This window comes from Sphingomonas phoenicis (genome assembly GCF_047238005.1).
Classification (GTDB): domain Bacteria; phylum Pseudomonadota; class Alphaproteobacteria; order Sphingomonadales; family Sphingomonadaceae; genus Sphingomonas.
In genome coordinates, this window is record NZ_JBDFMC010000002.1 from 2,077,515 (window position 1) to 2,133,979 (window position 56,465).

A 56,465-nucleotide genomic window follows, 5' to 3' on the forward strand; every position below is an offset into this window, starting at 1 on the left:
GCGACGCCGCTGTCGATCCGCTCGGCGATCGATCGGCCCAGTTCGCGCTGCGATGCCGCGAACTGTTCGGCCAGCGCGGTCATCACCCGGTAGCCGAAGACGTCGTAATAGGCGGCGACCGCACGCAACGCGATTTCCGTCCGGCGGTCGTCCGATGCGTTCGCGGCCGCCTGCAGCCGGGCGCTGGCGGCGTCGACGCGGTGGCGGGTCGCGCCGAAGTCGACCAGCGTCTGCTGCGCATTGACCAGAAGGTCCACCCGCCGCCGCGCCCGTGAGCGTTCGATGATGTTCTGGGGATCGTCGGAGAAGTCGCGCGCCAGCGTCTCGTATGCACTCAGCGACGCATCGATCGACGGATAGCGGCGGGCGCGAGCCTCGGACCGCGCCGCCCGTGCCTCGTCTTCCGAAGCGACCACCTCTGCCACCGCCGGATGCAGCCGCACGGCCTGTGCGACCAGCGACTGGAACGGCGCCATTGCCCCCGGCTCGCGCGCCAGCGACAGGATCGGATCGCTGTCCATGTCGATCGCCAGCGGATCGGCGGTCGGCCGGGGAATTGCGGTCGGCGCCTGCGCCGATGCCGCGGCATGCCCCGCCAGCAACACCGTCAACACAGTCATGACACCACATGCACGCAAGCGAAGATACCCGTTCCGGAAACGTGCAGGCGGCAGCCGGCGCAGATAGCAGGCTATGCGCCGGCCAAGTACTTGTCGAGCCTTGCCGAACGTCGATCGGATTGCTTTCGCGCCGCGCTGCAGCATTCGTGGGGGAAGATCCATCGGCGCCGCAAGTATTCGACCGCATGATCGCTGCCGCGCAACATGAAAATCAAGTGCTGGATTGTCGTTCCGCTTCCGTCACGACATCATGGTGTCAGCATCACCAACACTCGCAGCTTTCTGCCGAAAAGAAGGATGACAAATGCTTCATTGACAAGAAATCCCCGATACCGAATAACTTGCCGCCGTCGGACTGTCGCTGCTGCGTCGGTTCCACCGGAGAGACAGCATTGTGCCGCTTGGCAGACAGATCGCGACGCTCCTCCTCATCCCCTTGCTGGGCAATACGCCGGTGACCGCGGCGGATGTCGCCCCGGCCCCGATCCGCGATCGCGGATGGGACGGCGTCCGCAAGCTGGGCATCGTCGTGCAGATGGATGGCGGCGGTGCCGACCTGTTCGCGGCGGATGCCGCCCGGTCGCAGTTGTGCGAGCGGCTTCGCCTGCTCGCCGCGCGCGAGGCACCCATTCCCGTCGCCTGCCTGTCCGAGGCCGATGCCGCGACCGCCGATGCCGGCGTGGCGATCCTGGCCGTCCAGGCGGCGCTGGAACGTCAGGCCGACCGGCCGAGACTGATCTACACCATCCGGCGCACCATGCAGGCCGGGACCGAGCCGGCGCCGATCCTGTTCGGTACCGCACCGCGCAGCGTGCCGTGGGGTGCCGCCGCGGCCGACCGCGCCGCGATCGACGCGGCACTGTCTGGCACGCTGGCCCGGTTGCTGCCCTGGCGCGCGGGCGATCGGGGCTGACGAACGAACGCAGGGATAAAGGGAGACGATGATGCCGATCAAGACCAAGGCCTTTCACGACGTGGCCAATGCCGGCTGCGGATGCGCCGCCTGCGCCGGCATCCCCGACCGGGTGGTGTACGACGGCGACACCGTGGTCCGCCTGCCGCAGGAAGCGTCGGTGGACGGCCAGGGCGGCACGATCCGCGGCAAGCCGGTGTGGGACATCGACCAGATCGCCTTCCAGCTGAACCGCGGCGACGGCCTGATCACCGAGGGTGGCGTCACCTACCGCTCGGGTGCCGAATGGTACGGCGCGCAGGGCCCGGCGGACAACAACTACTACAATCTCGCCGAATCGAAGGGCGACAGTGACGGCGTCCTCCAGACGCTGACCTTCGGCTTCTACGAGACGCTGGCGACCCTGCCGGAGCCCTATGTCTACCGCGACGCGGGCGGCACACTGCGCGCAGGACTTGGCGTGACGGCGGGCTTCTCGGCATTCAGCGCGGAGCAGCGCGTCGCCGCGCGCGATGCGATCACGCAGTGGGACGACCTGATCACCGTCAAGTTCGTGGAGACGCCGTTCCAGCAGGGCGACATCAACTTCATGAACACGACGACGGGCCCGGCGCAGGCGTCGGCCTATCTCCCGTATGATTACGGCGTCGCCACCGTCCGCAACCAGCAGGGCGAGTTCGTCTCGTACAAGGAAATCTCGGGCGACGTCTATGTCGCGCCGCCCAGCATCAACCCGTCGAACGGCCTGTTCGACGAGGGGCAGTACGGGCTGACCACGCTGGTTCACGAACTGGGCCACTCGCTGGGACTGGAGCATCCAGGCGCGTATAATTTCGGTCCCGGATTTGACGTCACGTACGAGAACGGTGCGGAATATTACCAGGATTCGAACCAGTACTCGATCATGTCCTATTGGGACTCCGAGGAGACCGGTGCCAACCATGTCGACTGGGAGCTGATGACCTATCGCTATCCGTCGACGCCGATGGTGCACGACGTGGCGGCGATCCAGCGCATCTATGGCGCCGACATGACCACGCGGACCGGCGACACGGTCTATGGCTTCAACAGCAATGCCGGGCGCGACTCGTTCGACTTCAACCTGACGCCGCAGCCGGTCGCGACGATCTGGGATGCCGGCGGCAACGACACGATCGACCTGTCGGGCTATTCCACCCCCTCGATCCTCGACCTGAACCCGGGTTCGTACAGCAGCGTCGGCGGCTTCTACTCCGAAGAGGTGCCGACCCTGGCGGAGATCAACGCCCGCCGTGCGGCCGCCGGCCTGGCGCCGCGCACGCAGGCAACCTACGACCTGTACCTCGAGATCACGCAGGGCACGTACCGCAACGGCCTGATGACCGACAATCTCGGCATCGCATATGGTGCGATCATCGAGAACGGGATCGGCGGCAGCGGCGACGACCTGATCATCGCCAACGCCGTCGCCAACCGCATCAACGGCGGCCTGGGCAGCGACACGGCGAGCTGGCAGGCGGCGACGAGCGGCGTTTCGGTGAACCTGCAGAGCGGCCAGACCGGCGGCGCGGCCGCAGGCGACGTGCTGATCTCGATCGAGAACCTGCGCGGCACCTCGTTCTCGGACACGTTGATCGGCAACAATGCGGCCAACACCATCAACGGCGGCGGCGGGCGCGACACGCTGAACGGTGGCGCCGGCATCGATACGCTCAGCTATGCCGGGCTCGGTAGCGGCGTCACCGTCGACCTGGGCAGCAACCGCACCGGCGGCGGCGCGGCGGGCGATCGCATCTCGAACTTCGAAAATGCGACCGGCACCGACTTCGCCGACGTATTGACCGGTGGTGCGGGCAGCAACGTGCTGAACGGCGGCCGCGGCGACGACCGGCTGGACGGCGGCTCGGGCGACGACACGCTGCTGGGCGGCGCCGGTGCCGACCAGCTGTTCGGCGGCAGCGGTGCCGATATCCTGAACGGCGGTGCCGGTGCCGACATCCTGAGCGGCGGCAGCGGCAACGATCGCTTCGTGTTCGACGTGGCCGATGGCGCCACCGATCGCATCACCGACTTCCAGCGCGGCGATCGCATCGACCTGACCGGGATCGATGCCAACAGCGGCACGGCGGCAAGCGACGCGTTCCGGTGGGTCGGCAGCGGTGCCTTCGCCGCGGCGGGCGACCTGCGCGGCGAGCGGGTCAACGGCGTCTACACACTGTTCGGGGACGTGGACGGCGACGGCGTCGCAGATCTGGTCATCGCGCTGCCCGGCGTGTCGACGATCACGCCGGCGGATCTCGTCCTCGCCTGACGAAACACGCTCGATCGGCCCGACGCTCATCCCTTGTCGCTGCGGCGGCAGGGAGCGGGTGTCGGGCAGTCGTGTACGGTGCGGCGATCAGCGCGGGCGGCTTGCGATGGCGACGATCTCTCCGTGTCCTTCGACGGCGCGGGGAACGGGCCGTTCACCGACGACGATGAGTGCCGCCATGCCCGCGGGTCGACACGGCGTACACCCCGCCCTGCGCAGCGGTGTCTGCCCGCCACCGACGGCGTGCTCGATGTTCAGTCCGATCCTCCGGTCGTGGTCGACGTCCGCTGACCGGCCGTCAGGATCGCATCTCTTCGCTCCATCGCGCGAACGGGAACTAGGCATGCCGTGATCCGCCGATCGCCGCCCGAATATGCAGTGAACCGTTCGTTCACGTCTCGCCGGCAATCATCATCCTTCAAGCGAATTCAGCGACCTGCACTGAGGATGGCGCATGTACACGGTGACGATCGAGCCTTCACACCACCTGATGCGCATCAGGGTGGAGGGGTTCTGGGCGATGGAGGTGATGGTGGCCTATGTCGCCGAGCTGGGCCGGCAGGCCGAGGCATTGCGCAAGACGGGTGGCTGCCGGAGGATCCTGGTCGACATGTCCGACTATCCGATCCAGAGCCGCGCGATCGCGGACGGGCACGCCAGGATCATCGCGCATGGTCAGCGCACGATGAACGCGCGGACCGCGATCATCATGACGAGCGCCCTGTCGCGCCTGCAGGCGATGCGGGTCGCCCATCTGGCCGGTCACGAGCTGTTCGACGACGAGGCCAGCGCGATGCGATGGCTGTTGTCGAAGGACGTGGACACGGCGCCGTTATCCTTGATCCGCCCTGCCCCGTCCGTATCGGCCGCCGGTTCGCCGGGCGCCTGAGGGGGCTGGAGTGCATCGGCCCGCCTTCATCCCGGTGCCTGGCACCGCAGCCGCTTGCGTGGCCATTGTCCAACGTGGACAAGACTTTGCCAGGTAGCGGTTGAGCGCTACCACTGCACCGACGACAGTTCGGAAGGAACGATCATGACCGCCAGCTTCGACCGCCGCACCCTCCTTGCCGGCGGCCTTGCCGCATCGGCCGCAGCCGTGGTGCCGCTCGGTGATGCGGCTGCCCAGCGCCGGCGGCCGGTGTCCGCCAACGACAAGGTGCAGGTCGGGCTGATCGGCTGCAAGGGCATGGGCTGGTCGGATCTCACCGCCATGTGCAAGGGTGCCGATGTCACGCCCGTCGCCCTGTGCGACGTGGACGCGCCGGTTCTCGCGAAACGCGGCGCCGAGCTGAAGAAAGCCTCCGGCCGCACGCCGCGGCTGTACGACGACTATCGTCGCATGCTGGACGACAGGTCGGTGGACGCGGTGATCATCGCGACGCCGGATCACTGGCACGCGCTCCAGCTGGTCGACACGATGTCGGCGGGCAAGGATTCCTATTGCGAGAAGCCGCTCGGCAACTCGATCGCGGAGTGCCGGGCGATGGTCGCAGCCAGGCAGCGCCACAATCGCGTCGTCCAGGTGGGGCAGTGGCAGCGCAGCAACCAGCACTGGGCCGATGCCATCGCGCACGTCCACGGCGGCGGCATCGGCCGCGTCCGGAAGGTCAAGGCATGGGCCTATATGGGCTGGATGAAGCGCGTCGTTCCCCAGCCGGACCAGGCACCGCCGCCCGGGGTCAATTACGACCGCTGGCTCGGCCCGGCGCCGGAGCGCGCCTTCAATCCCAACCGCTTTCATTTCAGCTGGCGCTGGTACTGGGATTATGCGGGCGGTCTGATGACCGATTGGGGCGTCCACCTGATGGACATCGCGCTGCTGGGCATGAAGGCTCAGGCACCCCGCTCGGTCAGTTCGCTCGGCGGGGCGTACGGCTATCCGGATTCGGCCATGGAAACGCCGGACACGCAGACGGCGATCTATGACTTCGGCGATTTCTCGGTGGAATGGGAACATGCCGTCGGCATCGGTCAGGGGCCCTATGGCGGCGGAGATCACGGCGTCGCCTTCGTCGGCGAGACCGGAACCCTCGTCGTCGACCGCAAGCAATGGCGCGTCACGCCGGAGACGAACGACGGCAGGATGATGACGCAGGAGGTTCCCGTGACCTTGGCGAAGGACAACGGCCTCGACCGGCATACGGCCGACTTCATCGCCTGCATCAAGGATCGCACCCGTACACCCGCCTGCCCGATCGAATCGGCCGCCAACACGGCGATCGTGTGCCAGATGGGCAACGTCGCCCAGCGCACGGGGCGCAAGGTCCACTGGAATGCCGAGACGGGCCAGTTCGACGGGGATGCCGAGGCGAACCGGCTGATCACGCCCTCATACCGGAAACCCTACAACCTGCCGCCCGCGACTGCGTGAACAGCCGGACGGCGGGCGCGCTGGAGCCGGATACAGGCCCGTTCCGCGCGTCTGTTCAGGTATCCTGTTGGACGCACCGTCCAGATACATGGCCGGATAGCAAGGTCGCGAGCGAGGTCGGCCTGTGCGAAAGGATCCGATAGTCAGGAGATCCGTCGACGGAGCGTTTTTTGGATCCGGCCATCAACCTCGACCAACTGCTCGTCTTCTCTGCGGTGGCAGAGGAAGGCAGCTTTTCGGCTGCAGCCCGCAAGCTCGACCGGTCGCAGTCCGCCGTCACCTATGCGGTCCAGAAACTGGAGGCCGCGACGGGCATGCCGCTGTTCGACCGCAGCCTGTATCGCCCGGTGCTGACGAAAGCCGGCAGCGCCCTGCTGCCCCGTGCACGGCGCGTGATCGAGACCAGTGCCGCACTGGGGCGGCAGGCCCGGTCGCTGCGCGAGGGGATCGAGCCGGAACTGTTCCTGGTCGTCGATGCGATGTTCCCGATGCCGTTGCTGTTCTCCGTCCTGTCCGACTTCGACCGCGAATATCCCAGCGTCCGGACGCGCCTGCACGTCGAGAGCCTGGGGGCGACCGTGAAGGCCGTGGTCGACGGTCACGCCGACCTCGGCCTCATCGTCGATGTCGCGCACGTGCCCGACGGCCTGATCGCGGTGGCGCTGGATGCGATCGAACTCGTGACTGTCGTGGCGCCGAGCCATCCACTCGCCGACGTGCAACGCAGCCGTGACGGTCCGCTCGAGGACGAGGACCTGCGCGATCATCTGCAACTCGTGCTGACCGACCGAACCGACCTGACCAAGGGGCGGGACAATGGCGTCGTCGGGGTGCGCACCTGGCGGTTGGGCGATCTCGGTGCCAAGCACGCGATGCTGCTCGCCGGCATGGGGTGGGGCAACATGCCGCTGCACATGGTCGCGACCGATCTGGCCGAGCGGCGGCTGCTTGTACTGTCCACGGCGCGCTGGCCGGGACATGTGCCGCGACTGACGGTATCTACCGCGATCGTGCACCGCCAGGACCGCCCGCCCGGCATCGCCGGCGCCTGGCTGTTCGATCGGATGACGAAACCCGGATGATGTCGATCCAGAAGGACCGTCGAAGCCGCTGCGTGGCGAACTCCATGCGATAAACTGATCCTCACTCACCAATCTGACCCAGTTTTTGCGGTGGAAGGATCGCGGCATAATCCAGCCTCCATCGCTGGATCACTCGCCATGCCAACCCGGAACGTTCTCTTCATCAGGTCCACGCGGCCCGAGCATATCGGCGCGCTGGAGACGCGAAATGCACTCGCTCCGCCTGCCGATCCCGACTTCGATCCGTTCCTGATCCTCGGTCACCACGGGCCGCAGCTTTTCGGGCCGGGGAATGGCGGCATGCCGTTCGATGACCATCCGCACCGCGGCTTCGAGACGGTGACCTTCGTTCTAGACGGCGCTCTGGTCCACACCGATTCCGGCGGAAACCGGCAAACGATCCAGGCGGGCGGGGTTCAGTGGATGACCGCGGGTGCGGGCGTGGTCCACAACGAGCAGGTTCCCCCGGCCTTCAAGGAAACCGGCGGGATGCTGGAGATCCTACAGCTCTGGATCAATCTTCCATCGCATCTGAAGATGACCGCACCGACCTATATCGGCGTGCAGGCCGACGCCATCCCGGCCGTCGCGATGGATGCAGGCGCCGGTACGCTGCACCTCGTCTCGGGCGTCCATGGCGATGCGCGGGGTCCGATCACGTCACTCACCGGCGTGTTCCTGTCCTGGCTAGACCTGCGGGCGGATGGACGAACCTTCCTTCCCGCACCGTCCGGCCGGACCGCCCTCCTCTACGTCATTCGCGGCGACGTCGCGATCGGGGGCCGTGCCGCGACCGGCGGAGACCTTGTTCGCATCGACGACGCCGGCGACCGCGTGGAGATCGCGGCAGCGTCGGACGCCGTGGTTCTGTTCGGTCACGCCGATCCGATCCGCCAGCCGGTCGCCTGGCGAGGACCGTTCGTCATGAACTCCGATGCCGAGATCGACCGTGCTTTCCGGGAGTTTCGAGAGGGTGCGTTCGGCAAGCCTCCCGCCATCGTGGAGATTGCGTGATGACACTGGCACGGAACAGCGTCGTCGTCGTTACGGGTGGCGCAAGCGGACTGGGTCGCGCGACATGCCGACGCTTCGCAGAGGAAGGCGCCAGGGCGGTAATCGTGGCCGACCTGCAACCCGAGCCGCGAGAAGGTGGCGAGACCAGCATCGACATCGTGACAGGCCTGGGCGCGAAGGCCCGCTTCGTGCGAACCGACGTAACGCAGGCTGCGGATGTCGGGTTGGCGATACAGGCCGCGGAAGAATTCGGCGGCGTGACCACTCTCGTCACCTTCGCGGGCATTCTCCAGAACGGCCCCTTTCTGGACATCGACGAGGACACGCTCGACAAGGTGCTGGCGATCAACGTCAAGGGCAGCTTCCTGATCGCGCAGGCCGCCGCCCGATCGATGATCGCCGGCGGACGCCACGGATCGATCGTCCTGGTATCGTCGATCGGCGGAGCGCGCGGTTCGGGCGCCAGCGTCGCCTATTCGGCATCGAAGGGTGCGGTGATGCTGATGGCGCACGCGATGGCCGATGCACTCGCGTCGGACGGGATCCGCGTCAACGTCCTGCATCCGGGTCTCATCAGGACCGCGATGACCGAAGGCGTCGACGCCGACGAACTCGGCTGGCGCATCGCGCTCGACCGGCCGGGCAGAGCCGAGGAAGTCGCCAACGCCGCGTTGTTCCTCAGCAGTCCGCTTGCCAGCTACGTCACCGCGACGTCGCTGCTGGTCGACGGCGGGATGGTCAACATCCTGTAACAAGCTACGCAAGATCGTCGGCACCGGCCCCGCGAGGCTCGCCTGTCGGAGGTCGAGGGCTTTGGCATGTCTTCGGGCGCCATGCTGCCGGAGGCGTGCCGGTCAGGCCTGCGTCACCTGACGACGATCGCCATGACGACGCAGGCCTGCCCGGCCTTGGGGCGACATCGGCATCGCTTACGTCGTCGACAGGAGGATGACCCCCGCGATCAGGACCGCGCATCCCGCCAGCCGCCACGGTCCGACCGCCTCGCGCAGGACGATCATGCCCAGCACCGCGCCGATCATCATCGACAATTCGCGCATCGGCGCGACGACGCTGAGCGGCGCGCCGAACGACAAGGCGGCAAGCACCAGGATGTAACCGAGCGGCGACAGGATGCCGACGCCGACCGCGTTCCACCAAAAGCCGCGCATCGATGCCAGTGCCTGGCGCGGCCGCGTCGCGATGAGCGGCGCGAGGAGGCAGAAACGCAGGAGGTTGGCGAACCAGTCCAGCACCACCGGCACGATCCCCAGCGTCTTGACGGCATAGGCATCGACCACCGTGTACGACGCGATCAACCCGCCCGTGGCGGTGCCCCAGCGAACCCCCGCCCGCCCGCCGGGGCGCCGGAACGCCGATACGTCGCCTTGCGTGGCGATCAGCCCGATTCCGACGACGATCAGCGCCAGGCCGGTCAGGCTCCGGCCGGTCGGCGCCTCGCCCAGCACGAGGACGGCTGCAACGGTGGCGAGCATCGGTCCCGTCCCGCGCGCGACCGGGTAGACGACCGACAGGTCGGCGACCTGATAGCCGCGTTGCAGGCACAGGCTGTAGGCGAGATGGATCGCGCCGCTGAGCAGGACGATGCCGATCCCGATCGCGTCCCAGTGCGTATCGCCGTGGACGAACTGGTACGCCATCCACGGCGCATATACGACGCAGGATACCAGATTATAGGCGAACACGAACACCGGGCCGACCGCAGCGGCGCGCTTGGCCAGGAGATTCCAGGTCGCGTGGATGATCGCCGCGAACACGACCAGCAGCGCGGCACCGATCGTCATTCCCGGCGCTCACGCGTGAGGCGTCCATCGACGCTGGCGGATGGTGCTCCCGTGATCATCTAGTGCGCATTATCGATCAGCAGCAGCGACTTGTCGTCGGCATCGATGAACCGCGACTGGCAGCCAGGCATCCGGACACGTCCTCGACCGTGATCATGCCGCACGTCCCTGCGCATCGGACCGGCGATGGTGGATCGACGCAGTCGTATCGCCGAGCCTGCCTCACCTCCAAGCGAATGTCGTCCGATCGATGGGACGATGCGTCCACTACAACGGTCTTCCACCCTGAAGCATTATCGCGCCGATGCAAACGTCGGCAGGCCGACATGCCGGCCTGATTGAGCGCCGGACGGTAGCCGACAGGTCTCGATGAATCGCCGCAGCAGCGACGATCAGCAAGCACCTGGCCGGCGGTCTTTGATCGCAGGCTAACCCCCGCATGTCCGACCCGGTGGCGTTTCATTCCGCAGCCAGACGCACTTCTGCGTCCTCATCCGCGATGTGCGCCGCTCACCTCTTCGGACGTCGCTTCACAATGCGGCTGAGCCCGTGCGCTGCTCGAGGTTCTGGATGGATTGGTCGACGGCTGCCAGCACCTTACCTCGTTCAGCAGCGGAGAAATCCGGCAACGTCGCGATGCGGTCGCGTGAGTTGCGCAGGCCTTTCAAAGCCGCCCGCTGCGCCAGAATCTCGATCTCCCTCAGGGTCAGCATCCTTGGTGGATGCCATGCGGGGGCGACACCTTGTTCCTGCACAGAACAGGCGGTTTCAATCACCGGCTGCGGGGAGGCCATCGCCGGAAACAGCCGTCCTCCGCCACAGTCATCCTCCATGATCGCACCTGCAGGCGTTCGTGGTTCGACGAGAACCAGAATGCTCGCTTCACCTGCCGAAGGCTTCGGCTCGGTGGGTATCCTTATCGCGATGTCGGGCCGACCGTAGCGAACGCGGACGCCAGATGCGTCCAGATCGGCGGATTGCGGCGACGGCATGGTTTCGTTGGCCGCGGCGAACCGATCGGCTGCCGCCCCGGTATATAGCCTTACATCGCCGTTCCTCACGACGACGGCCCGGCGTCCCTGATCAACGGACGGCTGGATATCGCCCCGGCCATCGGCCATTGTCTCACCGCTGGGTAACTCTGCGGCAGCACCCGCCACGAGGTGGGCGGTACCTGGCGAGATCGCCCACGCCACCGTGCCGACGGCCAGCAAGGCTGTGGAAAAGGCGGCGCAAGCTTGGACAACGCGACCTCGCAGGGCCGTACGCTTGAAAGTTTTCACCAGATTCCTTTCATGACGTCCGATCGCCACGCAATCTGTGACACCACACCAACGAAACCGACCAAGGTCGGCCGTTGGGCCGCAGCGATGTGATCAAGCGCAAGACGAAGCTCCAGCACCGAGTTCCGGACGCACCGTCCATAAATATGGACGCGCATTTTCAGCTCGCATCATTCCTGTTGATGGACGATCGGCGCCGGGCAGGCGCGGGAGCTACAGGCGGTCCATCGGCCGGACGCTTTTTGGTACCGAGTCACACGGTCCGGCGCAGATGGCCGATCAGGGCGGCGAGCGCCGGCGGCTGCTTTCGACGCGATGTGTGGTAAAGATGATAGCCGGGCAGTTCGGGACAGTATTCCGCCAGGATACGGATCAGCCGGCGCGCAGCGAGATGCTCTTCCACCTGGTCAAGGAACAGATAGGCAAAGCCGACACCGTCGAGCGCGGCATCGAGAATGGCTTTGCCATCATCGAGAACGAGCGAGGGCGTCACACGAACAGAATGGCGACTGCCCCGTCTTTCAAATGCCCATGGCAAGATGGCGCCCGAGCGAGGCGCGCGGAACGCGATGCAGCGATGCTCCGCGAGCGCCTGCGGCGTGCCGGGCAGATCGCGTTTGTGGCAGAAAGAGGACGACGCCACGACCGCGAACGCCACATCGGGGCCGACACGAACCGCCACCATGTCCTTCTCGACGAAGCCGCCGAGCCGCAATCCGGCATCGCATCCACGGGCCACGATGTCGACGAAGGCGTCGTCGAGCATCACCTCGACGTCGACCCGGGAATGCAACGCCATGAACGAAGGCAATGCCGGACGCAGAATGGTGTCGTACCCGTGGCGACTGGCAGATAGCTTCACCGAACCCGTCAAGTCCGGCCCCGACCCATAGAGCCGCGCAAGCGCGTCGTCGATCGACGTCAACGCCGGCCGCAGATCGCGTAGCAGCGCGGCGCCCGCTGCCGTCGGCGCGACGCTGCGCGTGGTCCGATTAAGCAGTCGTACGCCGAGGCGCGCCTCCAGACCGCCGATCACCCTGCTGAGCGCAGGCTGCGACATCCCCAACCGCGATGCCGCTCGGGTGAAACTGCCCGCCTCCGCCACCTCGGCGAAAGCAGCAAGGTCATCGATGAACGATCGCGCCATTCATGCAGCTTCGGAATAGGGTCGAGACGGTATCATAGCCTAATCGCATCACTGCGCACAGGCTACATCGGTCAGGTCGATCCACCGGAGTACACCGATGCTCACCATGATATTCGCGGCCGCAATGGCCGCCGCCGCCGGGGCGGTTCCCGCTCGTCCGCATACCGTGCGCAACGTCGTTCTGGTCCATGGTGCGACGATGGACGGTTCGAGCTGGCGGCCGGTGTATGATCGTCTGCGCGCCCGGGGATTTCGGGTCCAGGTCGTGCAACTGCCGCTCACCGGGCTGGCCGACGATGTGGCAGCGACACGGCAGGTGATCGAACGGCAGGATGGCCCGGTCGTTCTGGTCGGGCATTCCTATGGTGGTGCGGTAGTATCCGCCGCCGGGACCGATCCCAAGGTGCGCTCTCTGGTGTACGTGGCCGCCTTCCAGCCCGACGTGGGCGAAAGCATCGCCGACCTGGGTGCGCGCTTTCCGATGGTGGCACACCCGGTGATGGTGACGTCGTCGGCGATGATCGTGGCACCCGAGGCGTTCCGCGCCGACATCGCTGCTGATCTGCAAGTTGCAACCACCGACTTCCTCGCCGATGCGCAACGACCGACCGCCGTCGCCGCCTTCACGACCAGGGCATCGACCGCGGCGTGGCGCGACAAGCCCAGCTGGGCGCTGGTGGCCCGTCAGGACCGAACCGTGGCGCCCGACCTGGAACGGTTCATGTATGCGAGGTCGAAAGCGCGCACCGTAGAGGTCGACGCGAGCCACCTCGCTCAACTCTCGAAGCCCGACGCCGTCGTCGCGTTGATCGAGGAAGCGGCCGACGTGCAGGTCGCGCCCTGATCCTTGCGGGACAGCAGGTGCGTCGTTCCGTCGGGTTCACCGATCACCGGCAAGGCGACGGCGGAGCATGACGGACAATGCCTGGGCGGCAGCTGATGGGTTGCGCGTCGGCAACTGGACGATGCTGATCGGTACCGGCGGTGTCTCAAACGCGCCGAGTATGCGGACAAGGCTGCCATCGGCGATGTACCGGTCGACGTGATAATCGTTCACCATTACCAGGCCGACCGAACGCGCCGCTGCCGTGACCGCCGCCTCGCCATCATCCACCGTGAGCCGGGAGGGAAGGTTCATCGTCCGCTCGACCCCGTCGATCAGGAAGCGATAGGCGAAGCGGAACGCCGTGCCGGGCGTGACATATCCGACCATGCTGTGATGGTACAGATCGTCCGGGTGCGCGGGCACCCCGTTCGCCGCCAGATATTCCGGCGATCCGCACAGCACGAATCCGGTCTGGCTGACCCGCGCGGCTATCAGGCCCGAGTCCGGCAAATGGCCGAGCCTGATGGCCAGATCGACACCGTCCCTGACCAGATCGACCGGGCGGTCATCAAGGCGGACCTCGACCTCCACCTGCGGGTGCTGCCTGACATAGTCCGCGATTACGGGCAGGACGCGCTGGCGGCCGAACGCCCGCGATGCGCTGACGACCAGTCGGCCCTGCGGCACCGCCGCTCCTTCCGCGGCTTCGTGCCCGGCCTGATCGAGATCGGCGAGGATCGTCTTGCACCGGGCATGGAACGTTACGCCGGCCGATGTCAGCCGCACCGAGCGGGTCGTTCGGGCCACCAGCATGACGCCGAGCTGCGCTTCCAGCCGTGCCACCGCCTTGCTGACGCCGGCGGAGGTGATGCCGAGAGCAGTCGCCGCCGCGCGAAAGCCGCCACGGTCGCCCACCGCCACGAACGCGCTGATCGCCGGGAGATCCATGGTGAAAGCTCCGCTCATGACCGATCGCACCACCGTGCCTGCCGCGCAGCGATTGCATCCTGCGCGTCACTGGTGTGGATCGTTCATTCCGCTTTTTCCAGTCACTGCGAACTCCATCTAGGCGTCTCGCTGTTGGAGGAACCAATGTCCCACCTGTTCGAGCCTTTCTCGCTGAAGAGCGTCACCCTGCGCAATCGGATCGTCGCGGCACCGATGTGCATGTACTCGGTGACCGACGGCCTCATCGGCGAGTGGCACCACGCCCATCTGGAGCAACTCGCCGTGGGCGGGGCGGGAATGGTCACCGTCGAGATGACCGACGTGTCGCCCGAGGGTCGCATCACATGGGGCGACACCGGCCTGTGGAACGACGAGCAGGCGGCCGCGCTGAAACCGGTCGCTGCGGCGATCAAGGCGGCGGGCGCAGTCCCCGCCATCCAGCTCGGCCATGCCGGTCGCAAGGCCAGCACCAATCGCCCGTGGGAGGGCGACGATCAGATCGCCGACGACGCGCCGCATGGCTGGCCGGTCATCGGTCCATCGGCAGTGGCGTTCGGCAGCGACAAGGTCTGGAAGGTGCCGCAGGAGATGAGCGTCGCCGATATCAGGCGTGTGCAGGGCGACTTCGCCGCCGCTGCTCGGCGCGCGCGCGATGCCGGGTTCGAATGGCTCGAACTCCACTTCGCGCACGGCTTCCTCGCGCACAGCTTCTTCTCGCCCTATTCGAACCTGCGCACGGACCGGTACGGCGGCAGCTTCGAGAACCGCGCGCGGTTCATCCTCGAAACCTTCGCTGCGGTACGCGCGGTATGGCCCGACGAATATCCGCTCTCGGCAAGGATCGGCGTCGTCGAATATGACGGCAACGACGAGGAGACGATCGCCGAATCGATCGAGCTCATCAAGCGCCTGAAGCAGGCCGGTCTCAACTTCGTCAACGTCAGCGTCGGCTTCTCCACGCCCGCCGCCACGATCCCGTGGAGCGAACCCGCGTTCATGGCACCGGTGGTCGAGCGCGTCCGGCGCGAAAGCGGAGTGCCGGCGGCGATCGGCTGGGGCATGGGCGAGCCGACCGTCGCCGACCGTGCCGTCCGCAACGACCAGGCCGATCTGGTCATGATCGGGCGGGCGCTGCTCGCCAACCCGCACTGGCCGTACGAGGCGGCAAGGGCATTGGGAGTGGAGCGCCCTTCATGGACGACGTTGCCCGCGCAATACGCGTTCTGGCTTGATCAGTACAAACCGATCACCCCGCCCGTTCCCGATTGAGTGGCGGCTCGGTCATCAACATGTCCCTGGTCTCGGGTGTGCGGGGATGGACGAACGAAGTGGGATACAGCGCACGCAAGGCGCGGTGACGATGCGGCGGCCGACAAACTAGGCGTTCGTCTGGAAACCAGTGAGACATTACGGGCTGGCGAAGGTCAAGAAGCCGATCTACCATCGTTTCCGAACATGGCGAGGACTGGCCTCGACCAACTCTACGTCCGCCCCGACTTCAGACGGGAAAGCTGGTCACTCCCCGACGGACCATGGTTGATCGGGAAGGTGCCGGGGATCCACGCCGCCCTGCTCGGTAAAGGGCATCCGGAACTCGCGCTCGAGTGCCCAACCCATGAGGTCGCTCCACGATGTGGTGAATCCCTGATCACGGTCAGCGAGAACCACCTGCCCAGCGTGGATGCAGCTGACCATCATGCCAATATGCCCGGGAGGTCGTCGAACGAGCAGCCGTCGTGCGCGGCGGTTTTCCGCCCCTGCTGTGGTCGCGCGCCACTAGGCGAACGATGAGGCGCGCAAATCATCGTCGATGAACGCTGGCACTCTGTGTGGCTGCGGGGAAAGCGCGAGGCAGGCTTCGCGTATATCCGCTGCCAACTCGTCGACCCGCTCCGTTCGAGAGTCCCAGGCGAACATGAAGCGGGCGCCGCCTCCGATGAATGTGTAGAAGCGCCAGCCGCGATCCCTCAATCCCGCGATAACCGGTTCGGGTGCGGTCAGGAACACGGCAATCGCCTGTACGGGAAACAGGAGCCCGATGCCTGGCAGATCCTCGATCCGTTCCGCGAGTCGACGAGCGCAAGCGTTGCCGTGCTCCGCATTGCGGCGCCACGCTCCGCTCTCCAGCAGACCGACCCATGGCGCAGCCAGGAACCGCATCTTGGAGGCGAGTTGCCCGGCCTGCTTGCAGCGATAGTCGAAATCCTCCGCGAGACTTCGGTCGAAGAAGATGACCGCCTCCCCGACTGCCATGCCGTTCTTGGTGCCGCCGAAACAGAGCACGTCGACGCCGGCCTCCCACGTGATCGCCGCGGGTGTGCAGCCGAGCGATGCGCAGGCATGGGCGAAACGTGCTCCATCCATCTGAAGCCGAAGCCCGAGCTTCCGGCATTGTTCGGCAATCGCTTTCACCTCATCCACCGAGTAGACCTGACCCGTCTCGGTAGGTTGCGTGATCGTCACGACGCGCGGTTTCGGGAAGTGGATGTCGGAGCGGGAAGTCGCCAATGCATGAATGGCTTCCGGCGTCAGCTTTCCGTCTATCGACGGGGCGAGCAGCAGCTTCGATCCATTGGAGAAAAACTCGGGAGCGCCGCACTCGTCCGTCTCGACATGCGCAGCCGTCGAGCAGATCACGCTGTGGTACGATTGACACAGGGCGGCGAGCGCCAGCGAGTTCGCCGCCGTACCGTTGAAGACGAAGAAGACCTCGCAGTCCGTGGCGAACAACTTCCTGAGGCCGTCGGTTGCCCGTTGCGTCCACCCGTCGTCGCCATAAGCGGTAGCCGACCCGACATTGGCTGCGGTCATCGCCTCCAGAGCCTCCGGGCAGATTCCAGAATAATTGTCGCTTGCAAACTGTTGATCCCGGTCGGTCACTCGCTGCTCCTGTCGTCGATGCGACATCCATGCGCCTTGCTGACGACCATGTGGCAGGTGACCCGTTTTGTTGCCGGTTCGGCCACATCCCCCTGTTACCAGAGGCGCCACCTTGCTCGGGAGCAGGTTGGCGTCGGACGTCAGCCCGACTCTTGATGCTGAAGGGGGCGGTACCCGGCTCGCAACGCCGGGTCAACGGAGTGGCTAAGCTGCACCGAAGCTGACGCGCGCTGCACGCCTGGTTCGACCCGGTTCCAAGATGCCAGATACAATGGCGTCTGTCGCGTGTTCCAGTGCTGGCGGGATCGGCGTGCCGCGTATTTAGTGTCGCCCACGGCTGCAGCAAAGGCGGCGGCAAAGGCCGAGCGTGACATGCCGCCGTGACTGGCGAGACCGGCCGCACCGTCCAGAATTCTGGCCATCTTTCGCAGCGGCGCTGCGTTGCGCCACTTCAGCCCCGATTTTACGGTATCGCCGCGATTCCAGTGGCTGGTCGACCCTGCCGGCCAGCTGCGCCGGAGCAAATCGGCCTCGGATCGGAGGATGTGATCGGTCTTGACGTAGACGATGGCACCACCGCGTCGTCCCACCTGGCTAGGAAATCTGAGCATGACGGTTGAAGCGGGCTACTTCGCGAATGCGGCGGCGGGGCTCATGCCGCCCGAGGTCCTCGAGGCAACGACGCATCATCTGCGGCGCGAGGCGGAGATCGGCGCGGCAGGGGCAGCGGCGGAAGCCGGAACGATCGTGGCCGAAGGCTACCGAGCCGTGGCCGACCTTATGGGCGCAGACGCGGATGAGGTCGCCTTCGTAGAGAGCGGCAACCGTGCGCTTGCGGCACTCGTCCAGTCAGCGGGACTGAAGGCAGGTGATCATGTCCTCGTCGACCGGACCTGTTGGGGCGGCACGCTCGACATGCTGACGAGCTACTCCGGCGTCGTGGTGGACGTCATGCCGGTGGATGCCGACGGGCGCGTTGACGTAGAGGAAGCCCGGCGACAGGCCCATCCTGCAACCAAGCTGATCGTGCTGACGTGGTGCCCGGCGACCTGTGGCATCCTGAATCCCGCTGAGGCCGTGGGCGATCTGGCCCATGATCTGGGCGCCTTCTACATCGTCGATGCGTGTCAGGTCCTCGGCCAGCAGCCAGTGGACGTCTCGCGTCTCCGGTGCCACGGCCTCGCCGCCAGCGGTCGCAAGTGGCTCCGGGGCCCGCGCGGCACCGCAATCCTGTTCGCGTCGCGCCGGTACCTAGACGCGACCGCCCCGTTCATGCCCGACCAGTTCGGCCGACGGCGATCGGATGCACGTCGGTACGAAACGGGCGAGGCGTTTGTCGCCGGTCGGGTTGGTCTGTCCGTCGCGGTGCAGACCCTGTTGGCGGCCGGCACCGACGTGACGAGCAAGCGGCTCGCCGACATAGCGCAGCAGATCCGTGTGCGATCAGGTAACCTGCCCGGCGTCTCAATCTGTGAACGCGGACCCGCCCTGGCGAGCTTCGTGACCTTGGCCGTTGCGGGTTCGACGGCAGAGCGGGCCGCAACCGAACTGGCGGCTCGCGGCATATCGGTCAGCGTTCCCGATCGCATCTACGCGCCCCTCGACATGGACGCGCGCGACCTGGCGAGTGTCGTGCGCATCGCGCCTCATCTGTTCACCACCGCTTCGGCCGTGGACACGTTGGTCGCCGCCCTGGCCGACATCGCCGCTGCGCCGGCGTGATGCTGCACGTCGTTCGCCAACCTCGGTCGCCACTCGCCAGAACGCTATCTCGCGACCACCACCCGCCTGCTCTCGCCGTCTTTCCGCACGGTTGCGTCGCACTTTGTCGCTTCAGTGCGACGCGTCGTAGTGATGACGGGCACCTTCGATCCGGTCGACGTTCTCGATCACCCAGATGCCGAGCGCCTTTACCGGGACGACCATCTCCTGACCGAGGGCGGTCAGGGCGTATTCCACACTGGGCGGCTTGGTCGGATACACCGTGCGGGTGACGAAGCCGTCACGCTCAAGCGCGCGCAACGTCGCAGCCAGCATCTTCTGGGAAATGCCGCTGATGGCGCGGCGCACCTCGCTGAATCGCCTTGGCGCCGACGCCAGTTCCATGACGACCATGATCGACCACTTGTCGCCCACCCGCGACAAGGCTTCCGAGATGCATCTGCACTCGTAGGTTCCCGAAAAGTAACCTTGTTCCAAAAAGGTGCCTCCTTGGCGATCGGCCTGCATCTCCAATATGCAGCAGGTAACCATTAGAAACCACCGATAACATGCGCTGGAGCGGCCTTCGACGGGCACGGCCCGGTCGGTCAACCATTCGCAGAACCACTAGCAGGAGCAGACAATGTCCGACCCGATGCCCGCATCCACTCACCCCCATGCGGAACTGATCAGGCGCGCCTTCTCGTTGCAGAACGGACACCAAGCCGACGATCTGGCGAGCCTGTATGCGGACGATTCCATCTTTCACGACATCCCGCTCGGCGCATTCCCGAGAGATCATGCCGAGATGAAAAAGTTGTGGACCGACACCTGGGCTGCGCTGGAGGACTTCAGGATGGAGCCTGACTTCATCGTTGCCGACGGCAACGGCGGAGCGGCCAGCTTCACCATGTCGGGCAAGCACACCGGAGATTTCCCCGGCTATCCCGCAACCGGAAGGGCCTTCTCGCTCAAGGGTGCGTCCATCGTCCGTATCGCCGGCGGCAGGATCACGGCCTGGACCGATTACTGGTCGACCGGTGACATGGAGGCGCAACTCGGCACGAGCTAGCGACGTGCCCCGTCGGGCAGCGACGGTCGCATCGTGATCAGCAGACAGGAACCCACATCGTGACAATGCCTCAAGACATGAACGCCGTGTACATCGACCGCTTCGGCGGTGCCGAGGTCCTCACCTACGGTCCCCAGCCTGTCCCGCAGGCTCAACCGGGACAGGTGCTCGTCAAGATGGCCTATGCAGGTGTCGGCACATGGGATCCGCTGATACGGGAAGGCGTATTCGCCGACATTACCGGAGAGGTCCCGGCCTTTCCGATCATCCTGGGCACTGACGGCTCCGGCATCATCGCAGCCATTGGCGAGGGCATCGACCGCTTCGCGATCGGAGACGCGGTCTATGTGTTGGGCAGCAACGTTTATGCCGAATACGCCGCGATCGACGCCGACGCGGTCTCGAAGGTACCGTCCTTCCTTCCGCTCGACCAAGCGGCCGCCATGCCGGTGATAGCACTGACGTCGCACCATGGACTCGTTGACGAACTCAGGGTCAAGAAGGGCGACAGCTTGCTGATCAACGGTGCCAGCGGCGACGCGGGGCATGTCGCTATTCAGCTGGCCAAGCTCATCGGTGTCCGGGTTCTCGCCGTTGCCTCGGGCGAGGACGGCGTCAGAGCAGCCCTGGAGCTCGGCGCCGACAGCGCCGTCGATGGCAAGGTGGCCGATGTCGCCGCAGCTGCACGGGCGTTCGCACCGGGCGGACTGGACGCCGTGCTGACGTTCGTTGCGGGACCGGGGCTCGACGCCGCGACCTCGGCCGTTCGCGAAGGCGGGCGTGTCGCCTATCCTTTGGGCGTCGAACCTGAGCCGCGGTCACGTGCAGGTGTCCATTTCCACCACTTCGACCTGACGCTCGACGCTCCCGCTACGACCAGGACGAAGATGACCCGGCTCAATGCACTGATCTCTTCAGGGCCTTTCCAAGTGAGAGTGGCCAGGAGCGTTCCGCTCGCCCATGCGGGAGAAGCGCATGAACTTCTCCGGCAACACCGCGTCGGCAAGATCCTTCTAGATATGGGAGCTGCGTAGCGCCTCTCGCGAGCACGAGCGATCGACGCGTTTCCCAACCGATCGCGCATCGAGAGAATTGCGACGATCAACGGCCTGTCCGTAAGCGACTGCGCTGTCCGATCGGTCAAACTACGGCCATCGGTCACAAGCGCACCCTTCGATGGCGCAGCTGGATGGATCACCGGGCATCCGCTGCACCTTCACCCGCCCCGTAATCAAGGCTCAAGCGTCAACCTACTCTCGGTCCATGCGCGAAAAGCCTGGCGCCTCCGGTATTCCATTTGATCCACGATTGCAGACAGACAGCGCGCAGGGGATCGGGATGGCCATGATGTCTGCTGCGGGTCGGAACGGTTTATGCGCGACCCAGGTGAGGCATACCGCGTTTCGAGTGCTCCTTGGCGCCGGTAGCGTAGGGAAAAAAAACTGTCGTCCGCCAGCGTGGACGATGCGTCCAGAACCAGAGGACTCAATGTCGCGTCGCGAACGTGCGATTCTCGTCCGACGATTGACGTCGCCTTATGCCGTGGTTCGACCGCTAACGGTGGGCCCTTTGCACCGTGGCTCGGCCGCGTCATTCATCCGCCGGGCGGGGCTATGAAGGTCAGGAGAACTCCGGTTATGCACATCGTCATTTCGGGCGCGAGCCGCGGCATTGGCCTGGCGCTCACCCGCGAGTACGCGTCCGCTGGACATCGGGTGGTTGCGCTCTGCCGCGACCCCTCGTCCGCGTCCGCTCTCGCCGGCATCGCCGCGAAGCACGGCGACGTGAAGGTGCTGCGCGCCGATGTGACCGATGCATCCTCGATCGCCTCGATCCGCAAGGCGCTGGGCGACGCACCGGTCGACCTGCTGCTGAACGTCGCGGGGACGATCGAGATGGAGGATGGTCCAGAGAGTGTGGACCTGGATCGCTGGGCATCCGCCTTCGACGTAATGATCACCGGCCCTTTTCGCACAACGTTGGCACTCCTCCCGAATCTCGTGGCAGCCGGCGGCAAGGTGGTCAGCATATCGAGCCAGATGGGCTCCAGCGCATGGACGAGCGGCGGCTTCTACTCCTACGGGGCGGCCAAGGCGGGCCTGAACCGCGCGATGAAGAGCCTCGCGGTCGACCTCCGCGAGCGCGGCGTGTCGGTGATCGTGATCCATCCCGGTCACGTGCGGACGGACATGGGTGGCCCCAACGGGGAAATCTCGCCGCAGGAGAGCGCGCAAGGGATCAAGGCGGTCATCGATCGGGCCGGCCTCGACTCCACCGGCAGGTTCTTCAGCTGGAACGGTGCCGAGCACGCCTGGTAGCGCCGACCCAAACGGACGACACCGTCAGCGTCTAGACGAGATCATCCGGGAGCCGCCGACAGGCTCTCACTTGACACATCAGCCATCATGTAACATGTATCATTACATGATGGCTGATGTGTCGACGATCCGGCGTTCTGCATGTGCTGATGCACGTGCCCGGGCGTGAAGAGGCGGTGCCTTCGAGGTGCTCGCCCGCGCCATGCAAACCGACCCCGTCGTGATCCGCCGGATCATGGGGGAACCCCGCAGTCAGGCTGCGTACGGTCCGCCAAGGGGCATGGCAGCACCGAATGCCGAAACGCGACCTCGCTACGATCGCGCTCCTCGGCGTCGACACGGCGCTCGGCCTCGCCGGTGCATTCCTAGAGATTTCGCTCGCAGATGTCGCGTTGCCCAAGCCGCGTCCCGAGCCAACCGGCGCATTCCGGATAGTCCACATCAACAAACCTGGGAGGGCGAGAATGCCCATTGATACCGCTACGTTCGCCGACGACATGCTGAAGCATTTCGCCGACCCCGAGGCCGTGGCCAGGTACACGGAAGGCCCGGCGCGTTTTCTTCCCGGGCTCGACGGGCTGCACCGGATGACCTCGGTTCTCCTCGCGGAGCGCGCTCCAGACGACGCCAAGGTCCTCGTCCTGGGTGCCGGCGGTGGCCTGGAGCTGAAGGCGCTCGCGGAGGCACATCCGGGCTGGACGTTCGTCGGCGTGGATCCGGCCCCCGCGATGCTCGGTTTGGCCGAGCGCACCCTCGGGCCGCTCGTGGACCGCGTCGAACTCGTCGAGGGCTATATCGACCACGCACCCGAAGGACCCTTCGATGCCGCAACCTGCCTCCTCACTTTGCACTTCCTCGACGAGCGGGAGCGGGAGAGGACGGTCCGGCAGATCCACCGACGGCTTAAACCGGGCGCCCCTTTTGTTGCAGCGCACGGCAGCTTCCCCCAGGAGGCTGGCGATCGGGACCTATGGCTCGACCGGTATGCCGCCTACGCGGTCGCGTCCGGGGTCGACCGCGAGATCGCGGTAAGCGCGCGCGACGCGATCTCGGCGAACGTGCCCATGTTCGCTCCCGAGCAGGACGAGCGCATTCTGCGCGCGGGCGGCTTCTCCGATGTTCAGCCCTTCTTCTCGGCGTTCACCTGGCGGGGCTGGGTGGCCCACGCCTGACTCGAAGGCCGCGGGCGGAGGCTTGCAAGCAGACGAACGGACTTCATCGTCGCGCCGGCATCCCGATCGATGCCCATGTCGAGTGATAACGGCCGTGCCGGATGAGCGCGGGACGACAGCGGCACCCATCTCACGCCTGTGCAGCGATGGTCTTCGGAGGCGGGGACGCAATGCACGCATCGTGTCGCCGCCTCCGGTCACCCTGACAGCCGCCCGTAACCGGGCCACTTGACCAGCTGGTCGATCCTTCCGGCGATCTCCGGCTCGTACACCATCTCCATCCAGTCGTCCTTTTCGACCTCCTCGACGGAAACCGACACATTGGCGACCTCGTAACCCATGGTCTCGTGGAGAGCGACGGCCACGGCGTCCGACATCGCCCGCTTCTCCTCGTCGGTACGCCCGGAATAGAATTTCACGATCACGTGTGGCATCGATTCCTCCTGTCAGACGACGCTGAGGACCTGTTGCAGCGGCCGGCGCGGCTTCTGCGGCCAGTTTTCCGGCGTGCCGTATCCGACAGCCACCAGAAGTACCGGGATCTCATCCTCGGCCAGTCCGAACTCACGCGTCACACCCTTGGGATCGAACCCGATCATCGGCCCCGAGCCGAGACCCATGGAGTGCGCGGCGTAGAACAGCGTGGCCGCGCCGAACGATGCGGACCTGACGGCCTCGTCACGCTGGCGCCAGGGCTGGCCGGCGTAGAGGCTGGCGGCACCCGCAACCCAGCCATCGACCATCTGGGCCGGCATCGTTCCCGCCGCGACCGTGGGCGCAAGGCGGTCCGGCAGCGTATGCTCGTCGGCCATCTGGCCGATCACGACGAACGTGACCGGCGCCTCCGTTATCTTGGCCTGGTCCCAGGCGACGGCGCGGAGTCGAGCCTTAGCGTCCGGCGTGCGGACCGCGATAAAGCGCCAGTTCTGGAGGTTGAACGCCGTCGGCGCCCGGGTGGCCAGACGGACGAGTTCGGACACCTGTTCATCGGTGATGTCGCGCGTCGTATCGAACAGAACCGTGGTACGGCGCTCCTCGATCGCGGTTATGATGTCGGTCATGGGATGTCCTTTCCGTTTCAAGTTGGATTGGCTTGTTTACGGGCGGCTCCTTCCCGCCGGGGCGCTTGCCCCGGCGGGAAGCAAGTCACACGATGCTGTCGACGACGCCGCCGTCGACGCGCAGCGCAGCGCCGGTCGTGGCGGAGGCCTGTTCCGAACTGACGTAGACGATCATGTTGGCGACCTCCTCGACCGTGGCGGCACGGCGCAGGATCGAGGAGCTTCGGTGCTCTGCGATGAAGTCAGCCGCGATCTTCTCGACGTTGTCGCCCGACGAGTTCCCGGCCTTCAGCATGCCGGCGACACCCTCCGACAGCGTCGGGCCGGGGAGCACCGAGTTTACCGTCACGCCGGTGCCCGCCAGTCGCTTGGCCAGGCCGCGCGACACCGCCAATTGGCCCGTCTTGGTGAAGCCGTAGTGGATCATGTCTGCCGGAATGTTGATGGCCGATTCCGACGAGATGAAGACGATGCGGCCCCAGCCGCGATCGACCATCCCCGGCGCATAGGCCCGTGATAGCCGTACGCCCGACATGACGTTGGTCTGGAAGAAATGGTCCCAGACGTCGTCCCCGGTTTCGAAGAAGTCCTGCGGCGCATAGACGCCGATGTTGTTGACCACGATGTCGAATGCGGGATGCCGCTCGACCAGAAGCGCGCACGCCTCCACCGTTCCGAGATCACCTGCGAAGCCCTGTACGGTCGATCCGATCGGCAGGAGTTCGGCCAGAGCCGCCTCGACGCTGGCGGTGCTGCGGCCATTGACGACGACGTTGGCGCCGGCGGCAAGGAAGCCTTTCGCCGCGGCAAAGCCGATGCCGGCGGTTGATCCCGTGACGAGAACGCTCTTCCCGGTGAAGTCGATGTTCATGATGCTACCTCGATCGTTGTCGACCCGATGTGCGCCGTGTCAGCTCCATTGATAATCATGGCTGCGTCGAATTGATCTTTGCACTATCTCGAACGATCCATGCCGCCGTCCTGATGGGACAGGCGGACGCGGTGCCACCAGGCTCCGATCCGCTGCGGTCCGGGGGCGGCGGCGTCACAGTTGCACGCTCAGCTTGAGGGTAGGCACGACGACGTTGCTTTCGGCTCGAAGGCCGCCCGGATCGATCAGGTATTGGATTCCGGGTCGCGCCTTCGCGCCGGAAAGAATGTTTCCGCTGTAGAACAGCTCGATCGCGCGCTCCGCTGCGCTGTACGCGGATCCACCAGGCCGCGCCGCGTGCGTGGATTGACGCGCGTGGTGGCGAACCCGACACCCATCAGGTCGCTCGGTCGTCCCGGAAGCGGGCCTCTGATGAACACGCCGGTGGCGAGGCCGAAATCGAAAAGCGCCGTCCCCCGACCGGCCTGCACGACGATCGAGGAGTAGCTCCTGCACGAAGTTGATATAGCCACCATGCCTGCCCCACCGCTGCAAGGCGGATCCGCCGGCAACAGCGAACGGCTGACACTCGACGGAATTTCTCACTGCGGAGTCCCCTTGTTCATCCGCACCGTCGGCTGGTCGAATGGAACACACGAAGGACCCGCCACAGACAAGGTCGTTCCGGCAGCGATCTGAACGGTGCGTCCAAACTTCTGGACGTACATTCCTTGCGGAAACCCGCTTCACATGGCTCTATTCACAGGTTCGGGCTTGAGAATGATCAAGGACGCCCCCTGAGGCGCCGACCGAATGCGGAGGTATGTCGGAAGATTGGAGCAGCGTTTGCGCGGCTTCGTTTCGAGACCTTCCAGCGATCTGGGAAAGAGCCATGCTGAACCTTACCGATGCCCATTATTTCGTGAAGGTCGTAGATCAGGGCGGGTTCGCTGCGGCGGCACGCAAACTCGAACTACCGAAGTCCACGCTTAGCTCCCGCGTTTCCGAACTGGAATCGGCGCTTGGGGTCAGGCTGCTGAACCGCACGTCCCGCCAGATCGCGCTGACGCAGACGGGCGAGGAGTTCTACCGCCACGCCACCGACCTGATCGCGAACGCGATGCGGGTCGAGGAGGCGATGCGCAGCGGCCTCAAGGAGCCAAGCGGCACCATCAAGCTGACCACCACGTCGGAGCTGTCCGAGTATGTTCTCTGCGACCTGCTACCGACCTTCCTCGCTCGCCACCCGAAGGTGCGCATCATCGAGGAGGCCACGGACCGTGTCATCGACATCATCGCCGAGGGCTTCGACGTCGCGATCAGGGGGCACAACACCGCCCTTGCGGATTCATCGCTGATCCAGCGACATCTCGCCAAGGCGCCGTGGATCCTCTTCGCGGGAGCGAAGTACCTGAAGGATCATGGCGTCCCGTCGCAGATCGACGAACTCGACCGACATTCGAGCCTCACGCTGGCGCGACCAGGAATGGCGACGTGGCAATTGACCAGGCCGGGCGATGAGCCCCGCGTGGTATCGCTGGCGCCGCGATTCCGGACCAACAGCATGGTCTCGCTGAAGATGGCCACCTGTGCGAACCTCGGGATCGCGGCCCTGCCCGGCTACATCTGCCGCCGCGAGATCGAAGACGGCAGCCTTGTCCCGGTGCTGTCCGACTGGAAGGTGATGGATGCATCGTTCTCGCTGGTGATCCCCTACCGCCTTGGCGTACCACCGGGGGTGCGGGCGCTACTGGACTTCCTCGCGGCCGAACTGCCGAGGTCGCTGCGCTTCGACTACGCTGCGAAGGATGAGCCAGGCGACGTGGCGTGACCGGTCATCGCGCCATGCAGTCACGACAGCTCAGCAGACGCGGGATCACGCAACTCCGCAGCGAGGAAATCGACCAGCGCCGCCACCCGCCGGCTCGGCGGCGTTCCCGCCTGCACGGCGAAGAGGTCGACCTGCCACGGAATGAAGCCATCGAGCACAGTGACCAGTGCACCGGCGTCGATCTCGCGTCGGACGTCCCACAGGTTCTTCGAGATAACGCCGTACCCGGCCACCCCCCATTCCCGAAGTACGTCCCCGTCGCTTGCCTGCCGGTCCCCTTTTACCTTGATGTTCACGACCTTGTCGCCATCGCGGAAAGGCCAGGTCGAAAGCGGCGCGCCCGGGCGCGCGAGCACGATGCAGTTGTGTCCGGCGAGCTGACCCGGATGGCTGGGGATACCAGCCTCTGCCCAGTAGCCCGGCGATGCGCAGACCACGCGTGGCCCGCGGATCAGCTTGCGCGCGCGCATCGTGGAATCGGGCAGAGGGCCACTGCGGACAGCGAGGTCGATATGCTCGTCGATAAGGTCGACGGCACTGTCGCTCAGCAGTAACGTGACGATGATCCGCGGATGACGCTTCTGGAAGGCGTCGAGCAAGGGCCGCAGTCTGACCCGGCCGAAGTCGTTCGTCGCCGTGACCCGGATGGGCCCGCTGAGCGGACCATCCTCCCGCATGCTGCCAACTGCCGCATCCCACTCGCTTACGATCCGGCGGGCGTCCGCGAGCAGCGTCTCGCCTTCGTGCGTGAAGACCAGCTTCCGGGTGGTGCGGGTCATCAGGCTGACACCGAACTCCTGCTCCAGCTGACTGACTGCCAGCCCGACAGTGGATGTCGCGATCGCGCGCTGCCGGGCAACACCCGAAAAGCTACCCGCCTCCGCCACATCGAGCAGCAATCGAAGCGCGTCGATCCGATCCATTGTTCGACTCTTTCAAAAATTCATTTGTCCCCAGCGTCGATTACCCAGAATCGGTGGCGACGATACAATGGCACCGATAACGATCCATACGCCGCGATTGCCTTGGTCGACCTTGGGTCCCGCCGAGCGTCCGTCACTGTCGACCGAGCCTCTCAAGGAGATGAACCGTGCTTGATCTCATCTCCGCTACCGCTCGACCCCGGGCAGGCGATGTCGAGGATCCCCTGCGCCGCGGGATCGTGAAGGGGGTGCCTTGCAACCCTTGCGCACCCGGGCGGGAGCGCTCGACGATCCCGAACACAACGGTCAGGCTGCGGCGGGGATACGAGCGATAGCCTTGATCTCGAAGTCGAAGCCAGCAAGCCAAGTGACGCCGACCGCCGTCCAGTTCGGATAAGGCACCTCGCCGATCTCCGCGGTACGAACCGCCATGACCGTGTCGAACTGTGCCTGCGGATCGGTGTGGAACGTAGTTACGTCCACCACGTCGTCGAACGTACAGCCCGCTGCGGTCAGAACGGCCTTGAGGTTGGCAAATGCCAGCCGGACCTGCTTCTCGAAGTCAGGTTCCGGTGAACCATCGTCCCGGCTGCCGACCTGACCCGACACAAAGAGCAGGTCGCCTGACCGGATCGCAGCGGAGTAGCGGTGCTCCTGATAGAGGGCGTGCCGGTTGGCGGGGAATACGGCTTCTCTGGTGGACATGCTTTGCTCCTCGTGATGGTCCTGCGGCACCGGCACTGGCCTTTTGCAGGCCAATCGATATACGCGCCGTATGTATTCTCTGCCTCAGATACGCACCGTATGTCAAATCGTTCGCGAATGTAGCCCTTCGTTGTGAAACCTCCCGCTAATCGACGTGCTGCGGCGATGGCGGAGACGCGTGAGCGGCTGATCAGGGCCGCCCGACATGCGTTTGCCATGCAGGGCTACACCGCGGCCTCGATGGACGAGCTGACGGCAGCGGCCGGCCTGACCCGCGGCGCCCTCTATCACAACTTCGGCGACAAACGCGGCCTGCTCGCAGCGGTCATCGAGCGCATCGACGCGGAAATGGCCGAGCGGCTGCGCATGATCCGGGCCCATGCGCCGACGCTGTGGGACGGCCTTCTCGACGAGGGGTGCGCCTATATCGAGATGGCGATGGAGCCTGAAATCCAACGCATCATGCTGCTCGACGGCCCTGCGGTACTGGGTGACCCGTCGAAGTGGCCCGGTGAGAACGCCTGCCTCGAAATCACCATGCGGACGCTGCAGGCCCTGATCGAGGAAGGCACCATCGCCCCGGTCGACATCGAGGCGGCAGGTCGCCTCCTCAACGGTGCCGCGCTCAGCGCAGCCCTCTGGGTGGCATCGGCGAACGATCCCGAGGCGGTCTTGGCCAAGGGGATCGCGGCGTTCCGCCGGCTCGCCTCCGGGCTACTCGTTGGATCTGTTCGATAGGTCTCAGGCGAACAGAGGCCCGACATGGGCGTTCGGCGGCATGAGAGCGGCCGCAGACATCGACGACGGCCGGGTCGAACAGACGCTCCCGTTTGACCTGCCTCTGCGGATCGCCACGCGAGCTAAGCGGCGCAGGGTGGCGGAGACGCCCCGCCGTCAGATCGCCACCAAGCGAGCCAGGCCAGAACCGCCAGGACAAGGTCCTGGAGGAAGAATTGCGCCGTGCTCAACATGGCCTCCGACACGCCGGGGCGCATCGACCATGGGAACAGCAACTGCATGACGAGCGTGCCGCGAAGCAGCAGGACCAGTGTCGCAAACTGCAGGACACCGATCACCGGCACTGGCGACAGCCGTCTGCCAACCAGGGCCGCGATCGTCAGAACGGCCACGGTCGTCTCGAGGAAGGTGGCGTAGCTCCACGACAGGACGTAAACACCATAGGGCTCCGTGTAGATCTCGGGGCGACGCAGGTTGGCGAACGGGGCGATCGCCGCGCGGGCTGCCGGAGCGACCAGGAAGGTCGTCACGCCCGTGATCACGAGCGTCGCAGCGAGCAGGCCGATCGGCCGCCGGATCAGTCGCCGTGAAACTTCGATGAGAATGGCGAGAACGAGACTCTGCGACAGCTCCGACACCAGCTTGACGGCCGGGAAGGTCGACCCGTTCGTGACCACGGCATCCATGACGGCCGCGCGCACGTTTCCCGCGACCGCCGTATCGAGCAGGGCCACCGCCGCTACGCGGCCGATGACAGGCAACGGGCCAAGCACGGGGTACGCCAGGCGGTAGACGACAAGCAGCGAGAAGACCCGTAGCGCAACGAGCACGAGGCCGAGCCGTCCTACGCCGGACATGTCGGGATAGGCTATGTGCAGGACCTGCAGCATGACGACGTGGACCGACAGGGACACGAACGTAATGACCATGGCCGCAGGAACGAGGCGCATGGCAATGCCGCACGCTGCACGCGAGGATGGCACCGTTTCACTCATGCGAGATCCTCGACATTTACACAGCGGCGGCACTGCCTTCTGCCTTATGACCATGAAGCGCCCACTTGCCATAGGGGATCTGTACGTTCCCGAATATGGAGTGAGGCCGTAGCAGGTCCACCACGCCCTGATATGTCTCGGTCCTGGCCCAGTCCTGCTGGAGTTCGTAAACGAAGTGCTGCGCCGTCAGCGGCACCGCTCCGGCCTGGATCATCCGCTCGACCGAACGCTCATGGACCTGGGGCGTCGTGTCGCCGCACGCGTCGGCGACGAAGAACGCCTCGTAACCCCGCCAGATCGCCTCAAGGGTGTTGAAGGTGGCGCAAGCGCCGGTCCACAGACCCGCGATCACGAGGCGCTTGCGGCCCGTTGCCTCGACGGCCCGGACGAAGCCTTCATCGAGCCACGCATTGATCGAGGTGCGATCGATGATGATCTTGTCCATGAAGACATCCTCGGCGATCTCCGGCACGAAGTTTCCGGCGAAGGTGTCGGCGGTAATCGTCGTCAACACGGTCGGCATGCCGAACAACGCCGCCGCCTTGGCGATGATCTGGGCATTGTTCAGCACCACCGTGGGATCGTCGCTGCGCAAACCCATCAGCATCTGCGGCTGGTAGTCGATCAGGAGCAGCGCCGTATCGGCGGCAGTGATGAACCGGGATTGTGGGATGGCCATGACTTCACCTCGCGGGCAGAATGGACTGAGAGCGATCGCGACACCGGATGAGCGTAGCGGCCACGGCTTACGTTAGGCCTCCCCGGGTGCTGCCACGACCGACAACTCGGCCGGATCACTGGACGCTGCATCCAGATCTGCAAACCTCCCCGCCCGATGTTCGCTCACCTATCCGCCGCCTGACGTTGATCGCCAGCGAGCCCGGGCCACGACAGATCGGGGTTGGAGCGACCAGTCGAGCGGGACCGCCCGCATGCGCCCGGGCACGCCGCGAGCGATGGTCGGTCGCCATCGAGATGTCCGAGGCCTCTCAATCAAGGAGCGCGAGACGATGCCTACACTGATAGCCGACATACTTTCCGCGGGATGGTTCAACATGCTCGCCCGGGTGATCCTCACCTCCTTCTTCTGGGTCGCCGGTCTGTTCGGCCTGTTCAACTTCGGCATGATGGTGAAGGTCATCGAGGAGCACCGGCTCTCGAGCCCGCGCACCGTCGTAGCAGCCATGATCGTTACCGAACTGGTCGGATCGGCACTTCTCATCACCGACTACCGGTCACTGGGCTGGCTCGGGGCGGGGTGGCTCGGCGTCTTCACCTTCCTTTCGATCCTGCTCGGGCATCCATTCTGGAAATACGATCCGCCCAAGAAGATGGAGGAGTTCCAACTGGCGCTCGAGCACCTCGCGGTGATCGGCGGACTGATGTGCGCCGCGGTCCTGACCACTCTATGATCCCTGAACGCCCCCCGTGCCGCATTGAGGGGCGCGACATGCATTCCGACCAGCAGGATCAAGGTGAAACGCCGCGCATGCCGATCCATCCCATTCGCCGCGCGGGACCCGCGGACGTTCCCGCGATCCGATCCGCAGTAAGGGAAGCTTACGCGCACTACGTCGAGCGGTTGGGACGCAGGCCCGCACCGATGACGGCGGACTATGCCGCGCTCGTCGATGACGGTGCCGTATGGGTCCTGGAGGTCGACGGCGAGGTTGCCGGCCTCATCGTCCTGCGGCGGGCGCTCGATCACCTTCTGGTCAGCAACGTCGCCGTCGCACCCGCGCATCAGGGTCACGGCCTCGGTCGTGCGCTGTTGGGATATGCCGAGGCGCAGGCACGGGCCGAAGCCTTTCGCGAACTGCGCCTCTACACGCACGAACTCATGCACGAGAACATCGCCCTGTACACGAGGCTCGGGTGGGAGGAATACGACCGCGGCGAGCACGAGGGCTTTCGGCGCGTTTTCATGCGCAAGCCCGTCCCGATGCTGAATCCAAAGGTGGATCGGAAGCCGCATCGGGATACGGGTTGAAGTGCCCTGCCCTCTGCGCCGGTGCGGCGGCGCTCTGCCTGCTGCAGGCCGGGGTTGCGGGCGCCCGGCAGATCGTCCGACCGATGACGAGTGGCATGACGATCACGACCTCCAACTCGGTCGCGAGCGTCGAGTTCAGGGTGCGGAGCGCCGGACCGGGCTATTGCGTGGTCAGGGTGTGGTCATCCTATGGGCGCGAGAACGTCCTCCCCGCGCCATCCATATGGTCGCCCTGGCTGGTCCTCTTCTCGCATACCGGCCGCGTCTCGGCGACCATTGCAGCAGATCCGGGATGCAGCCGCGAGACGGTGTTCGAGATCAGATACTTCGCGGACTGACTGGGCGAGTAGTCGCACGACACACCTGCGCTTCAGCGGCACGCCGGAACGGTCGGTGCCGCCAATTTGCGTCAGCAACGCCGTGGAAAATGGGCCGTCGCCGAACGGTCTTAGTGACAGTCCGAACCAAGGAGCCGACGATAAGGACGTCGACCATCGTCCATCCGACGACGCGCCGCACCCAGCCACCTGGTCGGAAAGCGAGCAATTGACCGCCGGCGGCCAAGGATGATCCGCATCGTGTCCGTCTAGGAGAGGATGCGTAGAGACGGACATACCCCATTGCTACCGGCACCGGCTTCCACGCCGATCCTCCTCGACGTCACACGCCTTGTCGAGTTGCGTTGGACGGACAGGCTGCACAATGGGATCGATCGCGTGAATCTGGCGTATTTGCGCCACTTCGCTTCCCGCGCCCGGGCAGTCGTGCAACATCGCGGCGTCACCCGCGTGCTGGGTGAGCTTGCGTCGCAAAGCCTGTTCGCCCTGCTCGCCGACGCCACCGCGCGCGCGCGCTCCGGGATCGCTGCTCACCTCGCCAAAGCCCTGGCGATCCCCCTGCGCCCGACCATCGGAAGCCTGTATCTGAACGTCAGCCACACCGATTTCGACTTGCCGTCCCATAGTGCCTGGCTGCACCGACACGCACTCCGCGCGATCTACCTGATCCACGACCTCATCCCGATACTGCATCCCGATCATTGCCGCCCTCGCGCCGTCGTTCGCCACACTGGTCGGGTCGATGCAGCGCTGCGGCACGGGTCGGGGATCATCGTCGGCAGCGCGGCGGTCGCGCGCGATCTGGAGGATTATGCCGGACGGCGTCGATCCAGCACCCCGCCCGTCGCGATCTCCGCACTGGCCGGAGCCACGCTGGACAGCACCGCGACCCGGTGCAGCGATCTCGGCGATTTCTTCCTGTGCGTCGGCACGATCGAAAGCCGCAAGAACCACCTTTTGCTGCTTCGGGCGTGGGAGCGACTGCGCGAACGACTGGGGCCGTCGACGCCGCGCCTCGTCATCGTCGGCCGATGGGGCACGGGATCCGAGGAATTTCGTGAGGCACTCGATCGATCCGGCATGTCCGGTAACCTGATCGAGGTGCTGGACCATTGCGGCGACGACGAGCTCGCAACCATGATGGCCACGGCGCGCGCGATGTTGATGCCGTCGCTGGCGGAAGGTTTCGGCCTGCCGATGGCAGAGGCGCTCAGAATGGGCGTGCCTGTGATCGCCAGCGACCTGCCATGCTTCCGGGAGGTCGGTCAGGGCATTCCATGCCTGCTGGACCCGCACGACGTCGCCGCATGGGTGGCCCGGATCGTCGCCCTCGACCAGGCTACCGCCCGACGCCAACGGAAGGTCGACGCGCTCCATGGGTACCGTGCTTCTACGTGGGACCAGCACTTCGCCCGCGTCGATCCATGGCTTGCCGAAATCGCCTCTTCCCCGGCGCGATCCGCGGACCTTGGCACAACGAGCGCATCCGCCCCGGCCAGGGCACCCGATGGCCGCACGCTCGATCTGGAAATCTGACCCGTGCCGTCACGCCTGTCGCCGCCATCACTTCTGTTTGTCGCCCTGGCCATCGTCCCAACGATGCTGGCGATCCTCTATTTCGCGCTGTTCGCTAGCGACCTGTACGTGTCGGAAGCGCGCTTCGTCGTGCGCAGCCCGAGCAAGGCGGCCGTCACCTCGCTCGGGCAGGTGCTTAGCGGCAGCGGGCTGAGCGGCGCGACCGAGGAAAGCAACGCCGTCATCGAGTATCTCGGGTCGCGCGGTGCGCTGGAGGACGCCGATCGCGACGGCCTGCTCACGCGCGCTTACACCGCCGGCTCGGTGTTCCTGCTCGATCGTTTCGGAGGGCTGCTCCCGGCCAATCGGGAGCGCTTCTTCGACTATTATCTGGGCAAGGTCGAGGTGGAGCCCGACACCACGACGCAGGTTCTGCATCTCAGCGTCAGCGCCTTCCATCCAGGTCAGGCACGCGCGATCAACGAGCGACTGCTCGAACGGTCGGAAGCGCTGGTCAACCGCCTGTCGACCCGGGCGCGGAGCGACGCGGTGGCCGTCGCAGAGGAGGACGCGCGCACGGCGCAACGGCGTGCACGGAATGCGGCCGTCGATCTCGCGGCCTATCGCAACCGCGCCCGCATCATCGATCCGGAGAAGGAGGCGGAGGCTCGTCTGCAAGGCATCGCTCGACTGGAGGACGAGGTCGTGTCCGTGCGCACGCAGTTGCAGCAGATGGAGGCATTCACGCCCGCCGCACCCCAAATTCCCTATCTGCGAACACAGCTTGCAACCCTTCAGCGAGAGATCGCTGCGCGCCGGTCGGGCGTTGCGGGCGGGCGCGATTCCCTGTCGGCGGCGGGTGCGCGCTACCAGGTGCTGCTGCTCGACAGCGAACTGGCCGGCAAGCAGCTCGCCGCCTCCTTGATCTCGTTGCAGGACGCGCATGCCGAGGCACGTCGCAAGCGCGCCTACGTGGAACGGATCGCTCCGCCTAGCCTCCCGGACTATCCCATCCGTCCGCGTCGGCTGGGCGGGATCGCGGCGGTACTGGTGCTGGGTCTGCTCTCCTGGGGCATTTTCACGGTCCTGCTCGCAGGAGTCAGGGAGCATCGGGAGGGATGACTGGGATCACCACTCCTGCCCCCGACGCGCCGCCCGCCCTCAGCGACAGCTTCCGCGTGCAAGGCCGTGTTCTGCAGGCGCTCCTGCTTCGCGAGATGCTCACGCGCTATGGCCGGCACAACATCGGCTTCCTGTGGCTGTTCGTCGAACCGATGCTCTTCACCCTCGGCGTCGCGGCATTGTGGACGGCGGCGAAGGCCTATCATGGCAGCGATCTGCCCATCGTGGCTTTCGCGCTGACCGGCTATTCCAGCGTCCTGCTATGGCGCAACATGCCGGGACGCTGCATCGGCGCCTTGTGGAGCAACCTGTCGCTCCTCTACCACCGCAACATCCGTGTGCTGGACATATACCTGGCGCGCGTTGCGCTGGAGTTCGGCGGCGCGACCATCTCGTTCGCGGGACTGAGCGTCCTGTTCATCGTGCTCGGCTGGATCGATCCGCCCCGCAACATCCTGGAGGTGGTCGGCGGCTGGCTTCTTATCGCCTGGTTCGGTGCTGCCCTGGCGATTACGCTCGGCGCGCTGAGCCACGAGAGCGAACTCGTCGACAAGTTGTGGCATCCCGCCTCATACCTCATCTTCCCGCTCTCGGGCTCCGCCTTCCTCGTCGATGCATTGCCGGCGGCGGCACAGAAATACATCCTGTGGATACCCATGGTGCATGGTACCGAAATCGTGCGCGAGGGCTATTTCGGCCCTCGTGTCCATGCGCATTACGACCTCGGCTACGTCATTCCCTTCTGCGTCGCGCTGACCTTCGTCGCGCTCGGCATCACCCAGCGAGTAGCGCGGCGGGTGGTACCTGAATGATCCGGCTGAGTGACGTCCGCAAGGTTTACCGTACCCGTTCGGGCGACAACGTCGTACTCGACGGCGTCGGGCTCGAGCTGCGCCGGGGAGAGCGCCTCGGCGTGCTCGGCCGCAACGGCGCGGGCAAGTCGACGATGGTCCGCCTGATAAGCGGAGCCGAGCGCCCGACCTCCGGCCGCATCGAGCGCCACATGTCGGTATCCTGGCCGCTCGCCTTCGGTGGCGCGTTCCAGCCGACCCTGTCGGGAATCGACAATGTCCGCTTCATCAGCCGCATCTACGCACAGGATTTCCAGCGCAACCTGTCCTTTGTCGCCGACTTCTCCGAACTCGGGCCTTATCTGCACGAGCCGGTTCGCAGCTACTCGTCCGGCATGAGGGCGCGGCTCGCCTTCGCCATCTCGATGATTATCGAGTTCGACTGCTTCCTGATCGACGAGATCGGGGCGGTCGGTGACGCGCGCTTCCACGACCGGTGCAATCACGAACTCTTCGGCAAAAGAGGTGACCGTGCGATGGTGCTGATCTCGCACGATCCCGGCTACCTGCGCGACCATTGCAACCGCTACGCCCTTCTCCACGGCGGACGTCTGACGCTGCTCGACGACTTCGATGAGGCATATGGCCGTTTTCGTGAGGTGATCGGCCTCTCCGCAGCGCCTGTCGTCGATCAAGCCGCGGCGGTCGATCGAACGGCTCTCATCGAAGTGGCGCAACATCGTGCTCTGGGCGACGACCGCTTCCGGCTACTGGTACGCGAAGGTGACTGGCACCGGGATGCAGGAGAATGGGCGGTAGCGGAACAACGCTACGCCACCGCGCTCGCGCTGCACCCGTACCAGCGCTCCTACTGGGTGCAGCTCGGCCACGCCGCCAAGGAGGGCGGGCATTTCGCTCGCGCAGAACTCGCCTATCGTACTGCCTGCGCGATGGGTGAGCCAGCCGCCGACGTCGTGGAGCATCTGCGTTTCGTGATGGCGCGAGGCGGGGACGATCCAGCGGCCTGGCCAATCCATCCCTACTACAAGGGCAAATCCGCCGAGCAGGTCCCCGGCCGCCCGGATGTGGAGGCGCTGGCATGGCTGCTGTGGAAGGGCGTGATGCCCGACGATGCTGAAGCGGCGGCGCTGCTGCGACGCTGTACGAGTTGCGATGCTCTCGCTGCCGTCATGGTCGCGGAGCCGCAATTCGCCGCTCCGCACCCGCATCTCCATTCCGCTAACGGACTTCCGCACCCGGAGGCGATCCGCATCCTCGCACTTTCCCACCTCCCTTATGCAGAGGCGTACGACCTGATCGCCCGCATGGCCGACGAACCGGCATGGCCGCTCGCCGCCGCAGCAGGAGCCTTCGCCGACTGGCCTGCTTTTCAGAAGGCGCTGAACGGATGAAGCACATCCTCATCGACGGCTACAATCTCGGGTTGGAGAAAGGTACGGGCGTTGCCACCTACGCCCGCAATCTAGCTCGCGAGGCTGGACGCATCGGGCACCATATTTCCATCCTCTACGGCGACCGGCTGCCCTCTGCCCGGCACCCGCTGCTACGGGAGATCGGCTTTTTCGACAGCAAGGCACACACGCGTCACAGCCGCCTGCGCGACCTTGCGGGAATCGTCTCGCCCCGGGCAGCCCGGGCCGCGGAGATTCCCATCACCGGCCGGGTCGTCACGCGACAGTTCACCGGGCGACTACCCCATCACGACATCCTCGTTAACGCGCGCGACGTTTTCAGCCGCGCCAGCGGTCGCTTCGACGCGTGGGGAACGACCACTGCCGTCCACCTGCCCAGGCGACCCGATGTCGCCCACTGGACCTATCCACTGCCGCTGCGTGCACCCGAGGCCGCCAACCTGTACACGCTCCACGATCTGGTCCCGCTGCGGCTGCCCTACACGACGCTGGACAACAAGCGACGCTACCTTGCTCTCATCCGTACGCTCGCGCGGACAGCCGACCATCTTGTTACCGTATCGGAGTGCTCCCGGCGCGACATCATCGACATCACCGGGATCGCACCCGAGCGCGTCACCAACACCTATCAGTCGGTCGACATCCCCGTCCGGTATCGAGACGTACCCGAGGAGCAGGTCGCGCGTGAGGTGGAGGGTGCGTTAGGAGCGGCGTACAAGGGATATTTTCTGTTCTGGGGATCGATCGAGCCCAAGAAGAACGTCGGTCGGATCGTCGAAGCCTATCTGGCAAGCGGTGTGGAGACTCCGCTCGTCGTCGTCGGTGCCAGAGCGTGGCGGGCGGACGGCGAACTGCGCCTGCTCGATGCCTTTGCCAACGGCAAGCCGGCTGCCGGTGACGTCCGGCGAGGCCGGATCATCCAGCTTCCCTACGCGCCCTTCGGCCTGCTCGTCAGTCTGATCCGCGGCGCGAAAGGCGCACTGTTTCCATCGCTCTACGAGGGCTTCGGCCTCCCCGTGCTCGAGGCGATGCTGCTCGGCACTCCCGTGCTCTGCTCGAACACCTCCTCGCTTCCCGAAGTCGCGGGCGATGCGGCGCTCTCCGTCGACCCATATGACGGCGCAGCCATCAGCGCCGGGATACGCGCACTCGATGCAGACGCCGGTCTGCGCGCCGATCTCTCGTCACGGGGCCTTGCTCAGGCCGCTCTCTTTTCTCCCGATCGCTACCGCGCGCGCCTCGACGCGCTCTACCAGAGGTTCCTGTGATGCCTGCCACCTCGTTGCGGCACTGCGCTGCCTTGTCTGCCCTTCTCATGGCCGGCTGTTCCGCGGTCGGCGGGTCGGGCCCTTCAAAGGGTGCGATCGGCCGGGCCGCGCGCATGTCGGACACGGCACAGGCGATCACGGTCGTGCCGCTCGACGACGCCGCGGGCCGCCGCTCCGCATCCTATACGCGGTCGCAGGCATTCGCCGACGTCTTCGGCATGGCGCCTGCGACCGGAACGGTGATCGGCGTCGGGGACGTGCTCGATATCTCGATCTGGGAGGCGCCGCCGGCGGTACTGTTCGGCGCAACGGCCCCCGGTGCCGCCATCGGCAACGCGCTGGCGCAGAGCGCGGGCATCCCGCAGCAGGTGGTCGGCGAGGACGGCACCGTCATCATTCCGTTCGTCGGTGCCGTACCGGCGCGTGGACGCACTCCCCAGGACATCGCCCGCACGATCGTCGCGCGGCTGACCGGCCGTGCGCACGCTCCCCAGGCGATCGTCAGGCTGGCGCAGAACGACAGCCGTGCAGTCACCGTGATGGGCGAGGTCGGGGCGACCCGCCGCCTGCCGCTGACGCCGCGTGGCGAGCGGCTGCTCGACGTCCTCGCCTCGGCCGGCGGCTCGCGCCAGCCGGTCGCCAAGACCACCATCCAGCTTACCCGCGCCGGGCGGACCGCCTCCATGCCCCTGGAGACCATCGTCCGCGACCCCACGCAGAATATCACACTCCAGCCCGGCGACGTCGTCTCCGCGGTCTTCCAGCCCTACAGCTTTGTCGCGCTCGGCGCCGTCGGTCAAAGCGCCGAGGTGCCGTTCGAAGGCGGTGGCATCTCGCTCGCCCAGGCGCTCGCCAGGGTCGGCGGGCTGCGCGACGATCGTGCCGACGTGCGCGGCGTGTTCGTCTTCAGGCTGGAGCAACCGCAAGCACTTGCGCCCGAAATCGCCGATACCGCACGCCGCACCGCAGACGGGCGTATTCCGGTCGTCTATCGCCTCGACCTAGGCCTGGGCGCTTCGTTCTTCGCCGCCCAGGACTTCGCGATCCGGGACAAGGACGTCCTCTACGTCACCAATGCACCGATAGCGGACCTGCAGAAGTTTCTGAACATCGTCTCGAGCGCCGCCTTCTCGGTCACTGGCATCAACAACGCGTTGCAATGACGGCACGGGCACGTTCGATGTCGACGATATGCATCGACTGCCGCTACATCGGGCCGCGGCCCAGCGGGATCGCGGAAGTCGTACGGGGTCTGATCGACAACCTCCCGGCGATGGCGCCCGACCTCCGCTTCAGGCTGCTGCGGCATCCCTCGCATCCGGAAAGGCTTACCGACGCCGTCAACGTCGTGGAGCAGGTGGTGCCCCATGCCGCGAACGGTCCCGCGACCATGTGGTGGCTGCCCGAGGTCGTCGATCTTGCGGGCGTCGATCTGTTCCACGCGACCTTCAACATCATGCCGGCAGGATTGAGCATGCCTTGCGTCGTGACGATCCACGACATCATGCGCCTGACACATCCGAACCTGTGCCGGACAGGCATCCGCGGCGAGATAGAACGACGGTTCTACGGTCATGGCATAGTGAGGGCGATCCGTTCCGCCGGCGCGATAGCCGCCATCAGCTCGGCGACCGCGGACGCCATTGCGGCGTACCATCCCGAGGCCGGCGACCGCACCCATGTGACAAGATCCGGTGTATCGGAACAGTTCCAGCCACGCCGACCCGATCCCGCCGCCCTGCAAGCGCTTGGCATCGCTCCCGGCAGGCCCTTCGTGCTGACCGTTGGCCAGGACGCACCGTACAAGAACCATGAGGGTGCGTTGCGGTCCTTCGCCCTCGCTTTCGCCGATCGGCCTGACATCGAACTGGTGATGGTTCAAAGGGGAGCGGGACCTCGCGGGCGCCTCGCACACCTCGCCCGTTCGCTCGGCATCGATTCACGCGTGCGCTTCATGAGGACGATCGGCACCGACGAGCTGGTCACCTTGTACGGCGCGGCTTGCGCGCTGCTCCATCCCTCGTTCGTCGAGGGTTTCGGAAATCCGGTCGCGGAGGCGATGGCATGCGGGTGCCCGGTCATCACCAGCTCCGTGTCCTCGATGCCCGAGGTTGCCGGGGGCGCCGCCCTTCTCGCCGACCCTGAAGACATCGATGCTATCGCGCACTGTCTGAACCAGGTCATCGGATCCCCGATCCTGGCGCAGCAAATGCGTGCCGCCGGACTCATTCGCGCGCGATCGATGCTGTGGCGTGACTTCGCAGCGGCCAACCTGTCGATCTATCGCCGGATTCTGGCTTTCCCGGGCGGGGCGAAGCCCGATCAAGGTTGAGCGGCATCCACTCCGTCTACGTCACGACACGGTCAACGGGAACGGAAGACTTGCCTCACATCATCCTCGCATTCTCGAGCGTTGCGTCGATCGAGTACAACGTCGCAGGCGTGCCGGCGGGCGCGCGTGCGGTCCATGCCCTGGCTGCGCTTGGAAGCAACGACGGCGTCGATCGCTGCACGCTGTTCGCCGGCGCCACATGGTCTCCGAGCGAGCAGATGGTCGTCGAATGCGAGCGACTGGCACCGGGGATGCACCTGTCGTTTTCCCCGACCTTCCCTCTGACGATGGCCTGGTCGTACAAGGGGAAGCGCTCATAGACGTGCTTTCGCGTCAGCATGGCCGCTGGAACCGCGCTTCGGTCATGCTGGCGCTGGCCGAGGCGCGCGTCCGCCGTCCGGGCCACAGTCTGGTATTCCCGGCCAGTGCCTCGCTGCGGCTGCTCGATCGCGCCGGTCGCCAGATCCTGGCGGCCACAGGCAAAGCGGGCGACGGCATCGTCTCCCGTCACATAAATCGACCCGTCTCGCGTGCCATCAGCCAACAGCTTCTTCGCGTGCCCGGCATCAGACCATTCCATGCCAGCGTCGGAACCGCGTTGCTTGGACTGGCCATGGTATCGGCTCTGCTTTTCGGTGGAAATGCCGGCATGATTGCAGGCGCTCTGCTGTTCCAGGCGGCGTCGATCTTCGACGGTGTCGATGGGGAGATGGCGCGCGCAACCTTCCGGACGTCGAAGGAAGGCGCCAGCCTGGACAGCGTCATCGACGCCGGCACGAACCTCGCGTTCATCACGGGGGTAACCGTAAACGTCGGCCTTGCCGGCGACCTCGTCGGCGCAGCTGCGGGCACAGCATCCCTCTTGACCCTGGCGCTCGGATTGACGCTGCTGGGCAGACGAGCGCGGAACACCGGCCAAGCGGTCAACTTCGATGTGGTCAAGACGCAGTTGCGCAAGGGCGGCGCACGCTCGACCCTCACCGAATGCCTCATCCACCTGACGATGCGGGACTTCTACGCCGCAGCCTGCGCGATCCTGATCGTGGCCGGCCTGACGCATCTCGTTCTGCTCGCCTTCGCGACGGTGACGGCGGGCTGGTTCTGCGTGACCATCGCAGCCCTGACCCGGAGTTCGACCCGGCGAGGACATAGGATCCGCGGCGGCGCAGACCTGTCCGATCTGCGCGGGAGCCCGGTGGACCGCGTTTATGGAGAAGGCGGCGCGATGCTCGCCCTCGCGCCGGAGTCGAGGAGGGTATGATTTGATCGGCGCCCGTCGATCACCGTCGACATATGACGCACGGTGGATGCCGGTCGCCTGTCAGGCACATCGGTAACAATCAGCGTCGAAAGTCGATCGCCGACCGGCTTTTGTGCCTTTGGCAGATCGTCAGCAGCGTTGCGGCGCTGGTAGGGAACGCCTCGCCCGCCATGCCTCGGTAGCCCGATCGCTCGCCATATTCTTGCTAGAGAGCGACTCGCCGACGCAGTTCCGTCCGCCGTCTCCCGCCTCGTCCAGAGCCTGTGGGCGGACGCCGGTGCTTGAGACGTTGCAAGCGGCCGCCACTTGACGGGGCAGGACCCGCGCCACGCTGCGACGTTTCAAGTTCCGCTCACTGGACACACCATCCAGCAATCCGGTCACATTCGCGGGATCCACCGGCAGGCAGACGTGGAAAGTGGAGGCGACGGTGCATACCTCTCCTCCATATCGACGGCTACACTGCCTTGCGTCTTGTCACGCCTGGCGTGGGAAGCGCCGTCGTCCAACAGACGCCGGAGCGACACGCCGGCAGGTCAGGATCGAATACGATGAAGAAGATCGGCTTTCTCTCCTTCGGACACTGGTCCGATACCCGCGGCTCGGCGACACGCTCGGCCTCCGATGTGCTGCTCCAATCGATCGACCTGGCGGTCGCCGCGGAGGAGTTGGGCATCGACGGGGCATACTACCGCGTCCACCACTTCGCGCGGCAACTCGCGTCCCCCTTTCCGCTACTCGCCGCAGTCGGCGCCAAGACCAGCCGGATCGAGATCGGTACGGGCGTCATCGACATGCGATACGAGAACCCGTTCTACATGATCGAGGACGCCAGCGCCGCGGACCTGATCAGCGGTGGACGGCTGCAGCTCGGCATAAGCCGTGGATCGCCCGAGCAGGTGATAGAGGGCTGGCGGCACTTCGGCTACTCGCCGGCCGAGAACGAGACCGATGCCGACATGGGACGCCGACACGGCGAGACCTTCCTCGAGTTGCTCAAGGGAGAGGGTTTCGCTCGTCCCAATCCCCGGCCGATGTTCCCGAATCCACCGGGGCTTCTGCGCCTCGAACCACATGCTCCCGGGCTTCGCGACCGCATCTGGTGGGGGTCCGCCTCGGATGCGACCGCCGCTTGGGCCGGCCGCATGGGCATGAATCTGCAGAGTTCGACCTTGAAGGCGGATGAGACGGGCGAGCCGTTCCACGTCCAGCAAGCCAAGCAAATCCGCACCTATCGGACGGCGTGGAAGGATGCCGGCCACACTCGCGAGTCGCGGGTGTCCGTCTCGCGTTCCATCTTTGCGCTGATGAACGACATGGACCGCGCCTATTTCGGACGTGGCGAAGGCAGCGATCACGTCGGTATCATCGACGACATGCGCGCGGTCTTCGGCCGCTCATACGCGGCAGAACCCGACGCCCTGATCGAGCAGCTTAGGCAGGACGAAGGCATTGCAGAGGCCGACACACTGCTTCTCACCGTCCCGAACCAGCTCGGCGTCGACTATAACGCTCACGTGCTTGACTCCATCCTCAAGCATGTGGCGCCGGCCCTGGGATGGCGATGACCGCGAAGCTCTGAAACCCGAGAGCTTCAGCTATCCTTGGAGACGGGCGCCGCACGCTTGGCTCCGGCCAGTGCAGGCCAGGCGGTCAATGCCGAACGGGCGATGTCCTCGAGCATCGCCCGTGTGGCACCGTCACGAGCCTGGATCGACATGCCCTGCTGCACCGTCACGAAGAAGCGCGCGATCAGTACAGGATCGGCATCTGGCGCGACCTCCCCGCGCTCGATGCCTCCTTTGATCCGGCGCGCCAGGTCCTGCGTGTTCCGCTCGCGCATAGCGACCAGCTCCGCGCGCCATCCTTCGTTCATGCTGTTCGGATGCAGGCCGGCCAATGTCACGAGACATCCGCTCGGCCTGTCCGCTCGACTGAATGCGTGGGCAGTGGTCATCAGGAACGCCTCCACCGCCCCGTAAGCGGTTTCCTCCCCCCTGACGGCACTCCAGATGTCTGCCCCTTCAATCGCCAGATACCGTTCCAGCGCCTCCCGGAACAATGCCTCCTTGGATCCGAACGCCGCATAGATACTCGGCGATCCAATACCCATTGCGGCAATCAGGTCGTTCATCGACGATCCCTCGAAGCCCTTTGCCCAGAACACCTCCGTCGCACGCGCGAGCACGTCCTCGCGGTCGAACGTTCTCGGCCTTCCTCGCGCACCCAACAGCCTTACTCCTTTATGTGTCGATCAACATATATGTCACTTGACACATAACGTAAGCTTCTAATTTCTGTGTCAATCAACACAGAAAGGTTAGCGATGTCTGTCCTTCTCGGAAAATGCGCGTTCATAAGCGGAGCGAGCCGTGGAATAGGCAACGCCGTAGCTCGTCGCCTTGCGCAGGATGGCGCGGCGGTCGCAATCGGTTACGAGCGATCGGCCGATGCAGCGGCGGCTCTCGCCCGTGAGATCGAGGGAAACGGCGGGCGCGCCGTCACGGTCCAGATGGACGCAGCGGACCCGGCCTCGATAAGCCATGCGATCGGGTCCGCCGCCGACCAGCTCGGTGGACTGGACATTCTGGTCAACAACGCCGGTATCTGGCGCGCCGCCCCCGTCGCCGAACTGACCCTCGACGATGTCGACGCGACCCTCGCTGTCAACGTCCGGGGCGTCATCCTCGCCACACAGGCGGCGCTGCCGCACATTCCCGAAGGCGGCCGCATCATCTCGATCGGCAGCAATCTCGCCAGCCGAGTGCCCGATGCCGGTCTGAGCCTCTACGCGGCCAGCAAGGCCGCACTTGTCGGCTGGACGAAGGGCCTGGCGCGTGATCTCGGCGCCAGGGGCATCACGGCCAACCTGGTACATCCGGGCTCGACCGACACCGACATGAACCCCGCCGACGGCCCGCAAGCGGAAGCGCAACGAAGGCGCATGGCGATCAAGCAATATGGACGGGCCGAGGACGTGGCGGCGCTGGTCGCGTTCGTCGCGAGCCCCGCGGCGCACTTCATCAACGGTGCCGAGCTCACCATCGACGGCGGGGCCAACGCATGACCCCCGCCGGCGCCTCTGCCGGATCTATGCTCAACCGGGCCCTGCTGCTGCTCGCACCGGCGATCACGATCGTGGTCGCGACCGAGTTCATCGTGGTCGGGCTCCTGCCGCTGATCGCGCGGGACATGCACCTGCCACTTGCGAAAGCGGGAGAGCTGGTCGGGTGGTGGGCATTTTCGGCAGCGGTGATCGGACCCGCCGTCACGCTCTTCGCCAGCCGGCGCTCGCCCGGCCTGGTCCTGATCGCGACCCTGCTCCTGTTCACGATCGGCAACGCGGTGCTCGCCCTCTCAAACAGCTTCGGGGTGATGCTGTTGATGAGAGTCATTCAGGGCGCCATGCTGCCCGCCTTCGTCAGCGTCGGCGCCTCGATCGTGACCCGGCTCTCACCTGCCGCCGAGCGCGGCAAGGACCTGGCCCGTGCCAACATCGGCTTCGTCCTCGGGGTACTGCTGGCCTTGCCCGCCGGGGTGGCGCTGGCGCAAGGCGGTGACTGGCGGCTTCCGTTTTTCGTGCTCGCGATCGCCTCGCTGCCTATGGCGGCGCTCATCGCCCTCCTGTTTCCCGCGATTCCGCGGGATGTCGCGCCAAGCATTGCCGGCCAGATCGGTCTGCTGCGCCAGCCCCTGTTCCTGTCCCACCTGGCCTTGTCCGTCCTGCTTTTTGCGACGATGTTCGCGGCTTACACCTACATCGGCGCCTGGATGGAAGGGGCGCTTGCGCTGTCGGTATGGTCCGTAGCCATCGCGCTCTTCCTGTTCGGCATCGCGGGCCTCGCCGGCAACAGAATTGCCGGGCGAGCCGCCGACGGCATGCCGCTGCGCGCGACGTCGATCGCGATCGTGACACTCGTGGTCGCGGTCAATCTGGCAGTGCTCGCCAAACCTTCGGTCCTGCTCGCCGCCGTTCCGCTCGCCGCCTGGGGGGTCACCCATACCGCCAGCGTGACGCTCAGCCAGGTACGGGTAACGCTGGCCGGCGCCAACGCTCCCGCCTTCGCCATGACCATGAACATCTCGGCCGCGAACCTCGGCATCGCGATCGGCACTTTTGGCGGCGGATGGCTGATCGACCGGCAAGGTGTCGGCGCGATCGGCCTGGCCCCGATCGGGTTCGTCATCCTCGCGCTGCCGCTTGCGGCCTCCATCGGACGGAGCGTGGCCAGCCCGGTACCGTCCCGACCGGTGCCCGCCGCTACCCATGATTGATCGCCCCCGGCCCAGCGGCAGTGACAATAACCATAGTCTCGGTAATGCCGACGACCGGCGCACTGCGACGTTCTTGCCGATCAGTCGCTAAATGTCTGCAGCTGGCCCTCTTGCTACCGCCGCGCACTTGTCGGCAGGAGCAGGTCGATGCCGCTGGCGTCTGCGCGGGAGATCGCGATCTGACCACCGTGTAGCAGCACGATCTGCCGCGCGAAGCTGAGACCGATACCGGTGCCGGTCGCCTTGGTAGTGAAGAACGGCAGAAAGACCTCGTGGTGCAGGGGGGGCGGGATCCCCGGTCCGGTGTCGATCACGCTCAGCCGGATACGGCCGTCCGCCTGCATCGCGGAGATCAGCGTGACCGCTGGCTCAGCAATATCGACCATCGCCTCCGCCGCATTTTTCAGCAGGTTGAGCAGCACCTGGGTTAGCAGCGCGACGTCGCCGTCGATCGCCGCGACGCGTGGATCGGCCACGATGGTAACCGGGACCGCCGCACCCAGCGAGGTGGCGGCAAACAATCGCGCGACCTGGTCGAGCCAGTTCGCCAGCTCGATCGGCTCGCGGACCAGGACCGGCGCCTCGCTGAAACCCTTGTAGCTCTCGACGAAGCGCTCGAGTTCGGCGGCGCGGCGAGCGACAGCGGCGGCGGCCAGCCTCGCATCGGCTATCCCTGGCGCGAGCGCCGGGTCGAGCGCGTCGGTCAGCCTGTGCGCAGTTGCCGCGAGCGATGTTACCGGCGTCAGCGAGTTCATGATCTCGTGCGTCAGCACCCGCACCAGGTCAATCTGGGCGGTCAGTTCGGCGCGGTCGAGCTCGGGCTGGACTACACGGACCGCGACGATCCGCCGGAGTGCGCCCGCCGCCTCCAGGAATGTGGCATCGAGCGACACACGTTGGGTTACGCCATCGATGGTCAGCAGCGAGAGCCGCGGATCGCCCGGGGTCACTGCCACGAGATCGGTGACGAAGGCCGACGCGACCGACGCGAGAGTGGCCATCGACAGTGAGCCGCTGCGTCCGAAAAGCCGGCGTGCCGCCTTGTTTACGATCGCGACCGTGTCGCCGTCGAGCACCAGCAGCGCGATCGGAGCGCCATCTGCCAATGCCTCGGCAAAGTGCGCCGAAGCCGCGCTGTCCGCGCGCTCTGCGCGCAGCCGTGCCAGCGCACGATCATAGGCGGCGGCGACGAGCCCGAAGCTGCTGCCGTCTGCCCAGCGCTGGAACGACTGGGTCAGGTCGCCACGCTCCAGCGCGGTGACGAAGCGCGCGAGTTCCGCATTGTCGTGATGGACGAGCGTCCACAGTCCGTACAGCGCCACCCCCATCCCGAGCATCGCCAACAGCGTCGCAGCCGGCGCCTGCCCCCAGACGAGCAGCAGCGCGACTGCGACGGTAGCGGCAAACAGCAGCGCGGTCCGCACCGCCAGTCGGCTCGCGAACCTGGACCTAGAGATTGTGCTTCTCCATCCGCCGGTAGAGCGCGCCGCGCGAGAGACCGAGTTCGGCGGCGGCGATGGAAATGTTGAAAGCATGTTTGCGCAACGCCTGCTCGATCAGCTGGCGCTCGGCGCGTTCCAGGTTGAGGTCGCCAGCGGCAGAGGGGACGGGTGTAGCGATGCGCCCGAGCGGAAAATCGGCCAGGCCGTAGGCATCACCCTCAGCGAGGATGACGGCCCGTTCCGCCGCATGGCGAAGCGCACGAACGTTCCCCGGCCAGTCGTGGCGGGTCAGCGCCGCAAGTACGTCCGCAGGCAAGTGTCGATCGGGTTTTGCGTAGCGCTGCCGATACTCGGCAAGGAACGTGGCCAGCAGTAGCGGGATGTCTTCGGGCCGCTCGCGAAGCGGCGGCAGTTCGATTTCGACGGTGTTGAGCCTGAACAGCAGGTCTGCGCGGAACTGGCGCTCGTCGGCGAGCTCGGCGGGGGCCACATTGGTCGCTGAAATCACCCGCACATCGATCGGCACCGGTCGATTGGCGCCGACCGGGGTCACCCGCCGCTGCTCGAGTGCGGTCAGCAGCTTGGGCTGAAGGTGAAGCGGCATGTTGCCGATCTCGTCGAGGAACAACGTGCCGCCGTCTGCTGCCTGGAAGCGGCCCGTGCGGTCTGACCGCGCATCGGTGAAGGCGCCCTTCACATGGCCGAACAGCTCGGAGTCGAACAACGTCTCCGCCACGGCGCCGAGGTCGACCGTGACCAGTTCGCCCGCGGCGCGGTGTGAAAGGCGATGGATCTCCCGTGCGACCAGTTCCTTGCCGGTGCCGTTTTCACCCAGGATAAGGATATTGGCCTCTGTCGGCGCGGCCTTGTCGATCAGCGACTGCACCCGCGCCATCGACGGCGACTGGCCGAGCAGCAGTGATCCTCCCGCCGCAAGAGGCGCCGGGTTGTCGGACCCGCGGCGCGAGCGACCGAGCGCGGCGGCGTTGCGGACGGTGGCGAGCAGCCGGTCGTTGTTCCAGGGCTTGGACACGAAGTCGGTCGCGCCGTGCTTCATCGCAGCGACCGCGATCGCGACGCTGCTGTGCGCGGTGATCATCACCACCGCCGCTGCCGGATCGGCTTGCATGATCGCGGCCAGCCACCGGAAACCCTCCGCCCCGTTCGTCGCGCCACGTGCGTAATTGGCGTCGAGCAGCACCGCATCGGCATGCCGCCCGGCGAGCGACGCCACCGCCTGCGCGGGGTCCGTGAAGGTCACAACTTCCGCAAACAGGGACGCGAGCAGCAGCCGCGCCGACAGCAGGATGTCAGCGTCGTCGTCGATCACGAGGCACAGGTCGAAACGTGGAGCGGGCATGTCAGATTGTGTGGACATACCGTGTTTGTAATCAAGATGCGTGCCATTGTCCGGCTCCGGGCGCCGTTTCGGACCACATGACCGATCGCGGACACATGGCGAGCATCATCATTTGATGCGGGCGCCGGCAACCCGCTCAGAATCCACACGAGTTCTGGAATGGCACAAGGCCTGCAAGGCTGCTTGCGTCGGCGACCAGCGTCGGCGGAAAGGATCAATCCGATGACGACTTTTCAGACCCGCATCGTCAGTGCCGCGCTCAGCGTCGGAGGCACCTTCGCTCTAGTGGCATTCGCCAGCCCGCAGGTCGCACCGCGCATGATCGGGTTTGCCGCTGCGCCGGTGTCGATCGGCGCTCTGACCGTCGTCGGCTGAGCGGACTGACCGGAAATGGACAGTTGGCGTCCGCTATTGAACAATGGAGTGACTCAGTGAGCTCGCCTAGCCCGGCGCCCGTCAGCGGGTCGCAGATGGACCGCCGCGTCGAGCGGCCGCGCACCTTTTGGACACGCCAGGTTCGCTGGCTGGCGGGCGGTCTGGCCGCAATCGGCATCGTGCTCGCGTTCTGGTGGCTGCTGCCCGCGTCGGGTTCTACCGATGTCGCCGCCGCCGACGTCGAGTTCGGCACCATCCGGCGCGCGCCTTTCAAGGACATAATACCGGTACGCGCCACCGTCGAACCCGGCGTCTCGACCTTCGTCGGGGTGATCTCGGGCGGGCAGGTCGAACGGCTGCTCGTTCAGGATGGTGCTTCCGTCGTTGCGGGTCAGGCGCTGGCAAGCCTCGCCAATCCGCAGCTGAAGCTCGACATCCTGACACGCGAGGCAGCAATCGCGGCGCAGCTCGGCACCGTGTCGGGCGAGGATCTGAGCCTGGAGCGCGGCTCGCGTGACCGCGATACGCAGGTCGCCGGCGCCGACTACGACCTGATCAAGGCACGTCGGGATCTTCAGATCCGCCAGCAACTGCACGACCAGGGCTTCCTGTCGCCCGCCGGACTGAAGAGCTACCAGGAAGAGGCGACCTATCAGCAGAAGCGCGCGGCGCAGTTGCACGCCGCCGAGGGTGCCGAGCGCGGAATCGCGCGGTTGCAGGCGGGGCGACTGGCCGAAACCCGTGCGCAGCTGACGCGAAACCTGGCGGCCGTGCGCGAGAGCCTGGGCTCACTGATACTGCGGGCGCCGGCAACAGGAAGACTGACCAACTTCACGATACAGCCCGGCCAGGCGCTGAAGCCAGGCGATCCTGCAGGGCAGGTCGACAGCGAAGGATCGTGGAAGCTGGTCGCTGACGTCGACGAATATTATCTGGGTCGGGTCCGGATCGGCCAACGGGCGAGTGGCGACGGAGATCTGGCACTGGTGGTCAGCAAGGTGCTCCCCGCGGTAACCAACGGTCGCTTCCGGATCGAATTGCGCTTGCAGGGCAAGGCACCTGCGCTGAACCGCGGGCAGACGCTCGACGTGCGCGTGACACTGGGCGCGACACGCACCGCAATTCTCGCCCCCGTTGGCGGATGGCTCGACAGCGGCGGCGGCACCTCGGTCTTCGTGGTCGACGCGAGCAATCGCCACGCCGTTCGCCGTGCGATCCGCATCGGCGCACGCACCCCGGAACAGGTCGAGATCCTGTCGGGGCTCAATCCCGGCGACCGCATGGTCACCTCCGCCACCACCGTCGTCAAGGGCGACGTCTTAAACCTCAAGTGAACGGAACGAATATGATCCGCCTCGAATCGATTCAACGCCGCTATATCTCCGATCAGGTCGAGACGACCGCACTCGCCGATATCGATCTCGCCGTCGCAGGCGGCGAGTTCGTCGCCATCATGGGACCGTCGGGCTGCGGGAAATCGACGCTGCTCAACACGCTCGGCACGGTCGATCGGCCAAGTACGGGTCGCTACCTGTTCGATGGTCAGGATCTGGCGGCGCTCGGCGAGGCGGCGCTGGCGCAGTTTCGCGCAGGTACGCTCGGCTTCGTGTTCCAGAGCTTCAACCTGATCGACGACCTGACGATCGCGGAGAACGTCGCGCTCGGCCTTGCCTATCGCAAAAAGGTGGGCGGGGATCGCAAGGCACGGATCGCCGCCGCGATGGACCGGGTCGGCATCTCGCACCGGGCACGCCATTTCCCGCATCAGCTGTCGGGCGGGCAGCAACAGCGCGCGGCGATCGCGCGCGCGATCGTTGGCGACCCCAAGCTGATCCTTGCGGACGAGCCCACCGGTAACCTCGACACCGAGAACGGGGCGCAAGTGATGGACATCCTGACCGCGCTCAACCGAGACGGCGCGACGATCGTCATGGTCACGCACTCGCCCGCGCACGCCGACTATGCCGGCCGACGCATCGACATGCTGGACGGACGCATCGTCGCCTCGGTCGCACGCGCGATCTGACAGGGAATCAATCCATGAACCGCATCGCTCTCACTGCCTTCTGGCGGAGCCTGGTCCGCCACCGGCTGTATGCCGCGATCAACATCGGTGGGCTGGCCATCGGGATCGCCGTCTTCCTGGTGCTGACGATCTACGTCCGCTTCGAGTCGGGATACGAGAAGTGGCTGCCGGGTTGGCAGAACATCTACCTCGTGCAGTCGAGCGGCGGCGAGCGGCCACTCGACAACAATACGCCGGTGGCGCTGTGGAGTGCAGTCTCGCGCGATCGGCCCGAGCTGGTCGGTACCCGGGTGTGGGATCGCACCGGCACGGTGATCAAGGACGGGATCGGTCTCAGCGAGCAAATCGCCTTTGTGGACGCCGATTTCCCCAAGTTGTTCGCGCTGCCCGTCGTTGCGGGCGATTTGACCAATGCCTTTGCCGATCCGTCCAACATCGTGCTGACGCAAGATACCGCAACGAAATATTTCGAGACCAGAGATCCGCTGGGACGCACCATGACCGTCAATGTCGGCGGCACCGCGCGGACCTTTCGCGTGGCGGCGGTCGTCGCCAAACTACCGCACGACACCGACCTTGGTTTCGGCATGCTCGCGCGACTGACGATCGGCAATGATCCGAAGGCTCCCGGCTATCGCGACGAACACGAATGGAGTTCATTCAGCCCGCAGACCTTTGTGCGGATCACCGATCCGGCCGGGGTGCCGCGCGTTGCGCGCGACATCCAGGAGGTTTCGGATCGCCATTCCGCCAGCGAAACGCCGAGCAGCCCCGGGGCGACCATCCGCACCGCGCTTCAGCCATTGGCAGACGGTCATCTGGATGAGCCCGGCGCGAAGCTGGCGCTGACGACGATCGGCATCGTCGGAGTGCTGACGCTACTGATTGCGATCGTGAACTATGTGAATCTTGCCACCGCACGCGCCGGATTGCGCGCGCGCGAGGTGGCCATGCGCAAGGTTCTGGGGGCGGATCGCGCGACGCTGCTGCGCCACTATCTGGTCGAGTCGGTAGCGACCACCGCGATCGCCGCGGTGATCGGGCTCGCACTGGCCGAGCTGGCGATGCCGGTCGTCAATGCGGCATCCGGCTTGACGCTCGACATCGCATACTTTGGCTGGAACGGCGTGTTGCTGCCGCTTGTAGCAGTCATTCTCGTCGTCGGGATCGCCGCAGGCATCTACCCGGCGCTGGTGCTGAGCCGCATTCCGGCGGCGTCAGTACTGGCCGCGGCGCGCTCGCCCGGCGGTGGTCGCGCAGGCACACGGGTGCGGGAAGGGCTGGTGGTGGCGCAGTTCGCGATCGCGATCGCCTTCGTTATCGGCACCTTCGTGCTGACCGCGCAGACGCGCCATCTGCGCCAGGCCGATGTCGGGTATGCTCGTGACGGGCTGATGCTCGTGATGTCCCTCCAATATGGCGCCCTGAGCGACGGGCAGCGCAACACACTGATGCATCGCTTCGCGCAACTGCCGGGCGTATCGTCGAGCGCCGTCGCCAACAACGTGCCGGGACCGGGCTCCTTCAAGGCGTTGACCAACATCGCGGTTCCCGGGATGCCGGGCGAAGGTCCCAATCTGCGCTACTTCCAGACTATGCCGGGCTTTTTCAAGACGATGCAGGCACGCATGATCGCCGGCAGGTTGTTCGACGCATCGCGCCAGGCGGACGTGAACACCAACTACGCGGCGCAGTTTACCAGTGGCTTCACGGGACCTTATCGACCACACAACATCGTCATCAACCGGACGGCTCTTTCCGCGCTGCGCATTCCGTCACCGGAGGCGGCGATCGGGCGCACCTTCGTCACCCCCGACAGCCCGACGCGCACCATCATCGGCGTGATCGAGGACATGCGGTTCGACGATGCTCGCGAGCCGATCCCGCCGAGTTACTACGAGTTCGTAACCGAGTATCCGCAGTCTCCAAGTGCGATCCTGCGCTTCTCCGGTGACCCGCTCGCCCTGCGCAGTGCGGTGCAGGCAGTGTGGCGCGAGGAAGCGCCGGCAGTGCCGTTCGAGGCGCGAACCGCACTGCAGAATATGGAGCGAATGTACCGGACCGATGATCGTTCGGCGCGGCTGTTCACGATCGGGGCCGTGCTGGCGGTTGTCATCGGCTGTGTCGGCCTGTGGGGCCTGGCCTCTTTCAACACCGCGCGGCGCGTCAAGGAGGTCGGAATCCGCAAGACGCTGGGAGCCTCGTCGGGCGATATCGTCCGGCTGTTGGTGGGGCAGTTTCTGCGCCCGGTGTTGCTGGCGAACTTGGTCGCCTGGCCGCTTGCCTATCTGGCCATGCGAACCTGGCTGGCGGGGTTCGACGACCGGATCGCGCTGTCCCCGCTGTACTTCGTCGGAGCGACCGTGCTGGCCACCGTGATCGCGGTGGGCACCGTGATCGCCCAGTCGATCCGCGCCTCGCGCGCTACTCCCGCCTGGGCACTACGCCATGAATAGGACGTTTGCCTGGCTGGCCGCGGCCAGTCTCGGAGCGGGCCCCGTGTCGGCTGAGACGCTGCGCGAGGCGGTCGATGCGGCGATCGCGGGAAACCCGACGCTGGCCGCAGCGGGCGCGCGCCAGGACGCGCTCGCAGAGAGCCCGGAACAGGCGCGTGCGATCGGCAGGCTGACTGCGGCGACGGACGTGGGGGCGGGCTATGATCGGCTCGATTACGGCCGCGGCGGGATCGGGTCGGTGGCGGCGACATTGCCGATCTGGACCGGTGGGCGGGTGCGCAGCGCCGTGCGTGCCAGCAGTGCCGACGTTGCCGCGGGTAGCGAGGGGGTGCGCGACACGCTGGCGCAGGTTCTGGTCGAGGTGGTCGCCACCTACGGCGATCTGCTGCTCCAGCAGCAGGCGGTGGCGATCGCCGGCGCCCAGATCGCGTTGCTCGACGGACAGGTGGGCGAGGCGCAGGCCCGCTTCGACCTGGGAACCGGCACGCTGACCGACGTCGCGCGCCTGACCGCGCAACGCGACTCCGCGCGCTCGAACCAGGCGGCGGCGGAGGCCGCGCAAGCCGCGGCGGCAGCACAGTATCGCGCGATCGTCGGGCGTGACCCGGGCAGGCTGGTGGTGCCGGACACCTCACTGGCTCAACTGCCAGCCACGCGCGAGGAGGCGCGCACGCGCGCGGCTGCGGCGAACCCGCTGCTGCGTCAGGCGGCGTCCGCGCGCGATGCCGCCGATGCGCGAATCGGCGTCGCACGCGCGAACGGGGCTCCCAGCCTCGATCTGATCGGAAGCTATGCCTACGGGCTGGGTACCGCCCGCGGCTACGAAAGCGGCTTCAATCGCAGCGCGTCGGCCGGGCTGGGGCTGCGTATCCCGCTGCTGACCGGAGGACTCGTCGCGTCACAGGTCCGGCAGGCGCAAGCCGATGCACGCGCCGCCCGCTTCGACCTGGACGCCGCCGAGCGTGAAGCAATCCGCGCCGCCGACACGGCTTGGGCCAACCTGGTCGCGGCACGCGCCCGGGTCACTGCCGATCGGGCCGCCGTCACGGCTGCGGAGCAGGCGTTGGCGGGCATTCGCGCCGAATACGCCTATGCGCTGCGGACCACGCTCGACATCGTCATCGCCGATCAGAGTCTCCGGGCGGCGCAACTCGCACTCGCCAGCAGCCGGCGCGATTTGACGGTGTTCGAGGCGGCATTGCTCCGCGCGACCGGTTCGCTCGACGGCACCTCTTTCGCCGTCCGCTGACGGCACTTTCGGCCTTCTGGCAATCACGATCGTATGACCAGTCTCAGTCACATTCAGGCAAGCGAGCCCGCCTCGGAAAGCAACCAGCGCAAGGCAGCATCGACTGCCGCGTTTGCCTCACCCTCCTTCGTGAGAAGGTGGTGGCGAAAACCCGTGATCGATGGAGCGAACGGTGCGATGAGGTGGCCTGCCGCAAGCTCGTCACTGACCAGCGGGAGGCTTGCGAGCGCGATGCCCTGACCGGCAACGGCAGCCTGGAGCGCATGACTTTCCTCCGAGAAGCGCAGAGAGGGGGGCTCCGCGGGAGCCTGCAGGCCCGCCGCGGCGAACCAGCGCGGCCAGGTCGGATTGTCCACATGGTGCCGGCGCCACTGGAACTCGATCAGCGGCCGTCGCGCCAGATCCGCAACGCTGTCGACCTGCAGCATGGGATTGAAGACCGGCGCGAAGCGATCGGCAAACAGCGGAAAGACTTTCAAGCCTGGATAGGGGCCGACCCCGTATCGGATGGCTATGTCGACGCCTGCCGCAGAAAGATCGACGACGTCGTCCGACGCCTGCATCTGAAGGTCGATGTTTGGGTGCAACGCACGGAAATGGGCCACGCGCGGGACCAGCCATCTGGCGGTGAACGCACCCGTAGCCGAGATCGTGACCTGGGCGCGGTTC

The 56,465-nt window shown here is 65.9% G+C and carries 55 protein-coding genes and 1 riboswitch (2 of these 56 cut by a window edge); of the genes, 36 read left to right on the plus strand and 19 right to left on the minus strand.

From position 1 onward, the window contains the following. Positions 1–620: the 5' end (the start) of a TolC family protein gene (locus ABC319_RS11070; RefSeq protein WP_413070274.1), read on the minus strand. It extends 766 nt beyond the left edge of the window; 620 of the gene's 1,386 nt are visible here — the first part of the coding sequence; its start codon is at positions 618–620; its stop codon lies off the left edge, out of view. A gap of 394 nt (positions 621–1,014) precedes the next feature. On the opposite strand from ABC319_RS11070, the gene ABC319_RS11075 reads away from it, so the two are divergent. The 7 genes from ABC319_RS11075 (at position 1,015) to ABC319_RS11105 (ending at position 9,042) form a co-directional block, all read left to right on the plus strand. Next, positions 1,015–1,533 (plus strand): hypothetical protein, encoded by a 519-nt coding sequence (locus ABC319_RS11075; protein WP_413070275.1) that lies wholly within the window; start codon positions 1,015–1,017, stop codon positions 1,531–1,533. A 31-nt stretch (positions 1,534–1,564) separates the two neighbouring features. After that, the gene (locus tag ABC319_RS11080; protein WP_413070276.1) at positions 1,565–3,823 is read left to right on the plus strand and encodes a M10 family metallopeptidase; all 2,259 of its coding nucleotides are present in this window, start codon (positions 1,565–1,567) and stop codon (positions 3,821–3,823) included. Positions 3,824–4,277: 454 nt separating this feature from the next. Beyond that, positions 4,278–4,712: a hypothetical protein gene (locus tag ABC319_RS11085; RefSeq protein ID WP_413070277.1), complete on the plus strand. Its 435-nt coding sequence runs from the start codon at positions 4,278–4,280 to the stop codon at positions 4,710–4,712. Between the two features lie 144 nt (positions 4,713–4,856). Next, positions 4,857–6,194, plus strand: a complete 1,338-nt coding sequence (locus ABC319_RS11090) for a Gfo/Idh/MocA family protein (RefSeq protein WP_413070278.1) — start codon at positions 4,857–4,859, stop codon at positions 6,192–6,194. Between the two features lie 170 nt (positions 6,195–6,364). Further along, positions 6,365–7,276, plus strand: coding sequence for a LysR family transcriptional regulator (locus ABC319_RS11095; protein ID WP_413070279.1), 912 nt, complete (start codon positions 6,365–6,367; stop codon positions 7,274–7,276). Between the two features lie 138 nt (positions 7,277–7,414). Further along, positions 7,415–8,290, plus strand: coding sequence for a pirin family protein (locus ABC319_RS11100; protein ID WP_413070280.1), 876 nt, complete (start codon positions 7,415–7,417; stop codon positions 8,288–8,290). Then, positions 8,290–9,042: an SDR family NAD(P)-dependent oxidoreductase gene (locus tag ABC319_RS11105; RefSeq protein WP_413070281.1), complete on the plus strand. Its 753-nt coding sequence runs from the start codon at positions 8,290–8,292 to the stop codon at positions 9,040–9,042. The genes ABC319_RS11100 and ABC319_RS11105 overlap by 1 nt, the downstream gene beginning before the upstream one ends. Positions 9,043–9,219: 177 nt before the next feature. On the opposite strand, the gene ABC319_RS11110 is transcribed toward ABC319_RS11105, so the two are convergent. The 3 genes from ABC319_RS11110 to ABC319_RS11120 all read right to left on the minus strand — a co-directional run bounded on the left by ABC319_RS11110 (position 9,220) and on the right by ABC319_RS11120 (position 12,522). Then, entirely contained in the window at positions 9,220–10,092 is an 873-nt protein-coding gene (locus ABC319_RS11110; RefSeq protein WP_413070282.1) for an EamA family transporter, read from the minus strand. A 530-nt stretch (positions 10,093–10,622) separates the two neighbouring features. After that, the gene (locus ABC319_RS11115) at positions 10,623–11,375 is read right to left on the minus strand and encodes a hypothetical protein (protein WP_413070283.1); all 753 of its coding nucleotides are present in this window, start codon (positions 11,373–11,375) and stop codon (positions 10,623–10,625) included. A gap of 253 nt (positions 11,376–11,628) precedes the next feature. Further along, positions 11,629–12,522 carry a LysR family transcriptional regulator gene (locus ABC319_RS11120; protein WP_413070284.1) on the minus strand — a complete coding sequence of 298 codons (894 nt, stop codon included), beginning with the start codon at positions 12,520–12,522 and terminating at the stop codon, positions 11,629–11,631. Between the two features lie 97 nt (positions 12,523–12,619). Between ABC319_RS11120 and ABC319_RS11125 the strand changes: the two genes are divergently transcribed. Beyond that, complete coding sequence (locus ABC319_RS11125) at positions 12,620–13,366, plus strand: alpha/beta fold hydrolase (RefSeq protein ID WP_413070285.1); 747 nt, start codon at positions 12,620–12,622, stop codon at positions 13,364–13,366. Positions 13,367–13,402: 36 nt separating this feature from the next. On the opposite strand, the gene ABC319_RS11130 is transcribed toward ABC319_RS11125, so the two are convergent. Beyond that, positions 13,403–14,296: a LysR family transcriptional regulator gene (locus tag ABC319_RS11130; protein ID WP_413070286.1), complete on the minus strand. Its 894-nt coding sequence runs from the start codon at positions 14,294–14,296 to the stop codon at positions 13,403–13,405. Between the two features lie 144 nt (positions 14,297–14,440). Here ABC319_RS11130 and ABC319_RS11135 point away from each other — a divergent pair, with 144 nt between their 5' ends. After that, entirely contained in the window at positions 14,441–15,565 is a 1,125-nt protein-coding gene (locus ABC319_RS11135) for an NADH:flavin oxidoreductase/NADH oxidase (protein WP_413070287.1), read from the plus strand. Between the two features lie 507 nt (positions 15,566–16,072). Here ABC319_RS11135 and ABC319_RS11140 read toward each other — a convergent pair. Further along, on the minus strand, positions 16,073–17,176 hold the full coding sequence (locus tag ABC319_RS11140; protein WP_413070288.1) for a threonine aldolase family protein: 1,104 nt from the start codon (positions 17,174–17,176) through the stop codon (positions 16,073–16,075). A gap of 56 nt (positions 17,177–17,232) precedes the next feature. Continuing rightward, positions 17,233–17,340, minus strand: a riboswitch (SAM-I-IV-variant riboswitch). A gap of 445 nt (positions 17,341–17,785) precedes the next feature. Between ABC319_RS11140 and ABC319_RS11145 the strand changes: the two genes are divergently transcribed. Beyond that, positions 17,786–18,898, plus strand: coding sequence for an aminotransferase class V-fold PLP-dependent enzyme (locus tag ABC319_RS11145; protein WP_413070289.1), 1,113 nt, complete (start codon positions 17,786–17,788; stop codon positions 18,896–18,898). A 111-nt stretch (positions 18,899–19,009) separates the two neighbouring features. Here the strand turns inward: ABC319_RS11145 and ABC319_RS11150 are convergent, their stop codons facing one another. Further along, positions 19,010–19,405 carry a winged helix-turn-helix transcriptional regulator gene (locus ABC319_RS11150; RefSeq protein WP_413070290.1) on the minus strand — a complete coding sequence of 132 codons (396 nt, stop codon included), beginning with the start codon at positions 19,403–19,405 and terminating at the stop codon, positions 19,010–19,012. A 115-nt stretch (positions 19,406–19,520) separates the two neighbouring features. Here ABC319_RS11150 and ABC319_RS11155 point away from each other — a divergent pair, with 115 nt between their 5' ends. From ABC319_RS11155 to ABC319_RS11170, 4 genes are all read left to right on the plus strand, one after another. Then, positions 19,521–19,949 carry an ester cyclase gene (locus tag ABC319_RS11155; RefSeq protein ID WP_413070291.1) on the plus strand — a complete coding sequence of 143 codons (429 nt, stop codon included), beginning with the start codon at positions 19,521–19,523 and terminating at the stop codon, positions 19,947–19,949. A 77-nt stretch (positions 19,950–20,026) separates the two neighbouring features. Continuing rightward, positions 20,027–20,983, plus strand: a complete 957-nt coding sequence (locus tag ABC319_RS11160) for a quinone oxidoreductase family protein (protein WP_413070292.1) — start codon at positions 20,027–20,029, stop codon at positions 20,981–20,983. 603 nt (positions 20,984–21,586) lie between these two features. Beyond that, entirely contained in the window at positions 21,587–22,267 is a 681-nt protein-coding gene (locus ABC319_RS11165) for an SDR family oxidoreductase (protein ID WP_413070293.1), read from the plus strand. Positions 22,268–22,560: 293 nt separating this feature from the next. Then, positions 22,561–23,439 (plus strand): class I SAM-dependent methyltransferase, encoded by an 879-nt coding sequence (locus tag ABC319_RS11170; protein WP_413070294.1) that lies wholly within the window; start codon positions 22,561–22,563, stop codon positions 23,437–23,439. Between the two features lie 197 nt (positions 23,440–23,636). On the opposite strand, the gene ABC319_RS11175 is transcribed toward ABC319_RS11170, so the two are convergent. From ABC319_RS11175 to ABC319_RS11190, 4 genes are all read right to left on the minus strand, one after another. Next, complete coding sequence (locus tag ABC319_RS11175; RefSeq protein WP_413070295.1) at positions 23,637–23,873, minus strand: tautomerase family protein; 237 nt, start codon at positions 23,871–23,873, stop codon at positions 23,637–23,639. Between the two features lie 12 nt (positions 23,874–23,885). After that, positions 23,886–24,500 carry a nitroreductase family protein gene (locus tag ABC319_RS11180; protein ID WP_413070296.1) on the minus strand — a complete coding sequence of 205 codons (615 nt, stop codon included), beginning with the start codon at positions 24,498–24,500 and terminating at the stop codon, positions 23,886–23,888. An 85-nt stretch (positions 24,501–24,585) separates the two neighbouring features. Then, positions 24,586–25,371 (minus strand): SDR family NAD(P)-dependent oxidoreductase, encoded by a 786-nt coding sequence (locus tag ABC319_RS11185; RefSeq protein WP_413070297.1) that lies wholly within the window; start codon positions 25,369–25,371, stop codon positions 24,586–24,588. A gap of 245 nt (positions 25,372–25,616) precedes the next feature. Continuing rightward, positions 25,617–25,907, minus strand: a complete 291-nt coding sequence (locus tag ABC319_RS11190) for a carbohydrate porin (RefSeq protein ID WP_413070298.1) — start codon at positions 25,905–25,907, stop codon at positions 25,617–25,619. A gap of 356 nt (positions 25,908–26,263) precedes the next feature. Between ABC319_RS11190 and ABC319_RS11195 the strand changes: the two genes are divergently transcribed. After that, positions 26,264–27,202 (plus strand): LysR substrate-binding domain-containing protein, encoded by a 939-nt coding sequence (locus ABC319_RS11195; RefSeq protein WP_413070299.1) that lies wholly within the window; start codon positions 26,264–26,266, stop codon positions 27,200–27,202. Positions 27,203–27,222: 20 nt separating this feature from the next. Here ABC319_RS11195 and ABC319_RS11200 read toward each other — a convergent pair whose 3' ends face one another. Further along, positions 27,223–28,125 (minus strand): LysR family transcriptional regulator, encoded by a 903-nt coding sequence (locus ABC319_RS11200; protein WP_413070300.1) that lies wholly within the window; start codon positions 28,123–28,125, stop codon positions 27,223–27,225. A 306-nt stretch (positions 28,126–28,431) separates the two neighbouring features. Beyond that, positions 28,432–28,860 (minus strand): RidA family protein, encoded by a 429-nt coding sequence (locus tag ABC319_RS11205; RefSeq protein WP_413070301.1) that lies wholly within the window; start codon positions 28,858–28,860, stop codon positions 28,432–28,434. A 135-nt stretch (positions 28,861–28,995) separates the two neighbouring features. Between ABC319_RS11205 and ABC319_RS11210 the strand changes: the two genes are divergently transcribed. Then, positions 28,996–29,568, plus strand: a complete 573-nt coding sequence (locus ABC319_RS11210) for a TetR/AcrR family transcriptional regulator (RefSeq protein WP_413070302.1) — start codon at positions 28,996–28,998, stop codon at positions 29,566–29,568. A gap of 122 nt (positions 29,569–29,690) precedes the next feature. On the opposite strand, the gene ABC319_RS11215 is transcribed toward ABC319_RS11210, so the two are convergent. After that, on the minus strand, positions 29,691–30,563 hold the full coding sequence (locus ABC319_RS11215) for a hypothetical protein (RefSeq protein ID WP_413070303.1): 873 nt from the start codon (positions 30,561–30,563) through the stop codon (positions 29,691–29,693). A 16-nt stretch (positions 30,564–30,579) separates the two neighbouring features. Continuing rightward, complete coding sequence (locus ABC319_RS11220) at positions 30,580–31,242, minus strand: isochorismatase family protein (protein WP_413070304.1); 663 nt, start codon at positions 31,240–31,242, stop codon at positions 30,580–30,582. Positions 31,243–31,573: 331 nt separating this feature from the next. Between ABC319_RS11220 and ABC319_RS11225 the strand changes: the two genes are divergently transcribed. The 13 genes from ABC319_RS11225 (at position 31,574) to ABC319_RS11285 (ending at position 44,181) form a co-directional block, all read left to right on the plus strand. Then, positions 31,574–31,975: a DoxX family protein gene (locus tag ABC319_RS11225; protein ID WP_413070305.1), complete on the plus strand. Its 402-nt coding sequence runs from the start codon at positions 31,574–31,576 to the stop codon at positions 31,973–31,975. A 38-nt stretch (positions 31,976–32,013) separates the two neighbouring features. Continuing rightward, complete coding sequence (locus tag ABC319_RS11230) at positions 32,014–32,553, plus strand: GNAT family N-acetyltransferase (protein WP_413070306.1); 540 nt, start codon at positions 32,014–32,016, stop codon at positions 32,551–32,553. Next, positions 32,550–32,891 (plus strand): hypothetical protein, encoded by a 342-nt coding sequence (locus tag ABC319_RS11235; RefSeq protein WP_413070307.1) that lies wholly within the window; start codon positions 32,550–32,552, stop codon positions 32,889–32,891. The genes ABC319_RS11230 and ABC319_RS11235 overlap by 4 nt, the downstream gene beginning before the upstream one ends. Positions 32,892–33,269: 378 nt before the next feature. Further along, positions 33,270–34,427: a glycosyltransferase family 4 protein gene (locus ABC319_RS11240; RefSeq protein ID WP_413070308.1), complete on the plus strand. Its 1,158-nt coding sequence runs from the start codon at positions 33,270–33,272 to the stop codon at positions 34,425–34,427. A gap of 63 nt (positions 34,428–34,490) precedes the next feature. After that, on the plus strand, positions 34,491–35,528 hold the full coding sequence (locus ABC319_RS11245; RefSeq protein WP_413070309.1) for a KpsE/RkpR family capsule polysaccharide export protein: 1,038 nt from the start codon (positions 34,491–34,493) through the stop codon (positions 35,526–35,528). Then, positions 35,525–36,340 (plus strand): ABC transporter permease, encoded by an 816-nt coding sequence (locus ABC319_RS11250; protein WP_413070310.1) that lies wholly within the window; start codon positions 35,525–35,527, stop codon positions 36,338–36,340. Before ABC319_RS11245 ends, ABC319_RS11250 begins: the two co-directional genes overlap by 4 nt. Continuing rightward, entirely contained in the window at positions 36,337–37,731 is a 1,395-nt protein-coding gene (locus ABC319_RS11255; RefSeq protein WP_413070311.1) for an ATP-binding cassette domain-containing protein, read from the plus strand. Before ABC319_RS11250 ends, ABC319_RS11255 begins: the two co-directional genes overlap by 4 nt. Then, positions 37,728–39,020: a glycosyltransferase family 4 protein gene (locus ABC319_RS11260; protein ID WP_413070312.1), complete on the plus strand. Its 1,293-nt coding sequence runs from the start codon at positions 37,728–37,730 to the stop codon at positions 39,018–39,020. The genes ABC319_RS11255 and ABC319_RS11260 overlap by 4 nt, the downstream gene beginning before the upstream one ends. 113 nt (positions 39,021–39,133) lie before the next feature. Then, on the plus strand, positions 39,134–40,183 hold the full coding sequence (locus ABC319_RS11265; protein ID WP_413070313.1) for a polysaccharide biosynthesis/export family protein: 1,050 nt from the start codon (positions 39,134–39,136) through the stop codon (positions 40,181–40,183). 110 nt (positions 40,184–40,293) lie between these two features. After that, a complete protein-coding gene (locus ABC319_RS11270; RefSeq protein ID WP_413070314.1) occupies positions 40,294–41,352 on the plus strand; it encodes a glycosyltransferase family 4 protein in 1,059 nt (352 codons plus the stop codon). Beyond that, the gene (locus tag ABC319_RS11275) at positions 41,349–41,672 is read left to right on the plus strand and encodes a hypothetical protein (RefSeq protein WP_413070315.1); all 324 of its coding nucleotides are present in this window, start codon (positions 41,349–41,351) and stop codon (positions 41,670–41,672) included. The genes ABC319_RS11270 and ABC319_RS11275 overlap by 4 nt, the downstream gene beginning before the upstream one ends. Before the next feature lie 44 nt (positions 41,673–41,716). Next, on the plus strand, positions 41,717–42,613 hold the full coding sequence (locus ABC319_RS11280) for a CDP-alcohol phosphatidyltransferase family protein (RefSeq protein ID WP_413070316.1): 897 nt from the start codon (positions 41,717–41,719) through the stop codon (positions 42,611–42,613). A gap of 551 nt (positions 42,614–43,164) precedes the next feature. After that, positions 43,165–44,181, plus strand: a complete 1,017-nt coding sequence (locus tag ABC319_RS11285) for an LLM class flavin-dependent oxidoreductase (protein ID WP_413070317.1) — start codon at positions 43,165–43,167, stop codon at positions 44,179–44,181. A 26-nt stretch (positions 44,182–44,207) separates the two neighbouring features. Here the strand turns inward: ABC319_RS11285 and ABC319_RS11290 are convergent, their stop codons facing one another. After that, on the minus strand, positions 44,208–44,801 hold the full coding sequence (locus tag ABC319_RS11290; RefSeq protein ID WP_413070318.1) for a TetR/AcrR family transcriptional regulator: 594 nt from the start codon (positions 44,799–44,801) through the stop codon (positions 44,208–44,210). Between the two features lie 138 nt (positions 44,802–44,939). Here ABC319_RS11290 and ABC319_RS11295 point away from each other — a divergent pair, with 138 nt between their 5' ends. Next, entirely contained in the window at positions 44,940–45,680 is a 741-nt protein-coding gene (locus ABC319_RS11295) for an SDR family oxidoreductase (RefSeq protein WP_413070319.1), read from the plus strand. Beyond that, positions 45,677–46,888, plus strand: coding sequence for an MFS transporter (locus ABC319_RS11300; protein WP_413070320.1), 1,212 nt, complete (start codon positions 45,677–45,679; stop codon positions 46,886–46,888). The genes ABC319_RS11295 and ABC319_RS11300 overlap by 4 nt, the downstream gene beginning before the upstream one ends. A 113-nt stretch (positions 46,889–47,001) precedes the next feature. Here the strand turns inward: ABC319_RS11300 and ABC319_RS11305 are convergent, their stop codons facing one another. Together ABC319_RS11305 and ABC319_RS11310 are read right to left on the minus strand one after the other, a co-directional pair. Further along, entirely contained in the window at positions 47,002–48,312 is a 1,311-nt protein-coding gene (locus ABC319_RS11305) for a sensor histidine kinase (RefSeq protein ID WP_413070321.1), read from the minus strand. Positions 48,313–48,337: 25 nt separating this feature from the next. Continuing rightward, positions 48,338–49,690 carry a sigma-54-dependent transcriptional regulator gene (locus tag ABC319_RS11310; protein ID WP_413070322.1) on the minus strand — a complete coding sequence of 451 codons (1,353 nt, stop codon included), beginning with the start codon at positions 49,688–49,690 and terminating at the stop codon, positions 48,338–48,340. 222 nt (positions 49,691–49,912) lie between these two features. Here ABC319_RS11310 and ABC319_RS11315 point away from each other — a divergent pair, with 222 nt between their 5' ends. From ABC319_RS11315 to ABC319_RS11335, 5 genes are read left to right on the plus strand one after another with little or no spacing between them, the layout of a single operon-like run. Continuing rightward, positions 49,913–50,065: a hypothetical protein gene (locus ABC319_RS11315; RefSeq protein ID WP_413070323.1), complete on the plus strand. Its 153-nt coding sequence runs from the start codon at positions 49,913–49,915 to the stop codon at positions 50,063–50,065. Positions 50,066–50,121: 56 nt separating this feature from the next. Beyond that, positions 50,122–51,399, plus strand: coding sequence for an efflux RND transporter periplasmic adaptor subunit (locus ABC319_RS11320; protein ID WP_413070324.1), 1,278 nt, complete (start codon positions 50,122–50,124; stop codon positions 51,397–51,399). A gap of 11 nt (positions 51,400–51,410) precedes the next feature. Then, positions 51,411–52,091: an ABC transporter ATP-binding protein gene (locus ABC319_RS11325; protein ID WP_413070325.1), complete on the plus strand. Its 681-nt coding sequence runs from the start codon at positions 51,411–51,413 to the stop codon at positions 52,089–52,091. 14 nt (positions 52,092–52,105) lie between these two features. Then, positions 52,106–54,547, plus strand: a complete 2,442-nt coding sequence (locus ABC319_RS11330; protein ID WP_413070326.1) for an ABC transporter permease — start codon at positions 52,106–52,108, stop codon at positions 54,545–54,547. Continuing rightward, the gene (locus tag ABC319_RS11335) at positions 54,540–55,796 is read left to right on the plus strand and encodes a TolC family outer membrane protein (protein WP_413070327.1); all 1,257 of its coding nucleotides are present in this window, start codon (positions 54,540–54,542) and stop codon (positions 55,794–55,796) included. Before ABC319_RS11330 ends, ABC319_RS11335 begins: the two co-directional genes overlap by 8 nt. Before the next feature lie 53 nt (positions 55,797–55,849). Here the strand turns inward: ABC319_RS11335 and ABC319_RS11340 are convergent, their stop codons facing one another. Beyond that, positions 55,850–56,465, minus strand: the 3' portion of a protein-coding gene (locus tag ABC319_RS11340) for a LysR substrate-binding domain-containing protein (protein WP_413070328.1). Its footprint extends 272 nt past the window's final position; 616 of the gene's 888 nt are visible here — the last part of the coding sequence; its start codon lies beyond the right edge, outside the window; it ends in the stop codon at positions 55,850–55,852.

What these genes read in the sequence shown, in the direction of transcription:
- ABC319_RS11080 (WP_413070276.1), top strand. Translation starts at nt 1,565, where the DNA reads ATGCCGATCAAGACCAAGGCCTTTCACGACGTGGCCAATGCCGGCTGC.
- ABC319_RS11170 (WP_413070294.1), top strand. Translation starts at nt 22,561, where the DNA reads ATGCCGAAACGCGACCTCGCTACGATCGCGCTCCTCGGCGTCGACACG.
- ABC319_RS11230 (WP_413070306.1), top strand. Translation starts at nt 32,014, where the DNA reads ATGCATTCCGACCAGCAGGATCAAGGTGAAACGCCGCGCATGCCGATC.
- ABC319_RS11105 (WP_413070281.1), top strand. Translation starts at nt 8,290, where the DNA reads ATGACACTGGCACGGAACAGCGTCGTCGTCGTTACGGGTGGCGCAAGC.
- ABC319_RS11135 (WP_413070287.1), top strand. Translation starts at nt 14,441, where the DNA reads ATGTCCCACCTGTTCGAGCCTTTCTCGCTGAAGAGCGTCACCCTGCGC.
- ABC319_RS11185 (WP_413070297.1), bottom strand. Translation starts at nt 25,371, where the DNA reads ATGAACATCGACTTCACCGGGAAGAGCGTTCTCGTCACGGGATCAACC.
- ABC319_RS11300 (WP_413070320.1), top strand. Translation starts at nt 45,677, where the DNA reads ATGACCCCCGCCGGCGCCTCTGCCGGATCTATGCTCAACCGGGCCCTG.
- ABC319_RS11195 (WP_413070299.1), top strand. Translation starts at nt 26,264, where the DNA reads ATGCTGAACCTTACCGATGCCCATTATTTCGTGAAGGTCGTAGATCAG.
- ABC319_RS11335 (WP_413070327.1), top strand. Translation starts at nt 54,540, where the DNA reads ATGAATAGGACGTTTGCCTGGCTGGCCGCGGCCAGTCTCGGAGCGGGC.
- ABC319_RS11285 (WP_413070317.1), top strand. Translation starts at nt 43,165, where the DNA reads ATGAAGAAGATCGGCTTTCTCTCCTTCGGACACTGGTCCGATACCCGC.
- ABC319_RS11190 (WP_413070298.1), bottom strand. Translation starts at nt 25,907, where the DNA reads ATGGTGGCTATATCAACTTCGTGCAGGAGCTACTCCTCGATCGTCGTG.
- ABC319_RS11100 (WP_413070280.1), top strand. Translation starts at nt 7,415, where the DNA reads ATGCCAACCCGGAACGTTCTCTTCATCAGGTCCACGCGGCCCGAGCAT.
- ABC319_RS11220 (WP_413070304.1), bottom strand. Translation starts at nt 31,242, where the DNA reads ATGGCCATCCCACAATCCCGGTTCATCACTGCCGCCGATACGGCGCTG.
- ABC319_RS11120 (WP_413070284.1), bottom strand. Translation starts at nt 12,522, where the DNA reads ATGGCGCGATCGTTCATCGATGACCTTGCTGCTTTCGCCGAGGTGGCG.
- ABC319_RS11110 (WP_413070282.1), bottom strand. Translation starts at nt 10,092, where the DNA reads ATGACGATCGGTGCCGCGCTGCTGGTCGTGTTCGCGGCGATCATCCAC.
- ABC319_RS11260 (WP_413070312.1), top strand. Translation starts at nt 37,728, where the DNA reads ATGAAGCACATCCTCATCGACGGCTACAATCTCGGGTTGGAGAAAGGT.
- ABC319_RS11215 (WP_413070303.1), bottom strand. Translation starts at nt 30,563, where the DNA reads ATGAGTGAAACGGTGCCATCCTCGCGTGCAGCGTGCGGCATTGCCATG.
- ABC319_RS11090 (WP_413070278.1), top strand. Translation starts at nt 4,857, where the DNA reads ATGACCGCCAGCTTCGACCGCCGCACCCTCCTTGCCGGCGGCCTTGCC.
- ABC319_RS11175 (WP_413070295.1), bottom strand. Translation starts at nt 23,873, where the DNA reads ATGCCACACGTGATCGTGAAATTCTATTCCGGGCGTACCGACGAGGAG.
- ABC319_RS11255 (WP_413070311.1), top strand. Translation starts at nt 36,337, where the DNA reads ATGATCCGGCTGAGTGACGTCCGCAAGGTTTACCGTACCCGTTCGGGC.
- ABC319_RS11130 (WP_413070286.1), bottom strand. Translation starts at nt 14,296, where the DNA reads ATGGATCTCCCGGCGATCAGCGCGTTCGTGGCGGTGGGCGACCGTGGC.
- ABC319_RS11245 (WP_413070309.1), top strand. Translation starts at nt 34,491, where the DNA reads ATGCTGGCGATCCTCTATTTCGCGCTGTTCGCTAGCGACCTGTACGTG.
- ABC319_RS11160 (WP_413070292.1), top strand. Translation starts at nt 20,027, where the DNA reads ATGAACGCCGTGTACATCGACCGCTTCGGCGGTGCCGAGGTCCTCACC.
- ABC319_RS11315 (WP_413070323.1), top strand. Translation starts at nt 49,913, where the DNA reads ATGACGACTTTTCAGACCCGCATCGTCAGTGCCGCGCTCAGCGTCGGA.
- ABC319_RS11180 (WP_413070296.1), bottom strand. Translation starts at nt 24,500, where the DNA reads ATGACCGACATCATAACCGCGATCGAGGAGCGCCGTACCACGGTTCTG.
- ABC319_RS11270 (WP_413070314.1), top strand. Translation starts at nt 40,294, where the DNA reads ATGGCGCCCGACCTCCGCTTCAGGCTGCTGCGGCATCCCTCGCATCCG.
- ABC319_RS11210 (WP_413070302.1), top strand. Translation starts at nt 28,996, where the DNA reads ATGGCGGAGACGCGTGAGCGGCTGATCAGGGCCGCCCGACATGCGTTT.
- ABC319_RS11280 (WP_413070316.1), top strand. Translation starts at nt 41,717, where the DNA reads ATGCTGGCGCTGGCCGAGGCGCGCGTCCGCCGTCCGGGCCACAGTCTG.
- ABC319_RS11150 (WP_413070290.1), bottom strand. Translation starts at nt 19,405, where the DNA reads ATGCAGGCCGATCGCCAAGGAGGCACCTTTTTGGAACAAGGTTACTTT.
- ABC319_RS11145 (WP_413070289.1), top strand. Translation starts at nt 17,786, where the DNA reads ATGACGGTTGAAGCGGGCTACTTCGCGAATGCGGCGGCGGGGCTCATG.
- ABC319_RS11225 (WP_413070305.1), top strand. Translation starts at nt 31,574, where the DNA reads ATGCCTACACTGATAGCCGACATACTTTCCGCGGGATGGTTCAACATG.
- ABC319_RS11200 (WP_413070300.1), bottom strand. Translation starts at nt 28,125, where the DNA reads ATGGATCGGATCGACGCGCTTCGATTGCTGCTCGATGTGGCGGAGGCG.
- ABC319_RS11125 (WP_413070285.1), top strand. Translation starts at nt 12,620, where the DNA reads ATGCTCACCATGATATTCGCGGCCGCAATGGCCGCCGCCGCCGGGGCG.
- ABC319_RS11330 (WP_413070326.1), top strand. Translation starts at nt 52,106, where the DNA reads ATGAACCGCATCGCTCTCACTGCCTTCTGGCGGAGCCTGGTCCGCCAC.
- ABC319_RS11165 (WP_413070293.1), top strand. Translation starts at nt 21,587, where the DNA reads ATGCACATCGTCATTTCGGGCGCGAGCCGCGGCATTGGCCTGGCGCTC.
- ABC319_RS11310 (WP_413070322.1), bottom strand. Translation starts at nt 49,690, where the DNA reads ATGCCCGCTCCACGTTTCGACCTGTGCCTCGTGATCGACGACGACGCT.
- ABC319_RS11085 (WP_413070277.1), top strand. Translation starts at nt 4,278, where the DNA reads ATGTACACGGTGACGATCGAGCCTTCACACCACCTGATGCGCATCAGG.
- ABC319_RS11265 (WP_413070313.1), top strand. Translation starts at nt 39,134, where the DNA reads ATGTCGGACACGGCACAGGCGATCACGGTCGTGCCGCTCGACGACGCC.
- ABC319_RS11155 (WP_413070291.1), top strand. Translation starts at nt 19,521, where the DNA reads ATGTCCGACCCGATGCCCGCATCCACTCACCCCCATGCGGAACTGATC.
- ABC319_RS11295 (WP_413070319.1), top strand. Translation starts at nt 44,940, where the DNA reads ATGTCTGTCCTTCTCGGAAAATGCGCGTTCATAAGCGGAGCGAGCCGT.
- ABC319_RS11325 (WP_413070325.1), top strand. Translation starts at nt 51,411, where the DNA reads ATGATCCGCCTCGAATCGATTCAACGCCGCTATATCTCCGATCAGGTC.
- ABC319_RS11250 (WP_413070310.1), top strand. Translation starts at nt 35,525, where the DNA reads ATGACTGGGATCACCACTCCTGCCCCCGACGCGCCGCCCGCCCTCAGC.